Consider the following 55,278-nt stretch of genomic DNA (forward strand, 5'->3'; position numbering starts at 1 on the left):
GAGGTCTGGGTCCGCGCCGACCCGAGCGCGATCGCGCAGATCCTGCGGATCCTGTTCGACAACGCCGTCCGCGCCAGCCCGCCGGGCGAGCCGGTCGAGGTGCGCGTCGCGGCGGGCGTCGTCGGCGGCCACGCGCTGCTGTCGGTCGCCGACGCCGGGCCGGGCGTCCCGGAGGAGGAGCGCGAGCGCGTCTTCCAGCGCTTCGCGCGCGGCAGCGGCGCCAACGGCGCCGGCTTCGGCCTCGGGCTCGCGATCGGGCGCGAGCTGGCCGAGCGGATGGGCGGATCGCTCGTGCTCGAGCGCGACGACGCGCCGGGCGCGACCTTCACCCTGCGGCTGCCGCCGTCCGACGAGCACGAGCCCTGACACGCCCCATGGCGGGCGTCGTGCGCGCCCGCCGCTGCGCCGATCTCTACCCTCTCTGCTGATGCAGCCGAGCCGTCTCCGCCTGCGCGCGCTCCTGCTGCTCGCCTTCGCCGCCTGTCTCGCCTGCTGCGCCGCCGCGCTGCCGGCGCGCGCGGCCGCGGAGTCGAGCGCGGTGCTGGCGCTGCTGCCGCTGGCCCCCGACACCCCGGCCGGCGTCGAGCCGCTGCCGGACACCGACCCGCCCGGCGGCGACACCGGCCTGCCCGAGGTGCTCGGCATCCTCGCCGGCCACCCGGAGCTGGCGCTCGGCGCGCTGTCGGCGACCCAGTCGGGCTACAGCCAGACGCAGGCGCTGCTCGACATCACGGCCGGCACGCGCACCTCGCGCAGCACGTACACGCCGAAGGACCCGCCCGACCTGCGCTTCACGCGCGGCGACGGCGACAGCGGCCTGATCGTCAACTGGATCGCCGCCCTGCTGCGCGCCGACACGGCGCCCGCCGACATCACGCCCGGTCTGCTCGCCAGCTCGGTCCCCGGCGGCGTCGGCTTCGTCGGCATCCGCGGCAACCCGAACCTGGAGGCGATCGCCGCCAGCGACAGAGACGGCCAGATCGCCAGCGTCTCGATCGGCTCGCCGCTGACGGTCGCGCAGCGGACGCGCGAGCTGCTCAGACGCCACCGCTTCGTCGTCGCGCTGCTGCCGCCCGCGACCGCCGGCGACGACCAGCTCGACCAGCTGATCGCCGACCGCGCCGACGACGAGCTGCTGATCGCCGAGCAGGCGCCGCCGCCGTTCCGCGGCCCGCAGCTGCTGTGGGCGGGGATGGCCGGCCTCAGAGACGGCCACGGCACCAGCTTCAGCTCGGCGACGACCCACCTCGACGGCGTCGCCGCCGGCATCGACCTGCTGCCGACGATCCTCGACCACCTCGGCGTCAGAACGCCCGACGGCGTCACCGGCCAGCCGATCAGGCTCTCCGGCGACGTCGACGCGCAGACGCTGAACGCGCTCGACGAGCGCCTCAGCGTGATCCAGGCGCGCCGCATGCCGGCGCTGCAGACCTTCCTCTTCGCCTGGCTGGCGATCATCCTGCTGGCGGGGATCGTGCGCGACCGCGTCGGCGTTCGCTTCGGGCTGCGGCTCGGCGGGCTGGCGATGATGTGGCTGCCGGCGATGGTGCTGGTGTCGGCCGCGTTGGAGCCGTCGCGCCAGGGCGAGCTGTTCGTGATCGCCGGCGGCTCGTTCGCGCTCGCGCTGATAACGGATCGGCTGGTCCGCTGGCCGCGCGCCGCGGCCGTGCCGACGACCGTCGGCCTGCTCTTCTACCTCGTCGACCTCGCCAACCACTCGCATCTGATCATCCGCTCGCTGCTCGGCCCCAGCCCGCGCTCGGGCTCGCGCTTCTACGGCCTCGGCAACGAGCTGGAGATCGTGCTGACGGTGATGCTGCTGATCGCGGTCGCGGCCTGGTGGCGCAGACGCGAGCGCTCGCGCGGCGGCGCCGTCGCGTTCGCGGCCGCCGGCACGGTGCTCGCGCTGGTGATGGGCTCCGGCAGGCTCGGCGCGGACGTCGGCGGCATCTTCACGGTCGCCGGCGGCGCCGCCGTCGCGACGCTGCTGATGCTGCCGGGCGGGATCACCAAGAAGGCGCTGCTGGGCGCGCTGCTGACGCCGGTCGTCGGTCTCGCCGTGCTCGCCGCGATCGACCTCGTGACCGGCGGCAACGGCCACTTCACGCGCACGGTGCTGGACGGCTCGCTGGCGGATCAGGTCAACACGTTCGAACGCCGCTACGAGCTCGCCTGGAACATCCTCAAGAGCGGCTACGGGCCGCTGCTGGTGGCGCTCTGCGCGCTCGCGGTCACCTACGCCGTCAAGCACCGTCAGCGCATCTACGGCGGCGTCGAGACCGACCCGCTCTGGCGCGCGGCGCTGCTGGGCGGGCTCGGCGCCTCGATCTCCGGCTCGCTCTTCAACGACTCCGGCCCGACGCTGCTGTTCATCGGCGTCGTCGCGCTCGTCTTCCTCACGACCTACCTGCGGGCCGGCCCGGACGGGCCGGCCGCGAGCGGGCCGACGAGCGCGTCGCTCGCCGGCCAGCGCGAGCGCTAGGGCAGCTCGGGCCGTTCGAGCCCCTGCGGCAGGCCGTTGCCGGCCGGCGCGGAGGCGTCTCTCAGCTGCCCCGGGCGGTTGGCGTCCTTGTCGATGCCGGCGCCGTTGCCGTCGCCGTTGCGACGGGCCGGCGGCAGCTCTCTGCGCTCGGGCCGCTTGTCGGTCAGTCTCGCCGCCTCGTAGGCGTCGGCCTCGTCGAGCGTCTCTCTGTCGAGCAGCTCGGCGACGAGCGAGTCGAGGTTCTCGCGGTAGTCGCGCAGCAGCCTCGTGACCTCGTGATGGGCCGTGTCGACGATCCGCCGGACCTCCTCGTCGACCAGCCGCTGCGTCGACTCGGAGGTCTCCGAGACGCCCGGCAGCAGCATCCCGTTGCCCTCGGAGGCGAGCACGGCGATCGGGCCGATCGCGGGGCTCATGCCCCAGCGGCCGACCATCTGCCGCGCGATCCCGGTCAGCTGCTGGATGTCGGACTCGGCGCCGGTCGTGATGTCGCCGAAGACGACCTCCTCGGCGACGCGGCCGCCGAGCGCGACCTTGATCTTGCCGAGCAGGTAGCGCTCGTCGTAGTTGTACTTGTCGGCGTCGGGCGAGGAGAAGGTGACGCCGAGCGCCTGGCCGCGGGGGATGATCGAGACCTTGCGGACCGGGTCCGCGCCGGCCGTGAGCATCCCGACGACGGCATGCCCGGCCTCGTGGTAGGCGGTCCGCTTGCGGTCGTCGTCGCTCATCATCACCTTGCGCTCGGCACCGAGCACGACCTTCTCCAGCGCGTCGGTGAAGTCCGCGCCGGAGACTCTCGTGTGACCGCGGCGGGCGGCCAGCAGGGCGGCCTCGTTGACGAGGTTGGCGAGGTCGGCGCCGACCATGCCCGGCGTCGTCGAGGCGATCGCCTCGAGGTCGACGTCGCCGTCGAGCGGCACCGAGCGGGTGTGGACTCTGAGGATGTGCAGACGGCCGTTGCGGTCGGGCGCGGCGACGGTGACGCGCCGGTCGAAGCGGCCGGGGCGCAGCAGCGCCTGGTCGAGGATCTCCGGCCGGTTGGTCGCGGCGACGACGATCACGGAGGTCGTCGCCTCGAAGCCGTCCATCTCGGTCAGGATCTGGTTGAGAGTCTGCTCGCGCTCGTCGTTGCCGCCGAACGAGCCGCGGCCGCCGCCGCGGGCGCGGCCGATCGCGTCGAGCTCGTCGATGAAGATGATCGCGGGGGAGGCTTCCTTCGCCTGTCTGAAGAGGTCGCGGACGCGCGAGGCGCCGACGCCGACGATCATCTCGACGAACTCGGAGGCCGACATCGAGAAGAACGGCACGCCGGCCTCGCCGGCGACGGCGCGCGCCAGCAGCGTCTTGCCGGTGCCGGGCTGGCCGCTCAGCAGCACGCCCTTGGGGATCTTGCCGCCGAGCCGCTGGTACTTCTGCGGCGTCTTGAGGAAGTCGACGATCTCGTGCAGCTCGCTCTCGGCCTCGTCGATGCCGGCGACGTCTCTGAAGGTGACGCGCGAGTCGCCGCCCTCCGAGCGCCGCGCTCTCGAGCGGCCGAACGACATCATGCCGCCGCCGGCGCCGGCCATCCGCCGCGACAGCATCACGAACAGGAAGATGATCAGCAGCGCGGGGCCGAACGTCAGCAGGATCTGCACGACGATGTTGGGACCCTCGGGCGCCTTCGCGTTGATGACGACGTCGTTGTCCTGCAGCAGTCTGTCGAGCTGGTCGGAGTCGGCGAACAGCGGCACCTCGGTCGTGAACTTCTTCGAGGTGACGGAGCCGTCCTGGCCTCTCGCCGGGTAGGTGACGTCACTCTTGAAGTCACCCTGGATCGAGGAGCCCTCCGACGAGATCTCCTTGACGTTGCCGTCTCTGATCTCCTGCAGGAAGGTCGGGTTGTACGGCACCTTGACGCGCGTCGCGGGCGACAGCACGGCGTTGCCGAACCAGATGTTGACGGCGAACAGCGCGACGACGATCGCGACGATCCCCCACATGCCGCCGGGGAAGCGTGGCCGTCTGTAGCCGCCGGCGCGTCTCTGCGGCGGCGGTGCGCCGCGGCCGTCGGGCGCCGGCGTCACTCTCCAGCCGGGCGGGCGGGGCGGCGCTCTGGAATCGCCCTGGGGCGGCCGCTCGGAGGGGAGGCGATCGCCGGAGGAGCGGCGATCTTGGGGGTCTGCGGGCATCTTCGTGAGAATTCTGTCAGGCACGGCTACGTCATGGATAAAGGTCAACGTAGCGGGTCCGCCCCAACTCCCCTCTGAGCGTCAGCGCGTCATCTGCCGCTAGCGGGTGCCGCCGCCCACGCGCGCGAACGAGCCGGCGACGATCAGCGCGATGCCGGCGAGGCCCGATCTGTAGCCGCTGTCGGCGATCTGGCCGATCAGCTGGTCGCTGCCGCCTGAGCGTCTGAGCGCGACGCTGACGAGGCCGCCGGCTACGATCAGGCCGAGCCGGTCGCCGGCCGCCAGGCCGCTGCCGAGGACGGCGGCGCCGTTGATCAGCGTCGTCGAGTCGTTGCCGGGGTCGAAGCGCACGAGCCACAGTCTCGTGCCGGTGATCCAGCAGTTGTAGCCGCGCCGCCCGAGTCTCACGTAGTCGCTCTGGAGGGCGGTGAAGAGCGTGTACTCGGCGCTGGAGGAGACGTCGCCGACGTCGGCCCACGTCTCGACGCCTCTGCCCGTGTCGCTGAAGGCTCTCTTCCAGATCGCGCCGCCGTTTCTGTCGATCCCGACGATTCTTCTCGACACGATCGCGCAGGCGTCGTGGTCGGGGAAGCCGGGCGAGTCCCACAGCCCGCCGTCGCTGAGCGGGTTCTCGTCGGCCCGCTGCGCGTCGTCGAGCACGCTCGTGGTGAGCGCGATCGCGGCCGGCGCGTAATCCTGCCAGGTGAAGTTGTCGATCACCGTCGCGGAGCTGCTGGTGCCGTTGCCGACGCCGCCGCCGGCCGAGTTCATGTACACCTGATCGAGGTAGTCGGGGAACGGCGCCCCGCCGATCGTGACGACGTCGGTCCAGGTCGTCCCGTCGGGCGAGGTCGAGACGGTCACGCCGGAGGAGCGCAGCCGCACGCGCCGCCACTGGTGCGCGGAGGTGTAGGACGCTCTCGACCAGCTGCCGCCGTTGACGCGGTGGAAGAGCGTGCCGGCGGCGAACGTCAGCGAGACGATCTCGTCGCTGGCGGCGTTGTAGCCGACGAACCCGGGCCGGTCGCCCGCGGTCACCTGCCACACGATCTCGCGGAACAGGCCCGCGCCGAGCGGGAAGCTGCCGGTCAGGCCTCTGGCGCCGATCCATCTGCCGCCGGCCGCGATCGAGGCGGCGGAGCCGGTGAACGTGACGCCGCTGTTGGCATTCCAGAACGCGTTCGGCGTTCTCGAGGAGAAGGTGTCCGAGTAGAGGATCGCCATGGTTCCTAGATCACTCCCCACAGTGAGATGTCGTCCATCTGACAACCCTACGGCTTCCGATGCGCCAATCGGCCATTTCACAGTCAGAAGTGGTCTGAGGGGATCTGGGTCGTCGCGTTCTTCCAAGCTGCCGGCCGGTCGCGGGCGTAGCGTGCGCGCCATGACCACCGCAGCCAGCTACACCCACCTCAATCTGGAGACGGTCGCCGACGCCGCCGCCGCGAACGGCTTCGGCGAGTCGGGCAGCGCCCGCTTCGCGACCGGCGACCTCGAGGCCGAGCGGACCGGCCTCGCGATCCACCGGCTCAAGCCGGGCAGACGGCAGGCGTTCGGCCACCGCCACGACGCGGCCGAGGAGGTCTGCGTCGTCGTCGCCGGCAGCGGCCGCGTCAAGCTCGACGACGAGATCGTCGAGCTGCGCGAGCGCGACGCGCTGCGGATCGCGCCGGCCGTCGCGCGCCGCTTCGAGGCCGGCGACGCGGGCCTCGAATTCCTCGTCTTCGGCGCCCGCCACGAGGGCGACGGCGAGATCCTCAGAGAGTTCTGGACGTGAAATCTGCGCGCTGAGCGCTTGATTCCACTGAGAACGCTCGCCTTCCCTCCTCAAGCGGCGACGTGCTCGGGCCGGCCGAGCGGCACCTGCGCCGGCACCCCCGCGCGTGCGAAGGCGGCGCGCGCGGCGAGGCCGGCGGCGATCGCGACGAGGCCGCCGAGCGCGAACGCGGCGCGCGGGCCGGCGGCGTTCGCGAGCCAGCCCATCAGCGGCGCGCCGATCGGCGTCGAGCCGAGGAAGACGACCGAGTAGAGCGCCATCACGCGCCCGCGCATCGCGGGCGCGACGGCGAGCTGGAGGGCCGAGTTGACGCTCGCCGAGAAGGCGACGCTGGCGGCGCCGACCGGCACCAGCGCGACGACCGCCAGCAGCTCCGTCGGCGCGCTCGACAGCGCCAGCACGAGCGCGCCGAAGGCGAGCGCGGCCGAGACCAGCAGCGACGGCCGCACGCGGGCGCGCGAGCCGTTCGCGATCGCGCCGGCGATCGCGCCGACGCCCATCGCCGTCGTCAGCGTCGCGTAGACGCCGGCGTCGCCGTGGAAGGTGAAGTCGGCCAGCAGCGGCAGCAGGATCTGGAAGTTGAAGGTGAAGGTGCCGACGACGGCGGTCAGCGCCAGCGGTATCCACAGCTCCGGCGTCGCGCGCACGTAGCGCAGCGCGCTGCGCACCTGGCCGGGCGCGCGCTCGGTCACCGGCGTCGCGGTCAGCTGTGCGCGGTCCATCCGCTGCAGCGCGACGATCATCGCCAGGAACGAGACGGCGTTGACGGCGAAGCAGGGCGCGACGCCGACGGTCGTGATCAGCACGCCGGCGATCGCCGGCCCGATGATCCGCGCCGAGTTGATCAGCGCGCTGTTGAGGCTGACGGCGTTGAGGACTCGCTCGGGGCCGACCAGCTCGACCAGGAACGACTGCCGCGCCGGGTTGTCGATCGCCAGCACGAGGCCGCGCGCGAAGATCAGCAGGTAGAGCGCCCACAGCGTGATCGCGCCGCTCGCGGTCAGGCCGAACAGCGTCAGCGCGGGCAGCGCCATCGCCAGCTGCGTGAACGTCAGCAGGCGGCGCTTGGGCAGGCGGTCGGCGATCGCGCCGCCCCAGGCGCCGGCCAGCAGCATCGGCGCGAACTGCAGCGCCGCGGCGACGCCGACGGCGAAGCCGCTGCCCGTCAGCTTCAGCACCAGCCACGTCTCGGCGACCGTCTGCACCCAGGTGCCGGAGACGGAGACGACCTGGCCGAGGAAGTAGCGGCGGTAGTTGGGGATCCGCAGCGAGCTGAACGAGCGCCGCAGCGCGCCGCTCAGCCGCCCGCGCGTCGTGCCGGCGCGCTCGCCGGCTCCTCCAGCAGCCGCTCCAGCAGCTCGGCGGCCGCTGCCAGCGTCGCCTGCTCGGCCGGGGTCAGCGCCTTCAGCCGCTTCGCCAGGAACTCGCTCTTGCGCGAGCGGATCCGCTTCAGCAGCGCGCGCCCGTCGCTCGTGACCGCGACGAAGCAGACGCGGCCGTCGTCTGGGTCGGGGCTGCGCTCGACGAGCCCCTGCTGCTCCAGTCTGCCGACGATCCGCGTCGCCGTCGGGCGCTGGATCCGCTCCGTCTGCGCGAACGCGCTCGGCGTCAGCGGGCCGCAGCGGTCGATCGTCGCCAGCGCGGCGGTCAGCGTCGGCGACAGCTCGGGGCCGACGGCGCCGCTCTCCTGTCGCAGCCGCCGCGCCATGCGCGTCACGGCCAGTCGCAGCCGCGTGGCCAGTTCCGGGTCGGATGTCATGAAGGGAGTCCGTGAGAGGTGCTTCGCGTTGCTAGTTAGCGTTGCTAATCAGTTTAGCAAAGCAAAGGCGGCCTCTCGCGAGGCCGCCTTCTGGAATTCAGCCGCTGTCGGCCGTCTGTCAGCTTCTGGGGTCCAGCTCCAGCGCCGCGGAGTTGATGCAGTAGCGCAGGCCGGTCGGCGCCGGGCCGTCGTCGAAGACGTGCCCGAGGTGCCCGCCGCATCTGTTGCAGAGGACCTCCGTGCGGACCATGAAGTGGCTCGTGTCACGCTCCTCGGCGACCGCGCCGTCGTTGGCCGGCGAGTGGAAGCTCGGCCAGCCGGAGCCGGAGTCGTACTTCGTGTCGGAGACGAACAGCTCCTCGCCGCACGCGGCGCAGCGGTAGACGCCGTCTGTTCTCTCGTTCACGTACTCACCGGTGAACGGCCGCTCGGTGCCCTTCTCGCGCAGCACGGCGTACTGCTCCGGCGACAGCTGCTCGCGCCACTCGGCGTCGCTCTTGGTGACCTTGCTCGCCATGGTTCCGCCTTCCTCGTTCTCGTAAATGCTCTCCTGTGAAGATAGCCGCACCGGTTTAGAGCGTCTTGAGGGAACGTTCAGGGCGCGTTGGGAAGCGTGGTGCACGATCTCTCGCATGGAAAGCACCGCACTCCAAATCGCCGCCGCGGTCGTCGTCGCGCTCGCTGCGGTCACATACGCCCTGATGATCTGGGCGGCCGAGCACCGCTCCTAGGCCTCAGCGCGCCTGCGACTCCAGCCGCATCCGCATCAATGCGGTGCGGATCAGTCGCGAGACGTGCATCTGCGAGACCCCGATGCGCTCGCCGATCTCGCTCTGCGTGAGGTCCTCCTCGAAGCGCAGCCGCAGGATCTCTCTCTCGCGCGGCTCCAGCACTCTCGCCAGCCGCGCGAGCGTCGCGCGGTCGCGCGCGCGGTCGAGCTCGTCGTCATGGCCGCCGAGCCGCTCGCCGATCGTCGGCGCCTCGTCGTCGCCGCCGGCGCGCGTCGGCGCGTCGAGCGACAGCGCGCGGTGGGCGCCGGAGACCTCCAGCGCCTCCAGCACGGCCTCGACCGTCAGCCCGGTGTCGTGCGCGAGCTGGGCCGGCGTCGGCGCTCTGCCGACGTGGCTCTTGAGCGCCTTCTCGACCCGCAGCGAGGCCTCCTTCAGGTCGCGCGGGACATGGATCGCCCAGCCGCGGTCGCGGAAGTGGCGGCGCAGCTCGCCGAGGATCGTCGGCACCGCGTAGGAGCTGAAGCTGACGCCGCGCTCGGCGTCGTAGCGGTCGACCGCCTTCACCAGCCCGATCGAGGCGACCTGGACGAGGTCCTCATACGGCTCGCCGCTGTCGGCGTAGCGACGCGCGAGATGCCGCGCGAGTCCGAGATGCTGCTCGATCATGCGCTGACGTTCGACGTCGCCATCGCGCCGGTAAGCTGGCGGCCGTCCATGACCCCGCCCGTCTCCATCGAGCCTGTCGTCGTTCGTCTTCACCTGCGCGCGGCCCCTTCGGCTGCTGGAAGCGCCGGGGGTCTGGGGCGCGTCAAGTGGACCAGCGACGTTCGCCGGTTGGGATTCCCGGATGATATCGAGCAGCTCGAACAGGAGGACCGGAAATGAGCGTTGGAGGGCTGCGGGTGCTCGTCGCCGACGAGGATCGCGAGGCGCTGGAGCGGCTGGCCGAGACGCTGCGAGGGCTCGGGCACGAGGTGACGGCGTTCGCGATCGACGTCTCAGAGGTGGCGGCGAAGGTCGTCGGCGAGGAGCCGGACGTCTCGATGGTCGTCCTCCACGTCGACGACGACCACGCGCTGGCGCTGATCGAGGAGATCTCCGCCTACTCCAGCGGGCCGGTGATCGCGCTGACGCTGAGGGAGGACCCGGAGTTCGTCGCGCGCGCCGCCGATCGCGGCATCGACGCCTACGCCCGCCCCGAGACGCCGGACGCGGTCCAGAGCGCGATCGAGCTGGCGCTGCGCCGCCACGCCGAGTTGGCGCGGCTGGAGTCGAAGGTCGAGCAGCTCGAGGGCGCGCTCGAGCGGCGCGCCGTGATCGAGCGCGCCAAGGGGATCCTGATGGAGCGCCACCAGACCGACGCGCTGACCGCGTTCGAGCGCCTGCGCACGCACGCCCGCGCCAACCGCCGTCGCGTCGTCGACGTCGCGCGCGAGGTCGGCGAAGGCGTGCTGCAGCTGCCGTAGCGGCTCAGCCGCGGCGGTCTGCGAGCGCCCAGCTGGCGGCGCCGCTGACGGCGGCGACCGACAGCACCGACGGCCACGCGCCGATGCGCTTGGCGAGCGGGTGCGAGGCGCCGAAGCCGGCGAGATAGGTGCCCAGCAGCACGGCGGCGGCCGGCGCGCCGGCGCGGCGCGCCCATTCACGCGTGCACCAGGCGCCGGCGACGCCGAGGACGGCGCCGCCGAGCGGGCGCACGCCGGTCTCGCGCGCGACGAGGTAGCCGCCGACGAGCGAGCCGGCGGCGATCGGAGCGGTGGGAAGAGCCATGCCCCGATCGTAGTCAGCGGGCCTCGCTCAGGCGTTGATCGTGTAGTACGCGTAGAGGTCGGTGTCGAAGAGGCCGTGTCTGGCGGTGTGGACCGAGCAGGTCGCCATGTTGGGACCGGTGAGGCTGACCGTGCAGGTGACGTTCTCCTTGTTGCCGATCTTGTATTCCATCGCCATCGTGATCGTGTATGTGGTCGACGGCGGCGAGGGGAAGCTGCCGTAGCCGAGCGTGACCGAGTTGCCGCAGCCGCGGCCGTCCTCGCCGTCGGACTGCCACGACATGTACGAGTCGTCGCCGCTGTTGGAGGACTGCGTCGGCTGCTGCGCCCAGCTGTCGGTCGACCACTTCGTGTAGCCGACGTTCTGGTACCAGAGCTGCGGCGCAGCCTCGTCGCCGGCCATCACCTCGGCCGAGCAGTACTGCCCGTCGTGCGGGCTGCCGAGGTTGAGCGAGGCGCTGCCGAACTGCGCCGGCAGCGCTCTGTCGACCGCCAGCCCGCGCGGGGTGACGCCGCTGCCGGGGACCTGCCGCAGCGGCTGCGCGTCGTAGCTGAGCGTGCGGGCGCGCGCGTTCCAGCGCGGCTTCGCGAGCCGCAGCGCGAGCGCGTCGCGGCGGCGGTCGGCGCCGTGCAGCTCGATCGCCGCGCGCGTCGAGCGGCCGCCGGCGAACAGCGCCTTCACGAGCGCGCCGGTCGCGACCGTCCGGTCGCCGCGGGCCGGTCTGCGGTCGAAGGTGCGCGTTCGGACCGTCACGCCGCGCAGCGTCAGCCGGTACCTGCCGCCGCCGGTCGCTCTCAGTGTGCCGCCGCGGGCGTCGTGGGAGAACAGCAGCAGCCGGTCGGCGACGAGCGCCTTCGGAGCCGGCTTCGCGGCGGCCGTGGCCGCCGTGGCCGCGGGCGCCGCGAGCGGTGCCGGGGCGGCCTGCGCCGTGCCTGCGGCGGCGAGCGCCAGCCCGGGGACGAGGGCGAGCGCGACGGAGGACTTCTTCACAGCTTCCTGCTTCCGATCGGGGACGTCACACTCGATGATCGGCCACGCGCGGGAGAACGTGAAGGCGCCAGCAGTCGGCGTGCTGACATGGCGAGGAGCCCCGCCGGGGCGGGGCTCGTCGGGTCGGGGATCGGTGCGGGGAGGCTCCTACTCGAGCCAGGGGAGACGGCGGACCAGCTTGCTGCGGGACCAGATCCGGCCGAGGCCGATGGTGTCGCCGGCCTTCACCAGCGCCAGGCCGATCAGCACGATCGCGTAGACGAGGTGCTCGTCCATGAAGACGTGGTTGGCAGGCGGCAGCGAGGCGCTCCACATCAGCACCATCATCAGCGCGCCGGCGCCGGCTGCGAGGCGCATCGCGACGCCGCTCATCAGCGCGACGCCGAGGAAGGCCAGACCAGCCATGAACAGCACGTTGACGACGACGTTGCCGGCGATGTCGTGGTAGATCCCGCTGAAGGGGCCGACCGAGGCGCCGAGGAAGCCCTTGGTCGGGTTGCCGCCGTTGAGGACCGAGTCGGCCGAGGCGGTGCTGTGACCGAGCCCGAAGAGCTTGTCGAGGAACGCCCACAGGAAGATGCTGCCGAGCGCCAGGCGCGCCGCGGCCCAGGCGTAGCGGGCGGCGGCCTCGCGACTGAGCGCGTGCCCGGCGGCCTCGACGCGGGCCGGCACGGAGGCGTCGCGGCGGTCGACAGCGGGCGCCGCGGCTCCGGCGGCGATCGAGGCGGCGGCGTCGACACGCGGCGCGGCGGGCGCGGCGGCGGATGCGGCGGCCTCGCGCGGCGCGCCGGAGGCGACCTCGCGGCGGCGGCGGACGCGGGCGGGAGCGACGTCGGGGTTGAGTTGCGCGGAGCGGGACATGTGTTGCCTCCCAGCGGGTCGGCGGTCGGTCTTCGTTGGTGACGTGACACAACCTACGACCGCCCGGCCGCGGCGCCATCGGGGTCACCTGCGCGTCCGCCGTCCGTGGAAACCACGGCCCGCGTCTCCGTGGCGACGTGCAACGACGCGACGCCGCGCCGCACGCGCCCCTGAACGCGGAGAGGGCCGCCCTTGCGGGCGGCCCTCTCACAGCACAGCTCAGATGTGGCTGCGGATCAGCCGCAGCCGGTGTTGTTGCCGCAGCTGGAGCAGGTGTAGCAGGAGCCCGTCCGCTGCATCATGCCGCCGCACTGCTCGCAGGCGGGGCCGAGGTCGAGGCCGAAGTTGCCGATCTTCGCCGGCACGACCGGCGGGGTGTCGGTCAGCGCGGCGGTCGCCGGGCGGACGTTGGCCTGCGGCGCGGGCGCCGGGGCCGCCAGCGACGGGCCGGAGGTGTCGCCGTTGACCGACATCGCCGTGTCCTGCGCGGTCTTGCGGGCGCGCACGGCCGGGGTCAGGATCCCCAGCTCCTCCTGGATCTCCTCGTCGAGGAAGCGGGAGGCGAGCCAGCGCATGATGTAGTCCGGCATCGACTTCGCGAAGGGGATCTCCGGATTGGTCGTCATGCCCTCCGGCTCGAAGCGCATGTAGCTGAACTTCTGCACGAGCGTCTCGAGCGGCACGCCGTACTGCAGCGCGATCGAGACCATCGTCGCGAACGAGTTCATCATGCCGCGGAGGGTCGAGCCCTCCTTGCCGATGTCGGTCAGGAAGATCTCGCCGACCGAGCCGTCCGGGTAGAGGCCGGCCGTTATGTACCCCTCGTGACCGGCGAGCGAGAACTTGTGCGTCAGCGACTGACGCTCGCGGGGCATCCTTCTGCGCGCCGGCTCCGCGCTCGCGGCGACGAGCTGGCCGGCCTTCTTGGTCGCCTCGGCGACCGCGCCCTCGATCGCCGCGTCGAGCTCCTCCTGCGTGTACTGCGCGCCCGGCTTGGCGCCCTTGTCCTTCTGCGCGTCGGTGCGCAGCGCCTGCGCCGTCTTCGAGCCGTCGCGGTAGATCGCGAGCGCCTTGACGCCGAGCCGCCACGCCTGGATGTAGGCGTCGGCGATGTCCTCGACGGTCGCCGTCTGCGGCAGGTTGACCGTCTTCGAGATCGCGCCGGAGATGAAGGGCTGGATCGCGCCCATCATCTTGATGTGGCCCATGTGCGAGATCGCGCGCTCGCCGACGGCCACGTCGAAGACCGGCAGGTGCTCGGCCGCGAGGCCGGGGGCGCCGACGATCGTGCCCTTGTCGTTGATGTGCGCGGAGATCTGCTCGATCTCGGAGTCCGAGTAGCCGAGCTCTCTCAGCGCCAGCGGCACCGTTCTGTTGACGATCGTCATCGAGCCGCCGCCGACGAGCTCCTTGAACTTGACGAGCGAGAAGTCCGGCTCGACGCCGGTCGTGTCGCAGTCCATCAGGAAGGAGATCGTGCCGGTCGGCGCGAGCACCGTCGCCTGCGCGTTGCGGTAGCCGTTGCGCTCGCCCAGCTCGACCGCGTCGTCCCAGACGCGGCGCGCGGCGGCCAGCAGCGGCTCGTCGGCGCTGGCCTCGGCGGGGATCGCGTACGAGGCGTCGCGGTGCATCCGCATGACCGCGTTGTGCGGCTCGCGGTTCTCCTCGTAGCGCTCGAAGGTGCCGACGGCGCCGGCGATCTCGGCCGAGCGCTGGTAGGCGCGGCCGGTCATCAGCGCGGTGATCGCGGCGGCGGCGCCGCGGCCCGCGTCGGAGTCGTACGGCATGCCGTTCGACATCAGGTAGGCGCCGAGGTTGGCGTAGCCGAGGCCGAGCTGGCGGAAGGCGTTGGCGTTCTTGCCGATGCCCTCGGTCGGGTAGCTGGAGGCGCCGACGACGATCTCCTGCGCGAGGAAGACGATGTCGATCGCGTGCTCGAAGGCGGCGACGTCGAAGCTGCCGTCCTGACGACGGAACTTCATCAGGTTGAGCGAGGCGAGGTTGCAGGCCGAGTCGTCGACGTGCATGTACTCCGAGCACGGGTTCGAGGCGTTGATGCGCCCCGAGTTCGGGCTCGTGTGCCACTGGTTGATCGTCGTGTCGTACTGAACGCCCGGGTCGGCGCAGCGCCACGCGGCCTCCGCGATCTCGCGCATCAGCTCGCGCGCGTCGAGCGTCTTGACGGCGTCGCCGGTCGTGCGGGCGATCAGGTTCCACTCTCTGCCCTGCTCGACCGCGTGCATGAACTCGTCCGAGACGCGGACCGAGTTGTTCGCGTTCTGGTACTGGATCGAGGTGAAGCCGTCACCGTCGATCGACATGTCGAAGCCCGCGTCGCGCAGCGCCTCGGCCTTGTCCTCCTCCTTCGCCTTGCACCAGACGAACTCCTGGATGTCCGGGTGGTCGACGTCGAGCACGACCATCTTGGCGGCGCGGCGCGTCTTGCCGCCCGACTTGATCGTGCCGGCCCAGGAGTCGGCGCCGCGCATGAAGGAGACGGGGCCGGACGCGGTGCCGCCCTTTCTCAGGTGCTCCATCGAGCCGCGGATGTTCGAGAGGTTGATGCCCGAGCCGGAGCCGCCGCGGAAGATGTTGCCTTCCTTGGTGTTCCAGGCGAGGATCGAGTCCATCGTGTCGTCGACGGAGAGGATGAAGCAGGCCGAGCACTGCGGCTGCTCCTCGAAGCCGACGTTGAACCAGACCGGCGAGTTGAACGCCGCCAGCTGGTGCAGCAGGATGTGCGTCAGCTCGGCCTCGAAGGTGTCGCCGTCCTCGACGGAGGCGAAGTAGCCGCGCTGACGGCCCCAGTCGGCGATCGTGCCGGCGACGCGGCCGATCATCTGTCTGACCGATCTCTCGCGGGCTGGCGTGTTGAGCTGGCCGCGGAAGTACTTCTGCGAGACGATGTTGGTCGCGTTCTGGGACCAGCTGGCGGGGAACTCGACGCCGAGCTGCTCGAAGCTGACCTTGTCCCCGTGACCGATACGGGCATCGCGCAGCTCCCACTCGACGGCGTCGAACGGATGCACGCCAGGGGTGGTGAAGCGGCGAGAGAGGCGCAGGGCCTCACCTGGTTGGGTGCCGGTCGATGTCGTCGGGGTCTGCGAGAGATGTGCCATGCCTGCCTGCTCCTTGTGTGTTTCCCCGCTGTTTCCGCGAACGTCCCCCTCCGGCTCGGCCTGCGAGAGGGGGTCTGTGATCGTCTCGAACGTGTCGGACGGTAAGCGAAAACCCCTGGAAACCACTTATTTTAGCGGGTCAGGGGCGAGTGCTGAACGTCCTCGGGACCGTAGCCGACGGGTCCGACGGAAGCGGCGGCCTCCGCCGCTAATTCCGGGAAAAAGATCGTCGCGCCTGGACGGGTGTGTCAGCGCCCGAGCCGCAGCCAGTCGGTGAACTCGGCCCAGGTGCTGCTGACGCGGTAGCCGGCCTCGCGCCAGGAGTGGCGCGCACGGGCGGCCCAGGCCGGATCCCAGCCGCGCAGCCGCCACCAGCCCCACGCGAGCAGCGCCAGCAGCAGCAGCGCCCCGAGCGCGATCGCGCCGAGCACCAACGGTCTCGTCGAGCGCTTCGTCGGCGGCGGCTGGACGCCGGGGGTCGTCGTCACCTGCGGCGTCGCGGCGGCGACCGGCGGGGTCGCGGCCGGCGTCGTCACCGGCGGGACGTTCGGCTCGGCGCCGAGCGTCGTCGTGCCGGCGCCGCCGGCGGCCGGGGTGGTCGTCCCCGGCGCGGTCTCGGTGCCGGCCGCGGGCGTCGTCGCGACGCCGCCGGTCGGCGCGATCCCTCTGCAGTCGCCCGCTCTGTGCGCCGCGATCCCTCTCTCGATCGCCTCTCTCAGCTGCGGCACGGCGCCTTCGAACTCGGCCGGGATCCCCGCCAGCGCCGACTCCAGGTCGGCCTGCGAGAAGGTGCACGGGTCGAGTCTGGCGCCGCCGGCGACGAACGCGTCGGAGACTCTGTTGAAGGTCGCGCGGTCGGCACAGGCGGCGGCGCTGCCGAGCAGCAGGAGCGCGAGCACGAGCGCGAGCACGCGGCGGATGCGGGTGCGGGACGTCATCGCGAAGTCAGGATGCTACCCAGTGCCGCGTCTGGACCGCCCACCCTCAGGAGGCCGCCAGGGTCGCCTGGTAGAAACCGGGCCATGAAGCTTCTCGTCACCGGCGGCGCCGGATACATCGGATCGATCGTCGCGCAGCAGCTGCTGAGCGACGGCCACGAGGTCGTGGTGCTCGACAGCCTCGCGCGCGGACACCGCGAGGCGGTGCCGTCCGGCGCCCGCCTGATCGAGCTGGACCTGCTCGAGGCCGACGCGCTGCGCGACGCGGTCGCCGAGGGCTTCGACGGCGCGCTCCACTTCGCCGCGTACGCGCTCGTCGCCGAGTCGGTCGCGAGACCGGAGCTGTACTACCGCAACAACGTCGTCGGCTCGCTCAACCTGCTCGACGCGCTGCGCGCGGCCGGCGTCCAGCGGCTCGTCTTCTCCTCCACCTGCGCCGTCTACGGCGAGCCGGAGGTCGTGCCGATGGACGAGTCGACGCCGACCCGCCCGGTCAACTCCTACGGCGCCTCGAAGCTCGCCGTCGACGGGATGATCGCCGACGAGTGCCGCGCCCACGGCCTCGGCGCCGTCTCGCTGCGCTACTTCAACGTCGCCGGCGCGAGCGGCTGCCTGGGCGAGGACCACGAGCCCGAGACCCACCTGATCCCGAACGTCCTGCGCGCCGCGCAGGGGCTCCAGGACGCGGTCAAGATCTTCGGCACCGACTACCCGACGCCGGACGGCACCGCCGTGCGCGACTACATCCACGTCGAGGACCTGGCGCGCGCGCACGTGCTCGCGCTCGACGGCGCGCGCCCCGGCGAGCACCGCATCTTCAACCTCGGCAGCGGCGACGGCTACTCGGTCCGCGAGGTCGTCGAGGCGGTCAGAGCGGTCACCGGCCTCGACGTGCCGGCGCAGGAGGCCGGCCGCCGTCCGGGCGACCCGCCGAGACTCGTCGCCGCCAACGGCAAGATCCGCGCCGAGCTGGGCTGGGCGCCGACGAAGTCGCTGACCGACATGGTCGGCGACGCGTGGAGATTCGCGCAGGATCGGCCGCAGGGCTACAAGGGCGCGCACGCGCGCTGACGCGCGCGCCCCGGCGGCGGCGCGACCGGGTCAGCCGGCTCTCGCCGCCGCGCGCGCCGCGCTGTCGGCGGCGCCGCCGGCGCCGACCGGCGCGGTCACGGCGGCGGCGCCCTCGCGCTCGATCGCGGCCAGCATCGCGTCCTCGACCGCCGGCACCTCTCTGCGGCCGCCGCGGTCGACCAGCACCGACAGCGGGCCGCGCAGCAGGATCGCGACGCGCACCCAGCCCGGCACGGTGATCCAGCGGCGGCGCCGCTCGATCCCGTCGACGACGCCGTTGACGCACTCCTCCAGCGTCGAGGTCTTGCCCATCGGGCCGGAGAGCTTCTCGCGCATGCCGCCGAGCTCTCCGCGCGCGTCGGCGCCGCGCACCATGTCGGTGTCGATCCACGAGAAGTAGGCGACGCCGACGTCGACGCCGTGACGCGCGACCTCGGTCCGCAGCGTGTTGCCGAGCGCCTCGACGCCGGCCTTGCTGACGTTGTACGCCGACATGAAGGGGGCGTGCGCGACGGCCGCCAGCGAGGCGATCTGGAGCACGTAGCCGCGCCGCGCGATCACGTGCGGCAGGACCGCGCGGATCGTCCGCCAGCTGCCCAGCAGGTTGACCTCGACGACCCGCTCCCACGCGTCGGGGTCGATCGAGCGGACGGTGCCGCCGGTCGCGATGCCGGCGTTGACGATCGCGACGTCGATCCCGCCGAAGCGCTCGACCGCCGCCGCGACCGCGCCCTCGATCGCCTCGCGGTCGGTCACGTCGGCCTCGAACCAGGCGGCGTCGGGGCCGCACTCGGCGGCGACCTTCGCCAGCTCGCCGGGCTCCAGGCCGACGAGCGCGACCTTCGCGCCGCGCGCCGCGAGCGCGCGGGCGACCCCGGCGCCGATCCCGCGGGCGGCGCCGGTGACGAGCACGACCTGACCTGAGATGGGGCGTCTGGAAGCCATGGGAGGACGCTACCCGGATAACCTCGGGAGCGATGGCGGTTCAGGTCCTTCCCGGCACGGAGCATCACCCCAACGCGCAGGCGACGCTCGGCGCCGCGCTCGCGCCCGGCGGCCACCCGTCGCACGCCTACCTCTTCCACGGCCCCGCCGGCAGCGGCAAGCGGACCGCCGCCCGCGCCTTCGCGGCCGCGCTGCTGGCCGACGGCTCCGCCGATCCCGAGGGCGTCCGCAGGCGCGTCGACCACGGCACCCACCCCGATCTGACGTGGGTGACGCCGAGCGGCGCGCACGAGATGCTCGTCGGCGACATCGAGGAGCCGGTCGTCGCGGCGGCGGCGATGACGCCGTTCGAGGCGAGCAAGCGCGTGTTCGTGATCGAGCGCGCCGACACGCTGATCGAGCAGGCCGCCAACAAGATGCTGAAGACGTTGGAGGAGCCGGCGCCGTTCGTCCACATCGTGCTGCTGAGCGACCGCCTCGCCGAGGTGCTGCCGACGATCCGCTCGCGCTGTCAGCTGGTCCGCTTCGACGCGCTCACGCCCGCGCAGCTGGAGGCGAAGCTGGGGCGTCACGGGATCGCGCCGGAGCTGGCCGCCGCCTGCGCGCGGCTGTCGCTCGGCGACGGCGAGCGGGCGCTGGAGCTGGCGCTCGGCGACGGGCCGGCCCTGCGCGCCGGCGGCGAGCGCTTCGCGCGCGCGGCGATCCACGCCAAGGTCGCCCAGACGAGACCGTGGGCCGACCTGCTGAGCGTCAAGCGGGCGCGCGGCGAGGAGGCGGTCGCGAGGCTGGAGCAGCAGCTTGCCGACGAGCTGGAGCTGGTCTCCAGAAGAGAGCGGCGGAGAGTCGAGAACAGCTACGGCGAGCGGATCAGACGCACGAGACGGCGCGTCGAGACCGGCGCGCTCGACCTCGGCCTGCAGCTGTCGTCGCTGTGGCTGCGCGACGTCGCCTGCCTGCTGTGGCAGACGCCGGAGCTGGTCCACAACAGTGACCGCGCGCAGGAGCTGGCGCGCGACGCCGAGGGGCGCAGAGCGGACACGCTGCGCGCCGCCGTCGAGCTGGTCGAGGAGACCCGCCGGCGGCTGCGCAGCAACGTGACCGAGGAGCTGGCGCTGGAGGCGCTGGCCTACCGCCTCGAAGCGCTGCTGAACTGAGCCGGCGCGCGCTGTGCGGCGCGGGCGCGCGACGCGCTCTACCGCCGCAGCGCGACCATCAGCGGTAGCCCTCAGGCCACCGGCCGTGTCTGTCGTAGTACTCGCGCGCCTGCTCCTCGCGCGAGCGCTCGTCGTTGGAGCGGATCGACAGGCGGAAGAGGAGGTTGAGCATCAGCACGATCACCGCGGTGCCGATCAGCATCACGCCGAGGCCGCCCCACTTGTCGGTGTGCGTCTCCAGCAGCCAGATGCCGGCGATCGTCAGGACCACCGGCAGGCCGTAGCGGACGGCTGGGACGACGATGCGCATCCGTCCAGGATGTCACGACCCGCGCCGCGGCGCGGGCAGCGAGCGTCAGCCGGCGACGTCCTCGGTCGGCTCGTAGAGGTCGATGCCGAGCGGGCGGATCCGCTTCAGCGTCACCGCGCGGGCGAGCGCGCGGCCGAAATCGGAGTCGGCGTGCCAGTAGTCGGCGCCAGCGAGGGTGGCAACCCGTTGGACGGGCATCACGCCGTAGCGACGCAGGATCAGCACGATCTCCTCGACCTCGGCTTCCAGCCGAGCAGCGGAGGCGTCACGGGACACGGGCGCGATCTTCGCGGGTCGGCGCCGCGGGCGCAAGGGCGCTGGCAGGACTCTCAGGAACGGCTTCGGCGAAGGCCGCGACCTGATACCACTCGACACGTGTCTCAGCGCACGGTCGAAGACGACGCCCTGCTCGACGCCGCGCGCGCCTGCGTGCTGGCCGTCGGCGTGCGCCGCACGACGGTCACGGACGTGGCGCGTCGGGCCGGCGTCAGCCGCATGACGCTCTACCGCCGCTACCCCGACATCAGCTCGCTGATCAGCGCCCTGATGACGCGCGAGTTCAGCGCGCTCGGGGAGGAGGTCAAGCGGATCGCCGCGAAGCTGCCAAACGCGCGTGCGAGGCTCGTCGAGGAGGCCGTCCTCGGCGCCGACCGGCTGACCCGCAACCCGCTCTTCCTGCGAATCGTCGACGTCGACCCGGAGCTGCTGCTGCCGTACGTGACGACCCGGCTCGGCAGCTTCCAGCAGCTCGTCGTCGCCGACTTCGAGCAGCAGGTCCGCGACGGGGTCGCGGACCGGTCGGTCGAGGCCTCCGATCCGGTGATCGTCGCGCGCTCGATCGAGCTGGCGCTGCGCGGCTTCGTGCTGCAGACGCTGGCGGAGGGCGCGGAGGCGGCGCGCGAGCCGGAGCTGGCCGAGCTGCGCCGCCTGCTCGATCGCTACCTCGCGCCCTAGCGGGTCCTACAGCGACATCGGCTGCACGACGATGCGGCCCTTCTCGCAGACCGGGCCGAGGCTCCAGCGCAGCACCAGGTGGTTGGTCGCGTTCGGTGGCGTCACCTCGAAGCGCGCCGGGTTCGGCTGGCAGCGGCCGCTCTGCGAGTCGCCCGTGCCGGCGACCGCGCCCCAGTGCAGCAGCGTCTTCGCCGACGCGCCCGGTCTGAGGACGATCGTGCGCGGCGTGCGGCTGCGGTCGCGGACGATGTTGGTCGGGATGTCGGCGCCGCTCTTGGCCAGCAGCTGGCCGCCCGGGTAGCCGAACAGGCTGCAGGCGCGCGAGGACTTGTTGCGCAGCCGCAGCGTCGCGTAGCGCTGGCCGGCGCCGGGCGAGCCCGCCTTCAGCGAGCCGGCGAGCTGCGGAACGGTGCAGCGGGCCGGGGTCGCGGCGGAGGCGGCGGAGGGGATGAGGGCGACGGTGGCGACGGCTGCCATCGCGACCGCGAGTTCCCGCCGGCGTGCCGCGGTGCGGCGTGCCGACGTGGAACTCGCAATGCGAAGCACCGCGCCCAGGGTGCGATTGAGTCGGGGCATGCAGTGAGCATTCCCCGACGCGCGGGCCGCTCCTGCCTACTCGACCGTGAAGCTGGCCTCCAGACCGCCGACCGAGCTGTTGGAGACCCAGACCGTGAAGGCGCCCGGCTCGACGACGCTTCTGCCGGAGGCGTCGAGCAGCGCGAGGTCGTCGCGGTCGAGTCTGAACGTGACGCGCTGCGATGCGCCCGGCTGCAGCGTCACGCGCGAGAAGCCGCGCAGCGATCTGACCGGCCGCGTGACCGAGGCGACTCTGTCGCGCAGGTACAGCTGCACGACCTCGTCGCCGGCGCGGCGGCCGACGTTGCGCACGGTCGCGCTGACGCTGACCGAGCCGTCGGCGTCGATCGTCCCCGGCGAGACGCTCAGGTCGCTGAGCGCGAATCTCGTGTAGGAGAGTCCGAAGCCGAACGGGTAGAGCGGCGTGTTGTCGACGTCGAGGTACTTCGACGTGTACTTGTTGGCCGGGTCGAACGGCCGCCCGGTCGGCTTCTCGTCGTAGTGGATCGGGATCTGGCCGGTGCTGCGCGGGAACGTCACCGGCAGCTTGCCGCCGGGGTCGACCTTGCCGGTCAGCACGTCGGCGACGGCGTTGCCGGCCTCGCTGCCGGGGTACCACGCCTCGACGATCGCGGGCGCGTGTCTGGCGGCCCAGTCGATCGTCAGCGGGCGGCCGTTCATCAGCACGACGACGTACGGCTTGCCGGTCGCGGCGATCGCTTTCAGCAGCTGCTCCTGCTTGCCGGGCAGGTCGATTCTGCTGCGCGCGGAGGCCTCCCCGCTCCAGTCCCACGGCTCGCCGAGCACGACGACCGCGGCCTGCGAGGAGCGCACGGCGGCGAGCGCGTTGCCGAAGCCGCCGCTCGATCTGCAGGGCGCGTCGCAGCCCTGCGCGTAGCGGACGTTGCGGCTGCCGTAGACCTGCTCGAGCCCGTCGCGGATGGTGACGACGTCGGACTCCTTGCCGTCGCCGATCCAGGTGCCCATCATGTCGACCTGCGAGTCGGCGAGCGGGCCGACGAGCGCGACCTTGCGCAGGTCGCGCGACAGCGGCAGCGCGCCGCCGTCGTTCTTCAGCAGCACCATCGAGCGGCCGGCGATCCGGCGCGCCTCGCGGCGGTGCTGCGGGTCGCTCAGGACGGCCGCCTCTCTCGACGCGTCGACGTACGGTCTGTCGAACAGCCCGAGGCGGTACTTCAGCCGCAGCACGTGGCGGACGGCCTCGTCGATCGTCGCCTCCGACAGCTTGCCCTCGGCGACCAGTCTCTCGCCGTTCTCGGCGATCGTTCTCGACACCATCTCGATGTCGGTGCCGGCGTTGACCGCGAGCTGCGCCGCGTCGGCGTCGTCGGCGGCGACACCGTGGATGATCAGCTCTCTGATCGCGGTGTAGTCGGAGACGACCGGGCCGTCGAAGCCCCACTCTCTCCGCAGCACGTCTCTCAGCACGTACGGGTTGGCGGTCGCCGGCACGCCGTTGACCTCGTTGAAGGAGGTCATGAACGTCGCGACGCCGGCATCGACGGCCGCTCTGAACGGCGGGAAGTAGAACTCGCGCAGGCGGCGGTCGGAGACGTCGACGGTGTTGTAGTCGCGGCCGGCCTCGGTGCCGCCGTAGGCGACCCAGTGCTTCGCGGTCGCGGCGACGCGATCCGGTCTGGAGTAGTCGTCGCCCTGGAAGCCGTGCACGCGCGCGGCGGAGAAGACCGAGCCGAGGTAGGAGTCCTCGCCGGCGCCCTCGACGATCCGGCCCCAGCGCGGGTCGCGCGTGACGTCGACCATCGGGGCGAAGGTCCAGGCGACGCCGGCGGCGCGCGCCTCCTGCGCGGCGATCGACGCTGACAGCTCGGCGGCGGCCGGGTCCCAGCTGCTGGCCTCGCCGAGCGGGACCGGGAAGACGGTGCGGTAGCCGTGGATCACGTCGAAGCTGAACAGCAGCGGGATTCTCAGCGACGACTCCTCCAGCGCGACTCTCTGCGCCGCGTTGGTGGCGGCGGCGCCGCGGCCGTTGAGCGTCGAGCCGAGGCGGCCCTCGCGGACGAGCTGCAGCTGGTCGTCTCTCAGTCTGCCGCTGGGGAAGTCGGCGTCGAGCTGCTGCAGCTGGCCGAGCTTCTGCTGCAGGGTCATTCTCGACAGCCAGTCGTCGATTCTCGCCTCGATCGCGTCGTTGGGGTTGTCGGCGGTCGCGGGCGGCGCGCTGTCGCGGGGGATCAGCAGCAGCGCCAGCGCGAGCAGCGCCGCGACGGCAGCGGCGAGCGCGATCCGCAGGCGGATGGGTACGGGTCGTGACATTGGGGAGCTCTCCTCCAGCTCGCTCCGGTCCCGGCCGGGAACTCCCCGCTCAGGCGCTTGTCAAACCCGCGCGAGCGCGTCGTGCGCCGCGGCCGCGGCGGCGGCGCGGCGCTCCGGCACGAGCCCGAGACGGGTGCGGCGGTCGAGCAGGTCGTCCGCGGTGAGCGCGCCCTCATGCTCGATCGCGAAGCGCAGCTCGGCGCGGCTGACCGGGACGTCGGGCGCGAGCGGCGCCAGCAGCGCCGGGTCCTCCTGCGCCAGCGCGGCGACGCGCGCGGCCTCGGCGCCGTAGCGACGCACGAGCGGCGGCGGCAGCTCGCCGGCGGTCGGGCCGGCGATCGCGGCCGCATGCGATCCGGGCGCGCCCGCGGTCGCGCCGACGAGCGGGAGCGTGCGGGTGAGGCAGGGCCGCGCTTGCACGCCGGGCCGCTCGGCGATGCGGTCGACGGCGTCCTGCGCCATCCGGCGGGCGGTCGTCAGCTTGCCGCCGACGACCGTCAGCACGCCGTCGTCGCCCGCGAGGATCGCGTGGCGGCGCGAGAGGTCCGCGGTCGCCTCGTCGTCGGTGCCGGCCAGCAGCGGCCGCAGCCCGGCGTAGCGGCCGACGACGTCGGCCGGCGTCAGCGTCCGCTCCAGCACGCGGCTGACCGACTGCAGCAGGAACGTCTCGTCCGCCTCGCTGACCGGCGGCGCGTCGGGGATCGAGTCGCCGTCGTAGGGCTCGTCGGTGATCCCGATCAGCACGAGGCCGTCGGCGCGCGGGACGGCGAAGGCGAAGCGCGAGCCGCCGCTGCCGGGGATCGGGGCGGAGATGCCGGCGCGCGGCTCGCCGAGCAGCTCCGCGCGCACGAGCAGGTGGGCCCCCTTGCTCGGCTGCAGGCAGACGTGCGGCGCCAGCTCGCCGGCCCAGACGCCGGTCGCGTTGACGACGTGGCGGGCACGGATGTCGAACGCGTCGCCGCCGCCGTCGTGCTCGTCGCTGACGGTCGCGCCGTCGGGGCGCAGCTGCTGCGCTCTGACGTAGGTGAGGATCCGCGCGCCGTGCGCGGCGGCGGTGCGGGCGACGGCGAGCACGAGGCGGGCGTCGTCCTCCAGCTGCGCGTCCCAGTGCAGCAGCGCGCCGCGCAGGTTGCGGTCGCTGATCGCCGGCACGAGCGTGCGCGCCTCCTCGGCCGCGATCCGCCGCACCGACGGCAGCCGGCGGCGGCTGGTGCCGGCGGCGGCGCGCATCCGGTCGCCGATGCGGATGCCGGTCTCCAGCTTGGCGCCGGCGGCGGCGTTGACGTGCTCGCCGAGCGGGATCAGGAACGGCATCGCGCGGATCAGGTGCGGCGCGCTGACGTCCATCAGCACCGCGCGCTCGGAGGCCGACTCCCATGCGAGCCCGAAGTCGAGGTGAGCCAGGTACCGCAGCCCGCCGTGGGCGAGCTTGCTGCTCCAGCGGCTGGTGCCGTTGGCGAGGTCGCCGCGCTCGATCAGCGCGACGCTGAGCCCGCGCGTGGCGGCGTCGAGCGCGATCCACGCCCCCGTGATCCCGCCGCCGACGACGAGCACGTCGACCGTCTCCCCGTCGCTGAGCCGCGTCAGCTCGGCAGCGCGCCGCGCGCCGTTGAGCGAGTCCGACCCGGCCGCCGTGGGAGCCTTGGTGCGACGAAGTGACACCATGTGGCGAACTGTAACACCAGCGTGATCGGCGCGCGACGCTTCGCTGCCCGCCGGACTCGGCTACGATGTGCGTCCCGGCGGGGCCTGTCGCGTCCCGCTCGGTGAGCGCCGACATAGCTCAGCTGGTAGAGCACTTCACTCGTAATGAAGGGGTCCCCGGTTCGAGTCCGGGTGTCGGCTCCTCAACGGAAGCCCCGCGGTTCGCCGCGGGGCTTCCGGCGTTTCGGGGCCGCGTTACGGCGTCGGACAGGTCGACGGCGCCGGCTTGCCGGCGAAGCGGTCGGCGATCCAGGCGACGTACTCGTTCATCGCGACGAACGGGATCGTCTGGTGGTTGGCGCCCTGGTAGGTCGAGTACCGGAGCGGCTGTCTGAAGCCGCAGGCGCGCCCGACGTACTGGGTCGTGCCGTTGGGGTTGACGACGGTGTCGGCGGTGCCCTGCATCACGAGCACGGGCGCGACGGTCGTCTGGTTGCCGGCCGTGTTCTGCTCGAAGCGGGTTCTCCAGGCGGCCGGGATCGGGCGTCTGAAGAACGTCTGCGGATCGACCTCCAGCTCCTGGATCACGTCGCCGAGGTGGATCGTGCACTGGACGCCGAGCGCTCTCAGCGGCGCCTGGCCGGGCGCGGCGACGACGTCGTCGAGGTTCAGCTCCGGGTACGCCGCCGCGAAGCCGCGGAAAGCGTTCAGCTGCTGCACCGACAGGACCGACGGCGACAGCGACGAGGTCGGGCCGGGCGGCGCCAGGCCCTCGATGTCGGGCGCCGTGTTGGCGGCCGGCGCCAGCGCCGCGATCCCGCGCACGCTCAGCCCCTTGCCCGTCGCCGCGGCGGCCGTCTGCCCGGCGAAGATCGCCGCGCCGCCGCCCTGCGACCAACCCAGCAGGACGACGTCTCTACCCGCGCCGACGCTGCTGCCGAGCGCGCGCGCCGCCGTCACCGAGTCGAGCACGTTGGCGGCCTCGGTCGGGCCGACCGTGTACTGGTGGACGCCCGGCGTGCCGAGGCCCTGGTAGTCGGTCGCGGTGACGACGTAGCCCGCTCTCAGCATCCGCGTCAGCGCCGGCACGCCGACGTCGATCGAGTAGGCGCTCGAATAGGTGTAGTAGTCGGTCAGGTCGCGCGCCGGGTTGCCGGGGATCGAGGGCGCGCAGGCGCGCGCGCCGCCGAGCGTCCCGTGCGCCCACGCGACGACCGGCCGCCCGCGTCTCGGCGCTCTTCCGGCAGGCGCGATCACGAGCCCGGAGACGGCGACCGCTCTGCCGCCGACGACGGTCGACTTGTAGAGGACCTTCCACGCCCGCGCGCCCTTCGGCGCCTCGATCGGCCGCGCCCAGATCAGCGTCCCGGCTCTGCCCGCGGGCAGTCTCGCGGGCGGGTCGTAGAAGGCCTTGCCGGCCGGTCCGGCGACGATCCCGCCGGCGCTGCCCGGCATCGGTCTGGTCGCAGCCGAGGCGCTTCCAGCTCCCGCCGCGGCGAGCGCGCCGAGCGCGAGCGCCGCCGCCACGGCCGCGCCCCGCGCGCGACATCCTGCCCCTGCTTCCCAGCTCATCCCGCTCTTCCCTGTCGTGGACTGGAGCAGCTCGACCCTACGCGCGGGCCTGCGCGGCCACGACCCCAGAGTTTTGGCGGAAGCTGCACAAAGATCCTCAAACCTTCGTGTCAGCTTCGACATGCGGACATGGACGCGACCAGCACGATGCGAGAGGGTGCCCAGATGACTGATGCACGACGGGCGTTCGGCCCGTGTCACAGGGCGGCGATCGCGGCCGTCCTCCTGCTCGCGGCGGGGACCGCGAGCGCCGCGCCGGCGACCGCGGCGCCGAGCAGAGCGAAACCGGCGAGGCTGACGGTCGCGGCGGTCAGAGCCTCGACCGTGAGACTTGACGCGAGACGGCGCTTCAGCGTCCGCGCGACGGTCGTCAACCGCGGCAGCAGAGCGAGCCCGGCGCAGTTGCAGCTGACGCTGCGCGCGCCGGGTAACCCGTCGACGACCTGGTCGCTCGGCGGCGCGCGGATCGCTTCGCTGAGAGCCGGCAAGCGCCGTGCCGTCACGCTCAGAGCGGTCGCGCCGACGCTGCGCGAAGCGTTCCCGAAGGGGCTCGTGCTGGAGCTGTGCGTCCGCACCAAGCGCGGTGGGCCGGCTGTCTGCGCGAAGGACTCGCGGCGGATCAGACTGTCCGTCCCGGCGAGACCGCCGGCGCCGCCGGCGCCGCAGCCGCCGGTCACGCCGCCAGGTGGTGACCCGACCGTCTACACGGCGGGCGCCCGCACGCTGAACGACTCGCTCTTCCCGACGATCGGCAACGGCGGCTACGACGCGACCCACTACGACCTCGACCTCGCGTACACGAACATCCTCACGCGCGTGCTGCGCGCGACCGCCGCGATCACGGCGACCGCGACGCAGAACCTGAGCGAGTTCAGCTTCGACTTCCAGGGCCTCGTCGTGACTGGCGTCACCGTCAACGGCGCGCCCGCGACGTTCGCCTACGACTTCGACAACGCGAAGCTCGTCGTCACGCCCGCGAGCGGGATCAGAAGCGGCGCCGCGTTCACGACGCGGGTCAGCTACAGCGGGCCGCCCGGACCGGTGATCGACCCGGACGGCTCGTCCGAGGGCTGGCTCTCGAACATCGACTACGGCGCCGTCTCACTTGGCGAGCCGCTCGGCTCGCAGGGCTGGTTCCCCGTCAACAACGTGCCGACGGACAAGGCGACCTACGACATCGCGGTCACGACCGCGAGCGACTTCCAGGCCGTCTCCAACGGCGTGCTCGCGGGCAGCGTCGTCAACGGCAACGGCACGACGACCTATCGCTGGCACGGCGGCGAGCCGATGGCGCCCTACCTCGCGAGCGTCTCGATCGGCAGATTCGACACCTCCGGCTCGGACTTCAGCAACCCCGATCGACCGCTGTACATCTACGTCGACGACTCGTTCGTGAGAAACAGAGCGGCGATCGTCGCCGACCAGCAGCGCGTGCCGGCGATCCTCGACTGGTATGCCGGCTACTACGGCGTCCCGTATCCGTTCAGAGCGGCCGGCGGCGTCGTCCCGCGCGTCAGCGCGAGCCTCGGCTATGTGCTGGAGACGCAGACGAAGCCGACCTATCCCGACGACAACCCGAACTCGCCGGGCGTCGGAATCGACACGATCGCGCACGAGAACGCGCACCAGTGGTTCGGCAATCTCGTGACGCTGGCGCAGTGGAAGGACATCTGGCTCAACGAGGGCATCACCGAGTTCTCCTCGTGGCTGTGGAGCGCCGAGGACGACGGCGGCGATGACATGCCGACCCGCTTCGCCGCCGCCTACGACGACTACGACGACCAGATCCCCGACTACTGGAAGACCCCGCCGGCCGCTCCGCCGACGGCCGCCGACATCTTCGACACGGCCGCGATGTACCTGCGCGGCGCGGCGACGATGACGGCGATCCGCGAGATCTTCATCGCGACGCCCTCGCTCGGCGAACCGGCATTCAGAGCGATGATGAGATCGTGGCTCGTCGACCACGCCAACGGCAACGTCACGACCGAGCAGTTCACCGCGCTCGTGAAGAGCTCCGATCCGTCGCGCGCCGCGCGCTGGGAGGAGTTCTTCAGAGAGTGGCTCTACACGAGCTACTCGGGCGACCCGAACCAGCCCGGCAACAAGCCGTCGATCACGCCGGCGAACTTCTGACCTGAGTCAGAGCGCCTCCCAGGCGACCGTGAAGGTCGTCTGGGAGGACGCGCCAGGCGCCAGCGCCGAGACGGCGCCGGCGGCGATCGCGTCGGGGGTGGCGCGGCCGGGCATCGTCGAGAACTCGACCGCGAAGGTGTCGCCCTCGCCCCAGAACGGGAAGCCCGCACCGGCGCCGAAGTTCTGCCACAGCAGCGCGTAGGGGAACTGCGCGACGTCGAACTCGACCCGCAGCGCGCGGCCGTCGGCGCCGGCCCGCGGCGCGGTCAGCCGCAGCGAGCCGCCGCGGTCGCCGAGCGTCAGGCAGGCATGGTCGGCGCGGCCGTCGCGTTCCGGCGGAAGGGCGGCGAGGTCGGCCGTGCCGCCGTCGCGGCGCGAGACCTGCGGCCAGGCGAACGGGCCGTGCGCCAGGACCGCGTTGGCGGGGTCGAACCACGGGTCGGGAACCTCGGCGGCGGCGACGTCGAGCTCGATCCGGCCGCCGGCGAAGGTCGCGCGCGAGAAGCAGGGATGGTGGCCCCAGGTGTACGGGACCGGCACCTGGCCGCGGTTGGCGATCCGCTCGTGGACGGTCAGCGTCGCGCCGCTCACGCTCAGCGTCCGCTCGATCGTCAGCGGCCGGCGCACCAGCGCGACCTGCGCGCTGACGTGCAGCGGACCCTGGTCGGTCAGCTCCCACGGCAGCCGCACGACCTCGCCGTGGACGAGTGAGGCGGCGTCGCCGGGCTGCGTGTAGCCGACCTCGGGGAACATCTCGAACCAGCCGCCGGCGAAGCGGTCGAGGAAGGTCATGTCGGACAGTTCGCCAGCCGGGCCGAGCGCGCGCGAGCACGGCTCGACGGCGTGCGTCTCGCGCCGCCACAGCGCCTCGGCGCCGCTGACGCGGTCGACCAGCGAGCTGATCGAGAAGCCCTGTGCGGGCGTGCAGACGACGCGCAGGGCGTCCGATTCGAGCGTGATCTCAGGCATGGGAGTGGGGCGCTTGACGGCGCGGCGGCAGAGGTTCTACGGTCGGAACGGCTTTGTCAACAGAAAACGAATACGAAGGTTCGGCGGATCGCGGCGCGGTGCGCCCGGCGCGCGGACCGGGAGGAGCGGCGGGATGGCGCAGCGCGTGAGCATCGTGACAGGGGCGGCGTCGGGGATCGGGCGGGCGACGGCGCTGGCGCTCGCGGCGCAGGGCGACCAGGTGCTCGCCGCCGACCTCGACGGCGACGGCGCCGCGCGCGTCGCCGAGGAGATCGCGGCCGCCGGCGGGAGCGCCGCCGGCCGCGCCGTCGACGTCGCCGACAGCGACGACTGCGCGCGGGCGGTCGCCGACGCGGCGGCGCTCGGGCAGCTGGGCGCGCTCGTCCACGTCGCCGGCATGGCGGTCGCCGACGACACCGTCGAGCAGCTCTCCGACGCGGCGCTGGAGCGGCTGCTGGCGGTCAACGTCGGCTCGGTCTTCCGCCTCTCGCGCCATGCGATCCCGCTGCTGCGCGCGGCCGGCGGCGGCGTGATCGTGACGACCTCCTCGGTCCACGCCTACGCCTCGATGCCGGCCAACGCCGCCTACGCCGCGTCGAAGGGCGCGCTGGTCGCGCTGACGCGGCAGATGGCGCTCGACCTCGCACCCGACGGGATCCGCGTCGTCGGCGTCGCGCCCGGCTCGGTCGACACGCCGATGACGCGCGCGGCGCTGGAGCGGATGGGGACGAGCGCGGAGGAGGCCGGCTTCGACGCCTCCGGCTCCGCGACCGCGATCGGCCGCGTCGCCCGCCCGCAGGAGACGGCCGCCGTGCTCGCCTGGCTGACGACCCCGGCCGCGTCGGTCGTCAACGGCACGACGATCGCCGCCGACGCCGGTCTGCTCGCGCGGCTGGTCTGACGCGACCTGCGGACGTTCGCCTCCCGCAGAGGGGATCGGTCGTCCGGAGGTCGCGCGGCGGCGGGGCGCGGCGCGGCGCGGCGGGGCGGGGCGGGCGGCGGCGCGGCGGAGGCATTCGCGCGAAATCTCTTCTTGACACGCCCGCCGAGATCGGTATACGGTCTTCGTAAATTGTTTACCGTTTTCGTTTTCCAACGGTGAGCACGAGGAGAGAACCGGGAGCGCGCAGCCAGGTCGCAGGACGGCGGCGCGCACCCGCAACGAGGAGAGACGACGTGAACCTGTTGCAGCGCGACCGGCCGGGCGCCCCTGTGCCCGCAGCCGTCGCGGCGGGAGCCGAGGCCGGTGCCGAGGCGGTCGCCGCCCCGCCCACCGCCCCCAACCGGCTGCGCCGCGCGCTCGCGGTCAGCGAGGCCGGCGTGATCGCCGCGCTCGCCGGCCTCGTGCTCGTCTTCTGGCTGCTGGAGCCGGCCTTCCTGTCGGGCACCAACGTGCGCTCGATGCTGACCGCCGTCTCGTTCGTCGGGATCATCGCGATCGGCCAGACGCTGCTGCTCGTCGCGGGCGAGTTCGACCTCTCGGTCGGCTCGGTCGCCGGCCTCTCCGCGATCATCGCCGCCTGGCTGATGACGAAGGGGAACCTGCCGGTCCCGCTCGGCATCCTCGGCGGCCTCGCGACCGGCGCCTTCGTCGGCCTGATCAACGGCGTGCTCGTCGTGCACGTGCGGATCCCCGCCTTCATCGCCACGCTCGGGATGCTGTACGCGGCGAGAGGCTTCATCTACGTCATCACGAACGGCTACCCGATCTACCCGCTGCCGAGATCGGTCGGCGAGATCGGCAGCGCCGACGTGATCTTCGGCCTCGGCTGGTCGTTCGTGCTGCTCGTGATCCTCGCTGTGATCGCCGACGTCGTGCTGCGGCGCACCACCACCGGCCGCAACCTCTACGCGACCGGCGGCAACGAGGAGGTCGCGCGCCTCGTCGGCATCCACACCGCGCGCGTGAAGATCGCCTGCTTCATGGTCGTCGGCGCGCTGGCGGCGGTCGCGGGCATGCTCGTGCTGGCCGACGGCGCCTCCGGCACCCCGGCGATCGGCACGGGCTGGGAGCTGACGGTGATCGCCGGCGTCGTGATCGGCGGCGTCAGCCTCTTCGGCGGCGTCGGCACCGTCGCGGCCGGCATCGTCGGAATGCTGCTGCTGCAGGTCGTCCAGAGCGGCCTCGTGGTGGTCGGCGTCAACCCCAACTGGCAGACCGTCGCGGTCGGGCTGATCATGGTCCTGGCCGTCGGCGTCGACATCGCACGGCGGCGGATGTCGCTCGCCGGCGGCGCTTCGTAGGAACCCCTGGAGAGGAGAGAGATGGACACGTACACCCCGAGCGGGCGGCGCAAGCCCCTGCGCCTGCTCGTGCTCGCACTGCTGGCACTCGCCGCGCTGACCTTCGCTGCGTGCGGATCGAGCAGCGACGACGACAAGAGCGCAGACACCGGCACGCAGGCCGCGAGCAGCGGCGGCGCCGAGACGACCGCCGACAGCGGCGGCGACAAGGGCAAGCTGCTGTGGGTCCAGCCGATGCGCAACCACCCGGTCCACCGGATCATGCAGGGCGGCTTCCTGAGCGAGTGCAAGAGACTCGGCTACGAGTGCGAGATCGTCGGCGCCGAGGCGCTCGACATGCCGGCGACCGCGCCGCTCGCCGACGCCGTGATCGCAAAGGGCGGGATCAGAGCGATCGGCGTCTACGCCTACGACCCGTCGACCTACCCGTTCATCGCGAGATGGGGCAAGGACTACCCGATCGTCTCCTGGCACATCCCGGTCAGAGAGGGCGAGGCGCCCGGCCTGAAGGCCGTCACCGGCACCGTCCCGACCGACTACGCGAAGGAGGCCGCGACGGCGATCGGCAGAGAGATCGGCTGCAAGGGCACGGTCGCGGTCACCGAGGGCTCGTTCAACACGGTCGAGAACCTCGTCGCCAGAACGTTCACCGACCAGATGGCGAGCGACTGCCCCGACGTGAAGGTGCTGAAGCCGCAGGAGGAGGGCTTCGACGTCCCCGCCGCGAAGGCGAAGGCGGTCTCGATCCTGCAGGCCAACCCGGACACGGTCGCGGCCTTCTCGACGACCGGCGGCGGCCCCGTCACCTGGGCCGGCGCGGCCGACCAGGCCGGCAAGAGACTGACGATCATCGGCATGGACTACGTCCGCCAGAACCTCGACCTGGTGAGAGACGGCAAGGTCTTCGCCGTCGTCGGCCAGCCGCTGTTCGAGGAGGGCGCCAAGACGGCCGAGCTGCTCGGCCAGCTCGCCGAAGGCCAGCAGGTCGCCTACGACAACCCGCTTCCCGCGACGATCATCACGAGAGATCAGGTCGCGAGATTCGAAGGGATGCTCGACGAGGCCGACGCGGCCACGAAGGGCCTCTAGGGAACCCACCGACCGGCACGGCGGCGGAGCACCGCGCTCCGCCGCCCCGCCCCCTGTGATCGTCATGACCCACGTGCTCGAAACCGAGCGGCTCGGCAAGAAGTTCGCCGGCGTGCCAGCCCTGAAGGGCGTCGACTTCCGGCTCCACGCCGGCGAGATCCACGCGCTGATCGGCCACAACGGCGCCGGCAAGTCGACCCTCGTCAAGATCCTCACCGGCGTCTGGCCGGCCGGCTCCTACGAGGGCGCGGTCAAGCTCGACGGCGCGGCCGTCAGCTTCGCCTCCCCGGCCGACGCGCGCGCCAAGGGCGTCGCGTACGTGCCGCAGGAGATCCAGGTCGTCGAGCAGCTGACGGTCGCCGAGAACCTCTTCGTCGGCCACACCGGGCTCGACACGGCGCCGCGCGTCTCCTTCCGCGAGCTGCGCCGCCGCGCCGCCGAGCTGCTCGGCCGGCTCGAGATCCCGATCGACCCGCGCACCTCTGTCGCGGCGCTGAGCGCGACCCAGCGGCAGCTGGTGATGATCGCCCGCGCGCTGACGACCGACCCGCGCGTGCTGATCCTCGACGAGCCGACCGCCTCGCTCGCCGGCACCGAGACCGACCGCCTCTTCGCCGTCCTGAACCGCCTGCGCGCGGCCGGCACGACGATGGTCTTCATCACCCACCGCATCCCCGAGGTGATGCGGATGTGCGACCGCGCGACCGTCCTGCGCGACGGCGAGAAGGTCGCCGAGCTGGAGCGCTCCGACTTCAGCGAGCGGGGGATCGTCGCGGCGATGGTCGGCCGCGAGGTCGACCACCTCTACCCGACCCGCTCCAGCAGACACGGCGAGGACGAGGTGCTGCGACTGGAGCACGTCTCGGTGCCGCATCCGCTGCATGCGCGCGACGTGCTGCGCGACGTCTCCTTCAGCGCCCGCAGGGGCGAGATCGTCGGCATCGCCGGAGTCGTCGGCGCCGGCCGCACCGAGCTGCTGTCGGCGATCTACGGCGCGCTGCCGCACACCGGCACGATCAGCGTCGAGGGCGCGCCGAAGCGGCTCAAGACGCCGGCCGACGCGCGCCGCGCCGGGATCGCGATGCTGACCGAGGACCGCAAGGGCACCGGCCTGCTGTTCAACTTCGCGCTGCGCGAGAACATCACCGCCGGCAACCTCGCCGGCCTCTCGCGCGGCGGCTGGGTCGACCGCCGCGGCGAGCAGAGCGCGGCGCTCGGCTTCATCAGATCGCTGCGGATCAAGGCGCCCTCGCCGTCCTCCGACGTCGCCCACCTGTCGGGCGGCAACCAGCAGAAGATCCTGCTCGCGCGCGTGCTGATGAACGCGCCCAAGCTCATGCTGCTGGACGAGCCGACGAAGGGCGTCGACGTCGAGACGCGGCAGGAGATCTACCGGCTGATCCTCGACCTCGCCGACAGAGGCGTGACGCTGCTCGTCGTCTCCTCCGAGATCGCCGAGCTGGTCGGCCTCTGCGACCGCTGCGTCGTGCTCGCCGACGGCCAGATCGTCGACGAGTTCAGACGCGGCGAGGGCAGCGAGGCGCGCGTGATCGAGGCGACGACCACCGCCGTCGCGACGGGAGCGCCGCGGCCATGACGCTGCTCTCGCTCTCGCGCCCGAACGGGACGCCGGCGCCCGGCGCCGGCCAGCACGCGACCAAGCTCGGCCGCTCGATCCACTCCGGCTGGGTCGCCGACGTGCTGCGCGAGGCGGTCATCGACGGCACGCTGGCGGCCGGCACGCCGCTGGTCGAGGCGCGCGTCGCCGACGAGCTGGCGGTCAGCCGCGGGCCGGTCCGCAGCGCGCTGCACGTGCTGGAGGGCGAGGGGCTCGTGCGGACGCTGCCCAACGGCCGCACCGAGGTCGTCGGCTTCGGCGCCGAGGACCTCGGCGACCTCTTCCGCGTCCGCTTCGAGCTGGAGGGGACGGCGATCCGCTGGGGCGCCGAGCGGCAGGCGCCGATAGCGCCGCTGACGGACGCGCTTGCAGCCTTCGAGGTCGAGGGCGCGACGACGCCGCGGCTGGTGGAGCTGGACATCGCCTTTCACCGCGCGCTCGTCGAGCGTGCCGGCAGCCGCTTCCTGGTCGAGGCGTGGAAGGCGATCGCGCCCGTGATCCAGACCGTCATCACGATCGGCAACCGCCGTCTCGCGGCGGTCGACCCGGCGACCCACTTCCGCCGCATCGTCGCCTCGCACGAGCCGCTGATCGCGGCGATCGGCGGCGGCCGCGCGGATGAGGCGGTGGCGATGTTGAGCAACCAGTTCGAGTTGACCGCGTCGATGTTCGGTGACGCGCAGGGGGAGGACCGATGATCGCCGAGAGGCTGTCCGACACGCTCGCGAGCGGCGCGCCGCTGCTCGCAGGCCAGACCGTGATCCTGACCGGCGCCAGCGGCGGGATCGGCCGCGCGATCGCGCGCACGCTGCGCGCCGCCGGCGCCCGCGTGGCGCTGACCGACCTGCGCCAGGAGCCGCTCGACGCGCTCGTCGCGGAGCTGGAGGAGGGCGCCGCCGCGCGCGACGGGCTCGCGTCCGAGGCCGACGCCCCCGCGCCGCTCGCACGCGCCTTCGACGCCGCCGACGCGCACGCCTTCGCCGCCTACGCCGACGAGGTCGCGGCGACGCTCGGCCCGGTCGACGGCCTCGTCAACTGCGCCGGCCTGTTCGAGAAGCGCGACCACGACCAGCTCGACGCGGCCGCCTGGACGCGCGCGCTGACCGCCAACCTGCTGACGACCGCCGCCGGCTGCCAGGCCGTGCTGCCGGCGATGACCGCGCGCGGCGCGGGCGCGATCGTCAACGTCGCCTCGACCGCCGGCGAGTACGGCTCGATCAGCCCCGCCGCCCACTACGCCGCGGCCAAGGGCGGCGTGATCGCGTTGACGAAGTCGCTGGCGCGCGAGGCCGCGCCGGCGCAGGTGCGCGTCAACGCCGTCAGCCCCGGCCCGGTCGAGACCGACGGCCTGCTGGCGACGACGCCCGAGCAGAAGGCGCTCGCCGGCTCGCGCACCCTCTTCGGCCGTCTCGGCCAGCCGGAGGAGATCGCCGGCGCCTGTGTCTTCCTGCTCAGCCCCCTGTCCACCTTCGTCACCGGGCACGTGCTGCGTGCCAACGGTGGCGCGTTGTTGTAAGGAGGGTCCCGTCACCATGCATCACGCCCTGCGGAGCGCAGTCGCGCTCTCGCTCTCTGCTGCCCTGACGCTGGCCGCATCGGCGGCGGCGCGCGCGGTCACCGTCGGTGACGCGTACGCCAACGCCGGCGCCAATCAGTGCACCTGGACGATCGGCACCGCCGCGACCGAGAAGGTGCTCACCTTCAGCGGCGGGACGTACACGCTCACCAGCTTCAAGAACAAGCTCGCCTCCCCGGTCCGCGAGTACGTCTCCGCAGGGCAGACCTCGGCCGAGGTCCGCTTCGACTGGGACGGCACGACGATCACGGGCGCGACCTCCGGCTGGTCGTGCTCCTCCGGCAGCGCAGCCAGCAGAACGCTCGGCGGCGAGTCGGTGCTGCAGCTCGACGTGACGATCGCGCGCAGCGGCCTGAGCGTCACCAAGCATTACGTCGTCTACCCGTCGACGTCGGTGATCCGCGAGTGGGCCGACTACAGAAACACCGACTCCAGCGCTCATCGGCTGACGCGCCCGTCGTTCCTCGAGCAGCACGTGATGGGCGACGAGACCGCCAACACGACGCTGCGCTGGATGAGCGGCGCGCGCTCGACGAGCGGCTCGTGGGAGCTGAGAAGCACCCCGCTGTCGAGAGCCTACGCGCGCACGTTCGACTCCTACGACAGCTGGCTCTGCTCCGAGAGCGCCAGCGGCGTGCCCGACTGGACCGACATCGCCTCCTACACCGCCAGCGGCTACCTCTCGATGAGAGAGTGGCACGACTCCAGCGGCGGCTACGTCTGGCCCGACGCGCAGCACCCCGGTCCGGGCAACGCGACCGCGCGCGCCTGGACGGCCCCGAGAGCCGGCACCGTCGACATCAGCGGCAGAGCGCTGAAGATGAACACGCTCGGCAACGGCGTCGTCGTGAAGATCACCAAGAACGGCACCGTCGTGTGGGGCGCGAGAACGATCGCCGGCAGCGACACGACCGGCATCAGCACCAACGTCAGCGGCGTCTCCGTCGCCGCCGGCGACGTGATCCGCTTCGAGATCGCCAACAACGGCGACTGGGCCAACGACGCGACGAGATGGGACCCGACGGTCGCGTACAGCGGCGGCGGCAGCTCCTACACCGCGTCGTCGGGCTTCTCCTCGACGCAGGGCGCCAACCAGTGGCGCTACCAGGACTTCGGCGGCTCCTCGGCCTGCCCGCTCGCCGGCTTCGCCGAGACCTCGTTCAACTACATCCCGTTCTTCTCGGTCTGGAACTCGGCCACGAACGACGGCGTCGCGATCGGCTTCGACTACTACGGTCGCTGGGCGATGGACGCCGGCAACCAGGCCGGCGGCCCCGGCTCGCTGTCGCTGGCGATCCCCAACTACGACGCCTCGCTCGCCGCCGGCGCCTCGATCACGACGCCGAGAGCGTTCACGCACGTCTACGTGAGCGACCTCGACGACATGACCAACCGGCTGCTCGACTGGCAGTACAGATACATGTGGGACTACACGCGGTCGCCGTGGTTCTCCGCGATCCGCATGCTCTCCTACTGGTTCACCGGCAGCCAGTGGACCGGCTCGTGGGACCAGGCCGGCACGCTGCAGAAGATCTTCGGCTTCCAGTCGCACATGACGACGATCGGCGCCGACACCTACCACCGCGACAACGGCTGGTGGGACACGCCCGGCAACTGGGACGGCCCCGACTTCAGACAGTCGATCGACTTCCTCGGCAAGTCGGGCGCCAAGCAGCTGACGTACATGATGGCCTACGACGCCAACAGCGACTCGCAGGTCTACAGAGACCATCCGGATTGGTTCGTCAACGGCTCGCCATGCGGCTACGCGGAGCGGCTGATCGACCTCACGCAGCCCGGCGCGGAGACGTGGATGGGCGACCTGCTGATCGGCAAGGCGGCCGCCTGGGGCGACTTCCAGTGGCGCAACGACGCCTGCCCGGTCGCCAACACGCCGGGCTGGCAGCAGCTCGGTCAGGACCAGGCGTTCCGCCGCGTCCAGGCGCGCTTCCTCGACACCGCGACCGGCTCCGCGATCCAGGGCGTCGACTCGGGCGGCCATGACACCTCCTACGAGTTCATGCGGATGGCGTCGGGCTTCTCGATCACCGACCTGAACGGCTTCGACGCGCAGTACGACGCCTCGCGCCTCTTCCCCGGCGACAAGATCAGCGGGATCCCGGACGCCTGGAACCCGGACAACTGCACCGTCGCCTGGAACGCGCTGCTGATGTTCAATCCGGACTTCACCGGTGACACGGTCAATCCGAGACAGCTCAGCTGCATGCGCAAGCTGGTCGAGAAGTACCGCTGGCTGCGCGACAGAGGGGTCGTCGGGCGCTGGGTCCACCAGTACCACCCGGCCGCCTCCGACGCCGCGCGCAACTGGTACCAGCGCGTCAGCCAGGACGGCACGAAGTCGCTCGTGATCTACAAGGGCTCCGGCTCCGGCTCGGCCGTCACCGTCTACCCGCGCGGGCTGACCGCCGGCACGACCTACGACGTCCGCTACGAGCTGGCCTCCGGCAGCGCCTCGCGCACCGGCGCCGACCTGATGGCCAACGGCATCAGACTGTCGTCGATCGCCGCCGGCGAGCTGATCTGGATCGGCATGCCGAAGCACCCGGGCGGCGGCCAGGACACGACCGCACCCGGCAACCCGAGCAACCTCTCGGCGCACGTCCGCACGAACATGAACTACGCGGGCGTCGAGCTGACGTGGGACGCCGGCAGCGACGACACGTTCGTCTCCGGCTACCAGGTCTCGCTGCTGGGCAGAGTGATCGGGACCGTCACCAAGGGCCGCTACTTCTTCCACACCGGAGCGCTCGCCTCGCCGAACGCGCCGTACGTGGTGAAGACGATCGACGGCGACGGCAACCTCTCCAGCGGCGTCACCGCCGGCGGCTTCACCGTCGACACGGTCGCGGCCGAGGACGACGACACGGCGATCTCCTACGGCGGCGGCTGGGACCACCAGACCGGCGTCGGCGACGCCTCCGGCGAGACGCTCTCGCGCTCGACCGGCTCGTGCAACGACGCCTGCTCGCAGTTCAGCGGCACGCAGGGGGCGAACAACTGGCGCTACCAGGACAACGTCTCCGGCAGCTGGAGAGACATCTCGGCCTATGCCGCGACCGGCGGCTACCTCGGGATGAAGGAGTGGCACGACGCGACCGGCGGCTTCGTCTGGCCGACGGCCGAGCACCCGGGCGAGAGCAACGACACCGCCCGCACGTGGATCGCGCCGAGAGCCGGCACGGTCAACATCACCAGCCAGGTGGCGAAGCTCGTCACCGGCGGCGACGGCGTCGTCGTGAAGATCACCAAGAACGGCACCGCGATCTGGGGTGCGACCTCGATCGGCGCCAACGACACGACCGGCGTCGCCGCGAACGTCGCGGGCGTCACGGTCGCGGCCGGCGACGCGATCCGCTTCGAGGTCAACCGCAACGGCAACTACCAGTACGACGCGACCCTCTGGGATCCGTACGTGCGCTACACGAGCGAGCCGGCGCCGGGCAGCGGCGCGGCCGCGACCGCCGCGTGGACGTTCACCGGCGGCCAGGTCACCTACCTCGCCAAGCTGGGGCCGGACCTCGGCAAGGTGAACGTGAAGATCGACGGCGTCACCGACGCGACGATCGACCTCTACGCGCCGGACGAGGTCAACTACCAGGTCCCCGTCTACGTCAAGACGTTCGGCTCGGTCGCCAGACACACGATCACGCTCGAGCCGGCCGGCAGCAAGAACAGCCGCTCCAACGGCTTCGCGATCACGCTCGACGGCTTCCAGGCGCTGACCAACAGCGCCACCGTCGTGCAGGAGACCGACAGCTCGATCGCGTACGGCGGCAGCGGCTGGGCGGCCAGCGGCGGCGTGAAGGTCAGCTCGACGGCCGGTGACACGGCGACGATCAGATTCAGCGGTCGCCGCATCACCTGGGTCGGCAAGCTGTGCGCCGCCTGCGGCAGAGCCGACGTCTCGCTCGACGGCGCCTTCGCCGCGCGCGTCGACACCTACGGCTACCGCGGGCCGACGGTCAACGAGGCCGCCCTCTACCAGGCGACCTTCCCGACCAGCGGACCGCACACGCTGACGGTGAGAGTGCTCGGCTCGCGCAACTACGACAGCACCGCCAGCGCGGTGAGCGTGGACGCGTTCCACGTGCGCCCCTGAGGCACCGAGAGGAGACGATGCGGCCCCTGCTGCTCCTGACCGACGCCGACCGCTTCCCGTTCGCCGCGCCTGAGCGCGCGGCGATCGCGGCGGCCGGCGCCGACCTGGTCGCGCTCGACGGCCACGATCCCGCGCGGATCGTGGCCGCCGGGGCCGGCGCCGCGGCGATCTTCGTGTACCACGCGACGGTCGACGCGACGCTGCTGGACCAGCTGCCGCAGCTGCGCGTCGTGGCGCGCTGCGGCAGCGGGTACGACAAGGTCGACGTCGAGGCCGCGCAGGCGCGCGGCGTCGAGGTCGTCTACGTGCCCGACTACGGCACCGACGACGTCGCCGACCACACGCTCGCGCTGCTGCTGGCGTGCGCGCGGCGCGTCCCCAGCTCCGACCGCGCGCTGCGCGCCGGCCGCTGGCTGCCGTACGCGCAGCTCGGCGCGATGCAGCGGCTGCGCGGCTCGACGCTCGGCCTGCTCGGCTTCGGCCGGATCGCCCGCGCGACCGCCAAGCGCGCCTTCGCCTTCGGGATGGAGCTGCTGGTCCACGACCCCGGCGTCGACGACCTCACGCTCGTCGCCGCCGGCGCCCGTCGCGCGGAGAACCTGAACGACCTGCTCGCGCGCGCCGACGCGCTCAGCATCCACCTGCCGCTGACGCCCGCGACGCACCGCCTGATCGGTGCGCCCGAGCTGGCGGCGATGAAGCCCGGCTCGCTGCTCGTCAACACGAGCCGGGGCGAGATCGTCGACGAGGACGCGCTCGCCGCGGCACTCGCCGGCGGTCACCTCGGCGGCGCCGGCCTCGATGTGTTCGAGACCGAGCCGCTGCCTGAAGACAGTCCCCTGATCGGATTGGAGTCTGCTGTGGTCACACCCCACTCGGCGGCGTTCTCCGAGCAGGCGCTCGCCGAGGTGCGCACGCGCGCGCTCGACGACGCCCTGCGCGTGCTCGCCGGCGACCCGCCCCGCGATCCCGTCCCGGTGCCGCGATGAGCGCCGCCGACCTGTATCGCACGATGCGCACGATCCGCCGCTTCGAGGAGCAGATCGTGACGCTCGTCAACGCCAACGAGATCGCCGGCGTCACGCACGAGTACATCGGCCAGGAAGCGGTCGCGACCGGCGTCTGCGCCGCGCTGCGCGACGACGACGTGATCACCTCGACCCACCGCGGCCACGGTCACGTGATCGCGAAGGGCGCCGACGTGCCGCGGATGATGGCCGAGCTGCTCGGCCGCACGACCGGCCTCAACCGCGCGCGCGGCGGCTCGATGCACATCGCCGACGTCTCGCTCGGGATCTACGGCGCCAACGGCATCGTCGCGGCCGGCGCGCCGATCGCGGCCGGCGCCGCCTGGGCCGGCCTGCAGGCCGGCAGCGATCGCGTCGCCGTCTGCTTCTTCGGCGACGGCGCCGTCAACCAGGGCGTGCTGCACGAGACGATGAACATGGCCGGCATCTGGAGGCTGCCGGTGCTGTTCGTCTGCGAGAACAACGGCTACGCCGTCTCGTTCGCGCAGGAGCAGGCGACCGCCGGCTCGCTGGTCGAGCGGGCAGCCGCGTACGGGATGGCGGCGGTGAGAGTCGACGGGATGGACGTCGAGGCCGTGCGCGACGCGGCGGGTGCGCTCGTGGCCGCCGCCCGTGCCGGCGGCGGCCCGGCCTTCCTCGAGTGCGAGACCTACCGCTTCGTCGGCCATCACACGGCCGAGGCGACGATGGGGCTCGGCTACCGCAGCGACGAGGAGATCGCGCGCTGGCGCGAGCGCGACCCGCTGCTCGTGGAGGCGGCGCGGCTCGATGCGGCCGCGGTCGCGGAGATCGATGCTTCGGTCGAGGAGCTGTTGGAGCGCGCGCTCGCGTTCGCGCGCGAGAGCCCGCGCCCGGAGGTCTCCTCCGCGCGCGACTACGTCTATGCCAGCGGCCTCGTGCCGCGCGAAGGGGTGGCGGTCTGATGGCCCGGATGCGATACCAGCAGGCGCTCGCGAGAGCGCTGCGCGACGAGATGCTGCGCGACCCGTCGGTGTTCGTGCTCGGCGAGGACGTGCGCGCCTCGCTGCGCGGCGTCACGAGAGGGCTGGCGGCCGAGCTGGGCGACCAGCGGATCATCGACACGCCGATCTCCGAGCAGGCCTTCACCGGCTTCGCGATGGGCGCGGCGCTGGCCGGCCACCGGCCGGTCGTCGAGTTCCAGATCCCCTCGCTGCTGTTCACCGCCTACGAGCCGATCGTCAACCAGGCGGCGAAGTTCCGCCTGATGACCGGCGGCCAGGCGAAGGTGCCGGTGACCTACGTCGTGCCGGGCTCCGGCGCCCGCATGGGCCTGGCGGCGCAGCACTCCGACCACCCGTACGCGATGTTCGCGCAGGCGGGCGTGAAGACGGTCGTGCCGGCGACGGCGGCGGACGCCTACGGCCTGTTCGTGAGCGCGATCCGCGACGACGACCCGGTCGTCTTCTTCGCCCCCGCCGCCGCGCTCGGCGGCCGCGAGGAGGTCGCCGACGACGCCGGCCCGATCCCGCTCGGCGTCGGCCGGGTGCACCGCTCCGGGGACGACGTCACGGTCGTCGCGATCGGCCACCTCGTGAGAGACGCGCTGAAGGTCGCGGAGGAGCTGGCCGCGCCGGACGCGGACGGCGGCGACCCGATCTCGGTCGAGGTCTTCGACCCGCGCACGATCTACCCGTTCGACTGGGCGGGGCTGGCGGCGTCGGTCCGCAGGACCGGGCGGCTGGTCGTGCTCGACGACACCAACCGCTCGTGCGGCCTCGCGGCCGAGGTCGTCGCGACCGCCGCCGAGGAGCTGGCGGACGCGCTGGTCGCGCCGCCGCGGCGGATCACCCGCGCCGACGCCCCGATCCCGTTCGCGGTCGAGCTGGAGGTCGCGCTGCTGCCCTCGCGCGCCCAGCTCGCCGACGCAGTCCGTTCCGTCGCCGCGATCGGCCCCCGCGGCGCGCTCGCGCAGGAGGCCGTTCGATGACCGACGTCCACATCCCCAAGATGGGCATGTCCACCGTCGAGGTGGAGATCCTCGCCGTGATGGTCGCCGTCGGCGACCGCGTCGCGGCCGCCGACTCGGTCGTCGAGGTCGAGGGCGACAAGGCGACCTTCGAGGTCGAGGCCGGCGTCGACGGCGTCGTCGCCGAGGTGCTCGTCAGCGCGGGCCAGGAGTGCGAGGTCGGCGACGTCGTCGTGCGGATCGCCGACGAGGCGGCGGCATGACGCCGCCCGACGCGGCGCCGCCCGTGGACGCCCCGCCCGCGGAGCCGGCAGGCGCGTTCGTCAAGGCGTCGCGCACGCAGCGGCTGATCGCGCGGCGGATGGTCGAGGCGAAGACGACTGTGCCGGAGTTCACCGTCGCGCTCGACGTGACGATGGACGCCGCGATCGCCTTGCGCGGGGCGCTGAAGCGGGAGGCCGCCGCAGGGGGCGGCGACCTCCCGCCGTCGCTGAACGACATGGTCCTGCGCGCGGTCGCGCTGGCGCTGCGCGAGCACCCGCGCGTGAACGGCAGCTGGGACGACGAGGCCGGCGGCTTCCGCCTGTGGGAGCAGGTCAACGTCGGCTTCGCGGTCGCGGCGCCGGAGTCGCTCGTCGTCCCGACGGTGCCCGCCGCCGACACGCTCTCGCTCGCCGAGATCGCGACCGCCACCCGCGCGCTCGCAACCGCCGTCCGCGAGCGCACGATCGCCCCCGCGCAGCTCGCCGGCGGCACGTTCACGGTATCGAACCTGGGCATGCTCGGCATCCGCCACTTCGAGGCCGTGATCAACCCGCCCCAGGCCGCGATCCTGGCCGTCGGAGCGCTGCGCCCGACGGTCGTCCCGGGCCCGCCCGCCGCCGCCGACGCCCCGGCGGCGATCGCCGTCGCCACCCTGATGACGCTGACCCTCACCAGCGATCACCGGATCGTCTACGGCGCCGACGCCGCCGCCTTCCTCGGCACGGTGAAGACGCTGCTGGAGGCGCCGGAGCGGCTGTAGGCAGCGCGGCGGCTCGTGCGGGAGTACCGTTGCGGTGCCATGTCCGATGCCGAGCCGCCGTACCTCTACTCCTCCGGACGCCTGCCGCGCGGGACCAGCCACCTGATCAAGCGCAGTGACCTCGATGCGCAGCTGGCCGGGGTCGATCCCTGCCCGTTCGCGAGCGTCTCCCGCTACGGCACGTGGTACGCCAGCCACTTCCCCGACGTCGGCCTCGTGCTCTGCCGCGCATCGTGGCGGATGCACGAGACCCCGGTGCTGGCGACGCCCGGCGTGGACGTGAGCTTCCACCCGGTGCCCTCCGAGCGCCGGGCGGAGCTGCGCGCGTTGGCGGTCGAGCGGGTCATCCCCGCCGCGATCGCCTGGGCGCGCGACGTGGTCGACGGCCCCGAGACCCGCCGCGACCTGCGGCCGCAGGTCAGCTGGCTGCTCGTCGACGGCGAGCTCGTCCGCCGCGACGAGCGCTGAGCGACCGCCTCGCCGGTCCTGGCACGGCCGATCGGCGCGAGGCCGGCCGCGCGTGCCGGCTACTCGCCGGCGGCGTCGAAGGTCAGCTGGCCGTCGATCTGGTCGTCGGCGGGCGGCGGCTCCAGCGTGCGGCGCTCGGCGTCGAACGCCTGGACTCTCGCGAGCTTGCGCTCCTTCACGGCCAGCCTGCGCTCGAGCTGGTCGATCTTGCCGTGCAGTCTCTTGCGCTCGGCGGCGAGCCCGCGGCGCTCGCTCGTGAAGATCTCCCGCTCGCCTGCCATCCGCTCCCGCTCGGCCGCGATCCGCTCGCGTTCGGCGGCGGCCCGCTCGCGCTCCGCGTCGGCACGGGCACGCTCGGCGTCGGCGCGCTCGCGCTCGGCGGCCATCCGCTCACGCTCGGCGCCGAAGCGCTCCCGCTCGGCCGCGAGCTGCAGCCGCTCGGCGGCGAACTCGGCTCGCTCGCGCGCGACTCCGTCGGCCTCGCGGCGCGACTCCTGCTCACCGAGGCGCAGCAGCAGCCACCCGGCGCCCGCCGCCGCCAGCAACCCGACGACGACCGCCGTCAGCCCCAGCGACACCATCCCGGCCAGCCCTGCGAGCGCGACCAGCGCGAGCCCGCCGAGGACGGTCCCGAGCACGCCCGGCAGCGCCCGCTCGGTAGCGCTCGACTGCGATCTCGCATCGGCGGCGGACGGGGCGGGCGCGGCAGCCGCCGGCTCGTGGACAACGGTCGGTTCGGTCTCGCGTGGGGCGTCAGGCATAGCGGAGCATCCTACGTGCCGCATCGGCCGTTTCCGCTGCTCACAGTCGAAATCGCCGGCAGGCCGTGCGCGCGTCGATCGCCGGCGGTGCGAGACCGGCGTGGTCGAGCAGGTCGCGATCGCCCGAGACGATCGCCACCGCCTCTCCGGCGCGCGCCAACGCGACGAGGTAGTCGTCCCGCGGGTCGCGCAGCAGCGGTGGCGAACGAGTCGGATCTGGCAGCTCCGCCGCGGCGTCGACATAGGTGCGGAATGCCGCTCGACCCAAGGGGACGCGGACGCGGAAGTATGGCTTGCGGAGGCCGCGCGCCACCTCGGCGAGGAGGCGTGGGCAGATGATCGAGACGAACGCCTGCTCACGGGCACCGCGCAGCAGCCGACCGGGCGGACCGGTAGGGGCGGCGAGGCCGGAGAGCACGATGTTCGCGTCGAGAACGAGGCGCGTCAACCGCGCTCGGCGCGCATCTCGGCGCGCACTTCACGCACAGTCATGACGGCCAGCTCGTTTGCGACGAGGCTCTCGATCAACGAGCGGGCGCTCTCGTCGGGAAGGTACGCCCGCAGCGCGTCGAGGAGCTGGGTGTCGATCTCCACCGTCGTGGTGTCGGAGGAGGGTGTGCTCATGGGCAGGATCGTAGCGCGTGACATGCGCTGTAAGAGCCTGTGGGGCGGGAAATTCGCCCCCTTCAACGACGACTGATGTGAGCTGCCAGATGTGGCTGGCGTCAGCCGCCAGCCGAGACCGCGAACATCTCTCTCGTGACCGCGAACTGGGCAGTGAGCAGTCTCAGCGCTCTTCTCAGCTCGTAGGCCTCGATCGCCGCCACGAGCGGCTCGTGGACGGAGATGATGCGGGTGAAGTTGCGCTCGGGGTCGGCCTCGGCCATGCGGCGGTTGCCGATCGTGATGACGGTGTGGATGACCGGCGCGAGCGCCAGCCACGCCTGCGTCAGGAAGCGGCTGCCGGAGAACTCCATCAGCGCGCGGTGGAAGTCGATGTCGTAGTCGACCAGTCGCTGCGTCGAGGCGCCCTCGTCGAGCACCAGCTCGTAGGCGGCGCGGATCGGCGCGGTGTCGGCCTTCGCCGCGATCCCGCGCCGCAGCGCCGTCGACTCCAGCTCCAGCCGGACGCTGACGAGATCCTCCAGGTCGGCGTGCGCGAAGCCGACGACGACCGAGCGGCCGTTGGGCCGCGTGCGCACGAGCCCCTCGCCCTCCAGCACGTGGAGCGCGTTGCGGACCGGCCCGCGGCTGACGGCGAGCTGCTCGGCCAGGCGCGCCTCGACCAGCGGCTCGCCGGCCTCCAGCGAGCCGTCGACGATCGCCTCGCGCAGGACGGCGGCGACGCGACCCGAGTAGACGCTGCGCTCGAGCTTGACCGCGTGCTGCCCGGGCGACCCGCTGGGGGCGCCGGCGGCGGCGTGGCGGCCGAGGTTGAGGCTCGTCATCGGGTCGGTCGGCTCCCTTGTCATCCAGCGATCGGGATCTCGGCGGGGCGCACGTCGATTCGCTCGCCCAGCTCCAGCACCCGCACGGCGGGTCCGCCGAGCTTCGCACATGTGTCGGCGAACACCTGCGGGTCGAGCGTCGGTCTGCCGCCCGGCCCGTGGCCGCTGCCGTACGCCTCCGGCGCCCACATCCCGTAATGGCAGGGGATCGCGACACCGATTTCCAGCTGCGAGGCCATCAGCGCCGCCTCCAGCGCGTGCATGTTGCCGCCGCTGCCGTTGGTGACGAAGATGCCGACGTCGAACGGCCCGCGCGCGCCGACCGCGAGGCAGCGCATGTCGTACTCGGTGTCGCCGCTGTGCAGGATCCGCGTGCCGCCGACCTCGACCACGTAGGCGAGCGCGTCCTCGGTCAGCCAGCCGCTGACCTCGTGTCTGGCGTAGTGGCCGTGGAAGGTGAACGGCCCGACGGAGACGCTCTGCTCGCGCTCGACGGTGACGATCCGCTCCGGCGCGACGCCGCGCCCGACCAGCCGCGAGACGATGCTCGACGGCCCGACGAAGACGACCTCCGGGTTGGCCTCGGCGAGCGCGGCGCAGGTGATCAGGTCGAGGTGGTCGTGGTGGGTGTGCGTGATCGCGACGACGAACGCGCGCGTCGCGGCGGGGTCGAGCGGGATCGGCGCCAGCCGCGGCAGCCCCAGCTCGACGAGCGCGAACTCGGACAGGTACGGGTCGAGCAGGCACAGCTCGCCGCTCGGCGCCTCGATCGCGTAGCCGGCCTGGCCGATCCAGGTCAGCCCGACCGCGCCGCCGCTCCCCTCTGACATCGACCTGCTCCTCGCTTGGGAAACTGTTACCCGTTGACCCTATCGCGCGCACGGCCGCCGCGGAAGGGCGGGGCAGCGCGGCCCGTCGCGGCGGCGTGCGCGGCGAGGCGGCCGGCGCCGGCGTCAGCCGGAGACGTCGAGCCGCCGCGCGAGGCGGCTGTGGCGGCGGCCGGCGTCGGTCGTGCGGGCGGCGCGGGCGACCATCTCCGGCGTGCCGACGACGACCGTCGCGACGGTCGAGCGGGTGATCGCGGTGTAGAGCATCTCGCGCCGCAGGAAGCGGCCGCCGGCGGCCGGGTGGGCGACGACGATCGCGATCGGCAGCTCGATCCCCTGCCCGCGGTGGACCGAGCAGGCGTAGGCGAGCTGCAGCTGGCCGGCCTCGGCCGCCGGGATCTTCACGACGCCGCCGCCGTCGACGCCGACCAGCAGCCCGCCGTCGGCGGAGCCGTCCGATCTCGGTCTCGAGCCGTCCTCCTCGTCGGCTTCGGACGTGCGCTCCTTCGGCGCGACCTCCTCCAGCAGCCGCAGCAGCGACCCGTTCATCACGCCGAGGTCGTGCAGGTTGCGCCCGACGAGCATCAGCTTGTCGCCGATCCGCAGCCGCCCGTTGCCGACCTCGGGGCCGTCGGCGTTCAGCGCGGCGCGCAGCGATCTGTTGAGCGCGTCGATCCCGAGGTCGCCGCGGTAGACGGGCGCGAACACCTGGATGTCGGAGTTCGGGTCGACGCCGTAGTGCTTCGGCAGTCGCTCGCTGACGAGCGAGACGATCTCCTCGCGCGCGGCGACCGGGTCGGGCCGCGCGATGAAGAAGAGGTCGTGGCGCATCCCCTCGGCGCGCACGAACGAGGGCGCGTCGCCGACGCGGATCGCGTGCGCGCCCTGCACGATCATCGAGCCGGCCGCCTGGCGGAAGATGTGCTGCAGGCGCGCCGTCGGCACGCGCCCGGAGGCGACCAGCTCGGCGAACGGCTTGCCGGCCCCGACCGGCGCCAGCTGGTCGGCGTCGCCGACCAGCACGACGTGCGTCTGCCCGCCGATCGCGCGCAGCAGCGTGACGAGCAGCTCGAGGTTGGCCATCGACGTCTCGTCGACGATCACGAGGTCGGTTCTGAGCGGGTTGTCGTCGTCGTGGACCGGGCCCTCGCCGGGGATCCAGGCGAGCGCCGAGTGGACGGTCGTCGCGCTCAGCCCGGTCGCCTCGGTCATCCGCAGCGCCGCGCGGCCGGTCGGCGCGACCAGCATCACGTGCGCCTTCTGGTCGCGCGCGATCTGCCCGATCATGCGGATCGAGGCGGTCTTGCCGGTGCCGGGGCCGCCGGTCACGACCGACAGCCGCTGCACGAACGCGCCACGCACGCCGGCCCACTGCTCGTCGGTCAGCTCGACGCCCTCGGCGCCGGCGTCGGGCGGCTCGTCGGGCGCCTCCAGCTTGCTGCTGGGGGCGGCGTCGAGCAGCTCGGCGACGCGCTCCGCCAGCTCCCGCTCCAGCTTCGCGGTCTCGGCGCGGTAGACCCAGACGGCGTCGTCGTCGTGGTCGAGCTCGACGTCGCCGCGCTGCTCCAGCTCGCTCAGCACCTCCGCCGGCGGCGGCGCGGCGGCGCTCAGCAGCTCCCGCGCGCGCAGCAGCAGCGCGGCGGTCGGCTGGCAGGTGGAGCCGTCGCGCTCGGCCTCGGTGAGCGCGTGCAGGATCGCCGCGCGCGTGCGGCCGGGGCTGTCGAGCGGGGCGCCGAGGCCGCGCGCGATCGCGTCGGCGGTGACGAAGCCGACGCCGAAGACGCTCGTCAGGTCGTACGGCCGCTCGCGCACGACGCGGTAGGCGCTGTCGCCGTAGTGCTGGTGGATCCTGCCGGCGAGGTGGGCGAGGCCATGCGGCGCCAGCAGCAGATGGAGGCCGCGGGTGGCGCGCAGCGCGTCCCACGACTCGGCCGCCTCGCGCGCCTTTCTCGTCGTCAGTCCGGCGCGCACGAACGCCTCGTGCGGTTCGCGGTCGATCGCGTCGAGCACCTCGCCGCCGTGTGCCTGCATCAGCGCGTCGGCGCGACGCGGGCCGACGTGGCGGACTCTGCGCAGGTAGGCGAGCACCGAGTCGTCGTCCGTCGGGACGAGCGGATGGGCCTCGCGCACTCTCACCTGCGGGCCGTAGCGGGGGTCGACGACCCAGGCGCCGGCGACGGTCGCCTGCTCGCCCGGCTCGAGGTGGACGAGCGGCCCGACGAGCACGATCCGCTCGCCGTCCCACTGCCCGTCGAGCACCGCGAAGCCGCTCTCGTCGTTGGCGAAGCGGCGGCCGGTGACGGTCACCTGACCGGCGAACGATTCGCCCTCGACGGGCGGCCAGGTGGTGGGCGGCGGTGACATCGCCCAGCCAGCCTAGTGGCTCATCTGCGCCGGCAGACCGCGGGTTTGCAGCGACTTCGCGCAGGCGCGGCTGAGAAGATGCCGTTCGTGAGCACTGACGGCGAACGGACGTGGGGCGGCAGAACACTCGAAGACCGGCGTGCGCAGCGCCGCGAGCAGCTGCTCGACGCCGGCTACGTGCTGCTCGGCGACAGCGGCGCGGCGCAGGTGACGGTGCGCGGCGTCTGCCGCGCGGCGAGACTGACCGAGCGCTACTTCTACGAGAGCTTCGACGACCGCGAGGCGCTGCTCGTCGCCGTCCACGCGCGCGTCGCCGACGAGGCGCGGGCGGCGATCGCGGCGGCGGTCGCCGACGGGCCGGGCGAGCCGGTCGCGCGCGCGACGGCGGCGGTCGAGGCGTTCGTGCTGCTGCTGGAGGAGGATCCCCGCCGCGGCCGCGTGCTGCTCGGCGAGGTCTTCTCCGACAACCGCCTGGCGAGAGCCGGCGTCGACATGATCCCGGCCTTCGCGCTGCTGCTGGCGGAGCAGATCGCCGGCATCTTCGGCGCGCTGCCGGAGGGGCCGGACGCGCTCGACGGCCAGCTCACCTCGGTCGCGCTCGTCGGCGCGCTGGCGCACCTCTTCAGCGCCTGGCTGGAGGGCACGCTGGCGGTCTCGCGCGAGCGTCTCGTCGCCCACGCGGTCGCGCTGATCGTCGCCGCCGGCCCGGTCAGCTCGCGCTAGACGCGCCTGGCACCGGCGCCCCGCCGCTCGTCGCATCGCCGCACGCACCCTTTTGACAACACCCGTTGTCATCCCTACTCTGACAACGCATGCTGTCAGATGACGCGCAACCACTCGGGCCGGGCTCCCTCACCTGGGAGTGCTTCGGCGACGTGCGCGGCCTGCTGCTGGTCGGCCGCGCCGGGATCCTGCAGAACATGCACCCCGCGATCGGCGCGGGCGTGAACGAGCACTCGGACTACTTCAACAACCCCTGGAACCGGCTGCTGCGCTCGATGGCGCCGATCCTCGGCGTCGTCTACGACGGGCCGAGCGCGCCCGACACCGGCGCGCAGGTGCGCGACTTCCACAAGGAGATCAAGGGCGTCGACCAGAACGGCCAGCGCTACCACGCGCTCCAGCCCGACGTCTACTACTGGGCCCACGCGACCTTCTTCCAGTCGCAGATAGAGATGCGGCGGCTGTTCGGCACGCCGCTGACGGAGGCCGAGCAGGAGCAGCTGTACGCGGAGTCGGTGCAGTGGTACGCGCAGTACGGCCTCTCGATGCGGCCGGTCCCGCCCGACTACGCCGCCTTCAAGCGCTACTGGGAGGAGACGGTCGCGAGCCTGCAGCTGACCGAGCCGGTCCGCTGGTCGCTGGAGCCGGCGCGCCGGCACGACATCGGGCCGCCGTACCCGGAGGTCCCGGGCTGGCTGTGGTGGCTGCTGCGGCCGGTCGTGATGGGCGGCTCGATGTGGCTCGCGGCCGGCACGATGCCGCCGGCCGCCCGCCAGACGCTCGGCCTCTCCTGGAGCGACCGCGACGAGCGCCGGCTGCGGCTGCTGGCGCGCGTCACGAGAGCGGTCCACCGGCTGCTGCCGCACGACTGGCGCTACCTGCCGCGGGCCCGCAAGGGCTGGAAGCGCGTGCGCCGCGAAGGAGCGGGCAGCCGCGTCACGCCGCGGCGGGAGGTGCCGGTCGCCGCACGCTAGCCTCGATTGCTCGTGCAACGACTCTGGAGGCGCCGCCGATGGCTGACACCGCTCCCGCGTTCCCGCGCGAGGCCGACGGCCGCGGCCGCTTCGTGCGCCAGGACAGCGTCTTCCGCGACTGGGTCACCGCCGACGGGTCGAGCGGCTTCGCGGCGGAGGCCGGGCGCTATCACCTGTACGTCTCGCTCGCCTGCCCATGGGCGTCGCGTACGCTGATCGTGCGCAAGCTGAAGCGGCTGGAGGAGGCGATCGGGCTGACGGTCGTCGATCCGCTGCGCGACGAGCGCGGCTGGCGCTTCAGCGCCGAGGAGCCCGACCCGGTCAACGGCTTCGCCTTCGTCGCGGAGGCCTACGCGGCGACCAACCCGGCGTTCGACGGGCGCGTCACGGTGCCGGTCCTGTGGGACACGCGCACGAGCCGCATCGTCAACAACGAGAGCGCCGACATCGTGCGGATGCTGAACAGCGCCTTCGACGCGCTGCCCGGCGTCGCGGCCGATCTCGACCTCTATCCGCAGCCGCTGCGCGCCGAGATCGACGCGATCAACGAGCGCGTCTACGAGACGGTCAACAACGGCGTCTACCGCGCCGGCTTCGCGACGACGCAGGAGGCGTACGAGGAGGCGTTCGACGCGCTGTTCGACTCGCTCGCCTGGCTGGAGCAGCTGCTCGCCGGCCGCCGCTACCTGACCGGCGCGCAGATCACCGAGGCCGACTGGCGGCTGTTCGTCACGCTCGTGCGCTTCGACCCGGTCTACGTCGGCCACTTCAAGTGCAACCTGCATCGCATCGCCGACCGCCCCAATCTCTACGGATACCTGCGCGATCTCTATCAGCAGCCCGGCATCGCCGAGACGGTCGACTTCGATCACATCAAGCGCCACTACTACATGACGCATCCGTCGATCAACCCGACGCGGATCGTGCCGAAGGGGCCGTCGATCGACCTCAACGGCCCTCACGGCCGCGAGCGGATCGGCGCCTAGGAAAAAAAGGGGCCGGCCGCGCCAGGGGGAGCGCGACCGGCCGATGAGCCACGCGGGGCGGCGTGGCCCGTGACGGCCTCGGGGGAGAAGCCGTCACGCTTGGAAAATATCCCACCTGCGACCTCATGCTGTCACGGTGAGGAGATCATTGTCGCGCTTTTCGCGGACGTTCGCATTCCCGACAGTGAAGACTTCTTCACCAATTCGGGAATGGCGCAGCCGCGGCGCCCGTCTCAGTTCAGCCGACTGGACGCCGCTGGCACGTTGACGCTACCGTCCAGTCAGGCTACCGAAGCGGCCGCGACCGCGTCGAGCGCCTCGCCGACGGCCGTGCCGATCAGGTCGATCTCCTCCTGCGCGATCGTCAGCGGCGGCGAGACCGCGACGCCCTGCCCGAGCGCGCGCACGAGCACGCCGCGCTCGCGCGCCTGCGCGAAGACCTTGCCGGGCGCGCCGGCCGCGTTCGCCTCGGGCGTGAACTCGACCGCGGCCAGCAGGCCGATGCCGCCGCGCACCTCCTTCACGAGCGGGTGACCGGCGTGGGCCCTCAGCGTCTCCAGCAGCGGGCCCTCGGTCTCGTGCGCGCGGCTGACGAGGCCGCCGGCCTCGAGCAGGTCGAGGTTGGCGCTGCCGGCGGCGCAGCAGGTCGCGTGCGCGGAGTAGGTCGCGCCGTGGCGCAGCATGTTGCCGGCCTCGTCCCAGAACGGCTCCGCGACGCGCGCGGAGGCGACGACGCCGCCGAGCGGCAGGTAGCCGCTGGTGACGCCCTTGGCGAAGGTGATCATGTCCGGCTGCAGGCCGAAGCGCGAGGAGGCGAACCAGTCGCCGACGCGGCCGAAGGCGCAGATGACCTCGTCGGCGACGAACAGGATGCCGTGCTCCTGGCAGATCGCCTGGACGCCCTCGAGGTAGCCGGGCGGGGGCGGCAGCACGCCGCCGGCGCCGATCACCGGCTCGGCGAAGACGGCCGCGACCTTCTCGGGCCCGACCTGCAGGATCTCCTGCTCCAGCGCCGCCAGCGAGTCCCACTGGACCGACGATGTCTGGCTCATCAGCGGGCCCCAGCCGGCGCGGTTGGCCTCGATCCCGCCGATCGCCGTGCCGTAGCCGTTGGTGCCGTGGTAGCCGCCGGTGCGGCCGATCAGGTGGACGCGCTCCGGCTGGCCCTTCGCGTTCCAGTAGCGGCGCGCGATCTTCGCCGCCGAGTCGAGCGCCTCGCCGCCGCCGGTCGTGAAGAAGACGCGGCCGTCCTCGACGGGCGCCAGCTCCGCGATCCGCGCCGCCAGCAGCTGCGCCGGCTCGGTCGTGAAGTCGCCGAAGGCCGAGTAGGCCTCCAGCTTGCCGAGCTGCTCGACGATCGCGTCGGCGATCTCGCGCCGCGCGTGGCCGACGTTGGCGTACCAGAGGCTCGCGGTGCCGTCGAGGTAGCGACGGTCCCTGTCGTCGAAGACCCAGACGCCGTCGCCGCGAGTGAGGACGAACTCGCTGCCGCGGACCGCGGACATGTCTGAGAAGGGATGCCACAGGCGCGTCTCCGCGACCGCTGCACCTGAACGCTCTGTCGAAGTCATGGCCTGACTCTCGCAACGGCCGCCGGCCGGCGCCAGCGTCGGAGGTCCAACGTCACCTCGCCGGCTTGTGCAGGATGGCGAGCGGAGGCGTTCAGGCGGCGGTCGTCGCGCCGGCGCCGCCGGCCGGCGCGCCGGTGCCCGCGGTCGGCTCGTAGCCGAGCTCGCGCGAGACCTCGAGCATCCGCGCCCGCACCAGCTCGCCGAGCTCGGAGAGGTCCTGGCGCAGCAGCCGGGCGGCCGGGCCGGAGACGCTCGCCGCCGCCAGCACCTCGCCGTTGGAGCCGAAGATCGGCGCCGCGATGCAGAGGA

Annotated in this window: 52 protein-coding genes and 1 tRNA gene (2 of these 53 only partly in view); 26 read left to right on the forward strand and 27 right to left on the reverse strand. The window is 72.6% G+C overall.

The features are described 5' to 3' along the window. Positions 1–366, forward strand: the final stretch of a protein-coding gene (locus Q7L73_RS02930; protein ID WP_304686031.1) for a sensor histidine kinase KdpD. It extends 1,074 nt beyond the left edge of the window; 366 of the gene's 1,440 nt are visible here — the last part of the coding sequence; the start codon falls outside the window, past its left edge; it ends in the stop codon at positions 364–366. A gap of 61 nt (positions 367–427) precedes the next feature. Further along, positions 428–2,482 (forward strand): hypothetical protein, encoded by a 2,055-nt coding sequence (locus tag Q7L73_RS02935; RefSeq protein ID WP_304686034.1) that lies wholly within the window; start codon positions 428–430, stop codon positions 2,480–2,482. Here Q7L73_RS02935 and ftsH read toward each other — a convergent pair. Together ftsH and Q7L73_RS02945 are read right to left on the reverse strand one after the other, a co-directional pair. Next, positions 2,479–4,653 (reverse strand): ATP-dependent zinc metalloprotease FtsH, encoded by a 2,175-nt coding sequence (gene ftsH, locus Q7L73_RS02940; protein ID WP_304686036.1) that lies wholly within the window; start codon positions 4,651–4,653, stop codon positions 2,479–2,481. The genes Q7L73_RS02935 and ftsH overlap by 4 nt on opposite strands. Positions 4,654–4,752: 99 nt before the next feature. Next, on the reverse strand, positions 4,753–5,877 hold the full coding sequence (locus tag Q7L73_RS02945; RefSeq protein WP_304686038.1) for a hypothetical protein: 1,125 nt from the start codon (positions 5,875–5,877) through the stop codon (positions 4,753–4,755). Positions 5,878–6,037: 160 nt separating this feature from the next. Here Q7L73_RS02945 and Q7L73_RS02950 point away from each other — a divergent pair, with 160 nt between their 5' ends. Continuing rightward, a complete protein-coding gene (locus Q7L73_RS02950) occupies positions 6,038–6,430 on the forward strand; it encodes a cupin domain-containing protein (protein WP_304686044.1) in 393 nt (130 codons plus the stop codon). A gap of 50 nt (positions 6,431–6,480) precedes the next feature. On the opposite strand, the gene Q7L73_RS02955 is transcribed toward Q7L73_RS02950, so the two are convergent. The 4 genes from Q7L73_RS02955 to Q7L73_RS02970 form a co-directional block, all read right to left on the reverse strand. Continuing rightward, on the reverse strand, positions 6,481–7,731 hold the full coding sequence (locus tag Q7L73_RS02955) for an MFS transporter (RefSeq protein ID WP_304686592.1): 1,251 nt from the start codon (positions 7,729–7,731) through the stop codon (positions 6,481–6,483). Then, on the reverse strand, positions 7,728–8,189 hold the full coding sequence (locus Q7L73_RS02960) for a MarR family winged helix-turn-helix transcriptional regulator (RefSeq protein WP_304686047.1): 462 nt from the start codon (positions 8,187–8,189) through the stop codon (positions 7,728–7,730). The genes Q7L73_RS02955 and Q7L73_RS02960 overlap by 4 nt, the downstream gene beginning before the upstream one ends. 118 nt (positions 8,190–8,307) lie before the next feature. Then, positions 8,308–8,706: a peptide-methionine (R)-S-oxide reductase MsrB gene (gene msrB / locus Q7L73_RS02965; RefSeq protein WP_304686050.1), complete on the reverse strand. Its 399-nt coding sequence runs from the start codon at positions 8,704–8,706 to the stop codon at positions 8,308–8,310. Between the two features lie 217 nt (positions 8,707–8,923). Then, entirely contained in the window at positions 8,924–9,586 is a 663-nt protein-coding gene (locus Q7L73_RS02970) for a SigB/SigF/SigG family RNA polymerase sigma factor (RefSeq protein ID WP_304686052.1), read from the reverse strand. Between Q7L73_RS02970 and Q7L73_RS02975 the strand changes: the two genes are divergently transcribed. Both Q7L73_RS02975 and Q7L73_RS02980 read left to right on the forward strand, forming a co-directional pair. After that, positions 9,572–9,805 carry a hypothetical protein gene (locus tag Q7L73_RS02975; RefSeq protein ID WP_304686054.1) on the forward strand — a complete coding sequence of 78 codons (234 nt, stop codon included), beginning with the start codon at positions 9,572–9,574 and terminating at the stop codon, positions 9,803–9,805. The genes Q7L73_RS02970 and Q7L73_RS02975 overlap by 15 nt on opposite strands. Further along, positions 9,802–10,386 carry an ANTAR domain-containing response regulator gene (locus Q7L73_RS02980; protein ID WP_304686055.1) on the forward strand — a complete coding sequence of 195 codons (585 nt, stop codon included), beginning with the start codon at positions 9,802–9,804 and terminating at the stop codon, positions 10,384–10,386. The genes Q7L73_RS02975 and Q7L73_RS02980 overlap by 4 nt, the downstream gene beginning before the upstream one ends. Positions 10,387–10,390: 4 nt before the next feature. Here the strand turns inward: Q7L73_RS02980 and Q7L73_RS02985 are convergent, their stop codons facing one another. The 5 genes from Q7L73_RS02985 to Q7L73_RS03005 form a co-directional block, all read right to left on the reverse strand. Then, positions 10,391–10,690 carry a hypothetical protein gene (locus Q7L73_RS02985; protein ID WP_304686057.1) on the reverse strand — a complete coding sequence of 100 codons (300 nt, stop codon included), beginning with the start codon at positions 10,688–10,690 and terminating at the stop codon, positions 10,391–10,393. Between the two features lie 27 nt (positions 10,691–10,717). Further along, a complete protein-coding gene (locus Q7L73_RS02990; RefSeq protein ID WP_304686059.1) occupies positions 10,718–11,680 on the reverse strand; it encodes a hypothetical protein in 963 nt (320 codons plus the stop codon). A 147-nt stretch (positions 11,681–11,827) separates the two neighbouring features. After that, the gene (locus Q7L73_RS02995) at positions 11,828–12,541 is read right to left on the reverse strand and encodes a DoxX family membrane protein (protein WP_304686061.1); all 714 of its coding nucleotides are present in this window, start codon (positions 12,539–12,541) and stop codon (positions 11,828–11,830) included. Between the two features lie 236 nt (positions 12,542–12,777). Beyond that, a complete protein-coding gene (locus tag Q7L73_RS03000) occupies positions 12,778–15,660 on the reverse strand; it encodes a vitamin B12-dependent ribonucleotide reductase (RefSeq protein WP_304686062.1) in 2,883 nt (960 codons plus the stop codon). A gap of 248 nt (positions 15,661–15,908) precedes the next feature. After that, the gene (locus Q7L73_RS03005; RefSeq protein ID WP_304686063.1) at positions 15,909–16,598 is read right to left on the reverse strand and encodes a hypothetical protein; all 690 of its coding nucleotides are present in this window, start codon (positions 16,596–16,598) and stop codon (positions 15,909–15,911) included. Positions 16,599–16,682: 84 nt separating this feature from the next. Here Q7L73_RS03005 and galE point away from each other — a divergent pair, with 84 nt between their 5' ends. Next, entirely contained in the window at positions 16,683–17,669 is a 987-nt protein-coding gene (gene galE, locus Q7L73_RS03010) for a UDP-glucose 4-epimerase GalE (protein WP_304686065.1), read from the forward strand. A gap of 30 nt (positions 17,670–17,699) precedes the next feature. Here the strand turns inward: galE and Q7L73_RS03015 are convergent, their stop codons facing one another. Further along, entirely contained in the window at positions 17,700–18,614 is a 915-nt protein-coding gene (locus tag Q7L73_RS03015) for an SDR family oxidoreductase (RefSeq protein WP_304686066.1), read from the reverse strand. Between the two features lie 32 nt (positions 18,615–18,646). Here Q7L73_RS03015 and Q7L73_RS03020 point away from each other — a divergent pair, with 32 nt between their 5' ends. Beyond that, positions 18,647–19,768, forward strand: coding sequence for a hypothetical protein (locus Q7L73_RS03020; protein WP_304686067.1), 1,122 nt, complete (start codon positions 18,647–18,649; stop codon positions 19,766–19,768). A gap of 58 nt (positions 19,769–19,826) precedes the next feature. Here the strand turns inward: Q7L73_RS03020 and Q7L73_RS03025 are convergent, their stop codons facing one another. Together Q7L73_RS03025 and Q7L73_RS03030 are read right to left on the reverse strand one after the other, a co-directional pair. After that, entirely contained in the window at positions 19,827–20,078 is a 252-nt protein-coding gene (locus Q7L73_RS03025; protein ID WP_304686068.1) for a hypothetical protein, read from the reverse strand. A gap of 45 nt (positions 20,079–20,123) precedes the next feature. Further along, a complete protein-coding gene (locus Q7L73_RS03030) occupies positions 20,124–20,354 on the reverse strand; it encodes a hypothetical protein (protein WP_304686069.1) in 231 nt (76 codons plus the stop codon). Positions 20,355–20,453: 99 nt separating this feature from the next. Here Q7L73_RS03030 and Q7L73_RS03035 point away from each other — a divergent pair, with 99 nt between their 5' ends. Further along, positions 20,454–21,032, forward strand: coding sequence for a TetR/AcrR family transcriptional regulator (locus Q7L73_RS03035; protein ID WP_304686075.1), 579 nt, complete (start codon positions 20,454–20,456; stop codon positions 21,030–21,032). Positions 21,033–21,038: 6 nt separating this feature from the next. Here Q7L73_RS03035 and Q7L73_RS03040 read toward each other — a convergent pair whose 3' ends face one another. The 3 genes from Q7L73_RS03040 to Q7L73_RS03050 form a co-directional block, all read right to left on the reverse strand. Next, on the reverse strand, positions 21,039–21,509 hold the full coding sequence (locus Q7L73_RS03040; RefSeq protein ID WP_304686081.1) for a DUF4232 domain-containing protein: 471 nt from the start codon (positions 21,507–21,509) through the stop codon (positions 21,039–21,041). 135 nt (positions 21,510–21,644) lie between these two features. Further along, the gene (locus Q7L73_RS03045; RefSeq protein ID WP_304686085.1) at positions 21,645–23,900 is read right to left on the reverse strand and encodes a glycoside hydrolase family 3 N-terminal domain-containing protein; all 2,256 of its coding nucleotides are present in this window, start codon (positions 23,898–23,900) and stop codon (positions 21,645–21,647) included. 60 nt (positions 23,901–23,960) lie between these two features. Further along, positions 23,961–25,565: a glycerol-3-phosphate dehydrogenase/oxidase gene (locus Q7L73_RS03050; protein WP_304686086.1), complete on the reverse strand. Its 1,605-nt coding sequence runs from the start codon at positions 25,563–25,565 to the stop codon at positions 23,961–23,963. Positions 25,566–25,672: 107 nt separating this feature from the next. On the opposite strand from Q7L73_RS03050, the gene Q7L73_RS03055 reads away from it, so the two are divergent. Beyond that, a tRNA-Thr gene (locus tag Q7L73_RS03055) sits at positions 25,673–25,745 on the forward strand. Between the two features lie 54 nt (positions 25,746–25,799). Here the strand turns inward: Q7L73_RS03055 and Q7L73_RS03060 are convergent. After that, positions 25,800–27,071, reverse strand: coding sequence for an alpha/beta fold hydrolase (locus tag Q7L73_RS03060; protein ID WP_304686087.1), 1,272 nt, complete (start codon positions 27,069–27,071; stop codon positions 25,800–25,802). A gap of 210 nt (positions 27,072–27,281) precedes the next feature. Between Q7L73_RS03060 and Q7L73_RS03065 the strand changes: the two genes are divergently transcribed. Next, complete coding sequence (locus tag Q7L73_RS03065) at positions 27,282–29,252, forward strand: M1 family metallopeptidase (protein WP_304686090.1); 1,971 nt, start codon at positions 27,282–27,284, stop codon at positions 29,250–29,252. Positions 29,253–29,258: 6 nt separating this feature from the next. Here the strand turns inward: Q7L73_RS03065 and Q7L73_RS03070 are convergent, their stop codons facing one another. Next, positions 29,259–30,221 (reverse strand): hypothetical protein, encoded by a 963-nt coding sequence (locus Q7L73_RS03070; RefSeq protein WP_304686094.1) that lies wholly within the window; start codon positions 30,219–30,221, stop codon positions 29,259–29,261. A gap of 133 nt (positions 30,222–30,354) precedes the next feature. Here Q7L73_RS03070 and Q7L73_RS03075 point away from each other — a divergent pair, with 133 nt between their 5' ends. The 13 genes from Q7L73_RS03075 to Q7L73_RS03135 all read left to right on the forward strand — a co-directional run bounded on the left by Q7L73_RS03075 (position 30,355) and on the right by Q7L73_RS03135 (position 45,315). After that, entirely contained in the window at positions 30,355–31,122 is a 768-nt protein-coding gene (locus Q7L73_RS03075; RefSeq protein WP_304686096.1) for an SDR family NAD(P)-dependent oxidoreductase, read from the forward strand. A 275-nt stretch (positions 31,123–31,397) separates the two neighbouring features. Then, positions 31,398–32,465: an ABC transporter permease gene (locus Q7L73_RS03080; protein ID WP_304686100.1), complete on the forward strand. Its 1,068-nt coding sequence runs from the start codon at positions 31,398–31,400 to the stop codon at positions 32,463–32,465. Positions 32,466–32,486: 21 nt separating this feature from the next. Next, entirely contained in the window at positions 32,487–33,554 is a 1,068-nt protein-coding gene (locus Q7L73_RS03085) for a substrate-binding domain-containing protein (protein WP_304686101.1), read from the forward strand. Positions 33,555–33,618: 64 nt separating this feature from the next. Next, on the forward strand, positions 33,619–35,151 hold the full coding sequence (locus tag Q7L73_RS03090; protein ID WP_304686106.1) for a sugar ABC transporter ATP-binding protein: 1,533 nt from the start codon (positions 33,619–33,621) through the stop codon (positions 35,149–35,151). Then, positions 35,148–35,870 carry a GntR family transcriptional regulator gene (locus Q7L73_RS03095; protein WP_304686107.1) on the forward strand — a complete coding sequence of 241 codons (723 nt, stop codon included), beginning with the start codon at positions 35,148–35,150 and terminating at the stop codon, positions 35,868–35,870. Before Q7L73_RS03090 ends, Q7L73_RS03095 begins: the two co-directional genes overlap by 4 nt. Continuing rightward, positions 35,867–36,688: an SDR family NAD(P)-dependent oxidoreductase gene (locus Q7L73_RS03100; RefSeq protein ID WP_304686108.1), complete on the forward strand. Its 822-nt coding sequence runs from the start codon at positions 35,867–35,869 to the stop codon at positions 36,686–36,688. The genes Q7L73_RS03095 and Q7L73_RS03100 overlap by 4 nt, the downstream gene beginning before the upstream one ends. A gap of 16 nt (positions 36,689–36,704) precedes the next feature. Beyond that, a complete protein-coding gene (locus Q7L73_RS03105; RefSeq protein ID WP_304686109.1) occupies positions 36,705–40,868 on the forward strand; it encodes a hypothetical protein in 4,164 nt (1,387 codons plus the stop codon). A 17-nt stretch (positions 40,869–40,885) separates the two neighbouring features. Beyond that, a complete protein-coding gene (locus tag Q7L73_RS03110) occupies positions 40,886–41,857 on the forward strand; it encodes a C-terminal binding protein (protein ID WP_304686110.1) in 972 nt (323 codons plus the stop codon). After that, entirely contained in the window at positions 41,854–42,819 is a 966-nt protein-coding gene (locus tag Q7L73_RS03115; protein WP_304686111.1) for a thiamine pyrophosphate-dependent dehydrogenase E1 component subunit alpha, read from the forward strand. Before Q7L73_RS03110 ends, Q7L73_RS03115 begins: the two co-directional genes overlap by 4 nt. Beyond that, positions 42,819–43,844 (forward strand): alpha-ketoacid dehydrogenase subunit beta, encoded by a 1,026-nt coding sequence (locus tag Q7L73_RS03120; protein ID WP_304686112.1) that lies wholly within the window; start codon positions 42,819–42,821, stop codon positions 43,842–43,844. The genes Q7L73_RS03115 and Q7L73_RS03120 overlap by 1 nt, the downstream gene beginning before the upstream one ends. Next, positions 43,841–44,086, forward strand: coding sequence for a biotin/lipoyl-containing protein (locus Q7L73_RS03125; RefSeq protein WP_304686113.1), 246 nt, complete (start codon positions 43,841–43,843; stop codon positions 44,084–44,086). Before Q7L73_RS03120 ends, Q7L73_RS03125 begins: the two co-directional genes overlap by 4 nt. Beyond that, complete coding sequence (locus tag Q7L73_RS03130; RefSeq protein ID WP_304686114.1) at positions 44,083–44,847, forward strand: 2-oxo acid dehydrogenase subunit E2; 765 nt, start codon at positions 44,083–44,085, stop codon at positions 44,845–44,847. The genes Q7L73_RS03125 and Q7L73_RS03130 overlap by 4 nt, the downstream gene beginning before the upstream one ends. A gap of 39 nt (positions 44,848–44,886) precedes the next feature. Next, complete coding sequence (locus Q7L73_RS03135; protein WP_304686115.1) at positions 44,887–45,315, forward strand: hypothetical protein; 429 nt, start codon at positions 44,887–44,889, stop codon at positions 45,313–45,315. Positions 45,316–45,374: 59 nt separating this feature from the next. On the opposite strand, the gene Q7L73_RS03140 is transcribed toward Q7L73_RS03135, so the two are convergent. The 6 genes from Q7L73_RS03140 to Q7L73_RS03165 all read right to left on the reverse strand — a co-directional run bounded on the left by Q7L73_RS03140 (position 45,375) and on the right by Q7L73_RS03165 (position 50,715). Then, positions 45,375–46,076, reverse strand: coding sequence for a hypothetical protein (locus Q7L73_RS03140; RefSeq protein WP_304686117.1), 702 nt, complete (start codon positions 46,074–46,076; stop codon positions 45,375–45,377). A gap of 40 nt (positions 46,077–46,116) precedes the next feature. Continuing rightward, positions 46,117–46,524, reverse strand: coding sequence for a putative toxin-antitoxin system toxin component, PIN family (locus Q7L73_RS03145; protein WP_304686118.1), 408 nt, complete (start codon positions 46,522–46,524; stop codon positions 46,117–46,119). Next, complete coding sequence (locus Q7L73_RS03150) at positions 46,521–46,700, reverse strand: hypothetical protein (protein ID WP_304686124.1); 180 nt, start codon at positions 46,698–46,700, stop codon at positions 46,521–46,523. Before Q7L73_RS03150 ends, Q7L73_RS03145 begins: the two co-directional genes overlap by 4 nt. A gap of 101 nt (positions 46,701–46,801) precedes the next feature. Continuing rightward, positions 46,802–47,548 (reverse strand): GntR family transcriptional regulator, encoded by a 747-nt coding sequence (locus Q7L73_RS03155; RefSeq protein WP_304686127.1) that lies wholly within the window; start codon positions 47,546–47,548, stop codon positions 46,802–46,804. Further along, on the reverse strand, positions 47,545–48,354 hold the full coding sequence (locus Q7L73_RS03160; protein WP_304686133.1) for an MBL fold metallo-hydrolase: 810 nt from the start codon (positions 48,352–48,354) through the stop codon (positions 47,545–47,547). Before Q7L73_RS03160 ends, Q7L73_RS03155 begins: the two co-directional genes overlap by 4 nt. Before the next feature lie 123 nt (positions 48,355–48,477). Next, complete coding sequence (locus tag Q7L73_RS03165) at positions 48,478–50,715, reverse strand: AAA family ATPase (protein WP_304686139.1); 2,238 nt, start codon at positions 50,713–50,715, stop codon at positions 48,478–48,480. A gap of 87 nt (positions 50,716–50,802) precedes the next feature. On the opposite strand from Q7L73_RS03165, the gene Q7L73_RS03170 reads away from it, so the two are divergent. The 3 genes from Q7L73_RS03170 to Q7L73_RS03180 all read left to right on the forward strand — a co-directional run bounded on the left by Q7L73_RS03170 (position 50,803) and on the right by Q7L73_RS03180 (position 53,398). Continuing rightward, the gene (locus tag Q7L73_RS03170) at positions 50,803–51,438 is read left to right on the forward strand and encodes a TetR/AcrR family transcriptional regulator (RefSeq protein WP_304686141.1); all 636 of its coding nucleotides are present in this window, start codon (positions 50,803–50,805) and stop codon (positions 51,436–51,438) included. An 89-nt stretch (positions 51,439–51,527) separates the two neighbouring features. Then, a complete protein-coding gene (locus tag Q7L73_RS03175) occupies positions 51,528–52,412 on the forward strand; it encodes an oxygenase MpaB family protein (RefSeq protein WP_304686155.1) in 885 nt (294 codons plus the stop codon). 38 nt (positions 52,413–52,450) lie between these two features. Next, the gene (locus Q7L73_RS03180; protein ID WP_304686156.1) at positions 52,451–53,398 is read left to right on the forward strand and encodes a glutathione S-transferase family protein; all 948 of its coding nucleotides are present in this window, start codon (positions 52,451–52,453) and stop codon (positions 53,396–53,398) included. A 281-nt stretch (positions 53,399–53,679) separates the two neighbouring features. On the opposite strand, the gene Q7L73_RS03185 is transcribed toward Q7L73_RS03180, so the two are convergent. Together Q7L73_RS03185 and Q7L73_RS03190 are read right to left on the reverse strand one after the other, a co-directional pair. After that, positions 53,680–54,969, reverse strand: coding sequence for an aspartate aminotransferase family protein (locus Q7L73_RS03185; RefSeq protein ID WP_370552344.1), 1,290 nt, complete (start codon positions 54,967–54,969; stop codon positions 53,680–53,682). 91 nt (positions 54,970–55,060) lie between these two features. Continuing rightward, on the reverse strand, positions 55,061–55,278 hold the end of the coding sequence (locus Q7L73_RS03190) for an IclR family transcriptional regulator (protein WP_304686159.1). 583 nt of this gene lie beyond the right edge of the window; 218 of the gene's 801 nt are visible here — the last part of the coding sequence; its start codon lies off the right edge, out of view; it ends in the stop codon at positions 55,061–55,063.

The organism is Conexibacter sp. CPCC 205762 (genome assembly GCF_030646155.1).
GTDB lineage: Bacteria > Actinomycetota > Thermoleophilia > Solirubrobacterales > Solirubrobacteraceae > Conexibacter.

What these genes read in the sequence shown, in the direction of transcription:
- Q7L73_RS02935 (WP_304686034.1), top strand. Translation starts at nt 428, where the DNA reads ATGCAGCCGAGCCGTCTCCGCCTGCGCGCGCTCCTGCTGCTCGCCTTC.
- ftsH (WP_304686036.1), bottom strand. Translation starts at nt 4,653, where the DNA reads ATGCCCGCAGACCCCCAAGATCGCCGCTCCTCCGGCGATCGCCTCCCC.
- Q7L73_RS02945 (WP_304686038.1), bottom strand. Translation starts at nt 5,877, where the DNA reads ATGGCGATCCTCTACTCGGACACCTTCTCCTCGAGAACGCCGAACGCG.
- Q7L73_RS02950 (WP_304686044.1), top strand. Translation starts at nt 6,038, where the DNA reads ATGACCACCGCAGCCAGCTACACCCACCTCAATCTGGAGACGGTCGCC.
- Q7L73_RS02960 (WP_304686047.1), bottom strand. Translation starts at nt 8,189, where the DNA reads ATGACATCCGACCCGGAACTGGCCACGCGGCTGCGACTGGCCGTGACG.
- msrB (WP_304686050.1), bottom strand. Translation starts at nt 8,706, where the DNA reads ATGGCGAGCAAGGTCACCAAGAGCGACGCCGAGTGGCGCGAGCAGCTG.
- Q7L73_RS02975 (WP_304686054.1), top strand. Translation starts at nt 9,572, where the DNA reads ATGCTGCTCGATCATGCGCTGACGTTCGACGTCGCCATCGCGCCGGTA.
- Q7L73_RS02970 (WP_304686052.1), bottom strand. Translation starts at nt 9,586, where the DNA reads ATGATCGAGCAGCATCTCGGACTCGCGCGGCATCTCGCGCGTCGCTAC.
- Q7L73_RS02980 (WP_304686055.1), top strand. Translation starts at nt 9,802, where the DNA reads ATGAGCGTTGGAGGGCTGCGGGTGCTCGTCGCCGACGAGGATCGCGAG.
- Q7L73_RS02985 (WP_304686057.1), bottom strand. Translation starts at nt 10,690, where the DNA reads ATGGCTCTTCCCACCGCTCCGATCGCCGCCGGCTCGCTCGTCGGCGGC.
- Q7L73_RS02995 (WP_304686061.1), bottom strand. Translation starts at nt 12,541, where the DNA reads ATGTCCCGCTCCGCGCAACTCAACCCCGACGTCGCTCCCGCCCGCGTC.
- Q7L73_RS03000 (WP_304686062.1), bottom strand. Translation starts at nt 15,660, where the DNA reads ATGGCACATCTCTCGCAGACCCCGACGACATCGACCGGCACCCAACCA.
- Q7L73_RS03005 (WP_304686063.1), bottom strand. Translation starts at nt 16,598, where the DNA reads ATGACGTCCCGCACCCGCATCCGCCGCGTGCTCGCGCTCGTGCTCGCG.
- galE (WP_304686065.1), top strand. Translation starts at nt 16,683, where the DNA reads ATGAAGCTTCTCGTCACCGGCGGCGCCGGATACATCGGATCGATCGTC.
- Q7L73_RS03015 (WP_304686066.1), bottom strand. Translation starts at nt 18,614, where the DNA reads ATGGCTTCCAGACGCCCCATCTCAGGTCAGGTCGTGCTCGTCACCGGC.
- Q7L73_RS03020 (WP_304686067.1), top strand. Translation starts at nt 18,647, where the DNA reads ATGGCGGTTCAGGTCCTTCCCGGCACGGAGCATCACCCCAACGCGCAG.
- Q7L73_RS03025 (WP_304686068.1), bottom strand. Translation starts at nt 20,078, where the DNA reads ATGCGCATCGTCGTCCCAGCCGTCCGCTACGGCCTGCCGGTGGTCCTG.
- Q7L73_RS03040 (WP_304686081.1), bottom strand. Translation starts at nt 21,509, where the DNA reads ATGGCAGCCGTCGCCACCGTCGCCCTCATCCCCTCCGCCGCCTCCGCC.
- Q7L73_RS03045 (WP_304686085.1), bottom strand. Translation starts at nt 23,900, where the DNA reads ATGTCACGACCCGTACCCATCCGCCTGCGGATCGCGCTCGCCGCTGCC.
- Q7L73_RS03050 (WP_304686086.1), bottom strand. Translation starts at nt 25,565, where the DNA reads ATGGTGTCACTTCGTCGCACCAAGGCTCCCACGGCGGCCGGGTCGGAC.
- Q7L73_RS03065 (WP_304686090.1), top strand. Translation starts at nt 27,282, where the DNA reads ATGACTGATGCACGACGGGCGTTCGGCCCGTGTCACAGGGCGGCGATC.
- Q7L73_RS03070 (WP_304686094.1), bottom strand. Translation starts at nt 30,221, where the DNA reads ATGCCTGAGATCACGCTCGAATCGGACGCCCTGCGCGTCGTCTGCACG.
- Q7L73_RS03075 (WP_304686096.1), top strand. Translation starts at nt 30,355, where the DNA reads ATGGCGCAGCGCGTGAGCATCGTGACAGGGGCGGCGTCGGGGATCGGG.
- Q7L73_RS03085 (WP_304686101.1), top strand. Translation starts at nt 32,487, where the DNA reads ATGGACACGTACACCCCGAGCGGGCGGCGCAAGCCCCTGCGCCTGCTC.
- Q7L73_RS03090 (WP_304686106.1), top strand. Translation starts at nt 33,619, where the DNA reads ATGACCCACGTGCTCGAAACCGAGCGGCTCGGCAAGAAGTTCGCCGGC.
- Q7L73_RS03095 (WP_304686107.1), top strand. Translation starts at nt 35,148, where the DNA reads ATGACGCTGCTCTCGCTCTCGCGCCCGAACGGGACGCCGGCGCCCGGC.
- Q7L73_RS03100 (WP_304686108.1), top strand. Translation starts at nt 35,867, where the DNA reads ATGATCGCCGAGAGGCTGTCCGACACGCTCGCGAGCGGCGCGCCGCTG.
- Q7L73_RS03105 (WP_304686109.1), top strand. Translation starts at nt 36,705, where the DNA reads ATGCATCACGCCCTGCGGAGCGCAGTCGCGCTCTCGCTCTCTGCTGCC.
- Q7L73_RS03110 (WP_304686110.1), top strand. Translation starts at nt 40,886, where the DNA reads ATGCGGCCCCTGCTGCTCCTGACCGACGCCGACCGCTTCCCGTTCGCC.
- Q7L73_RS03115 (WP_304686111.1), top strand. Translation starts at nt 41,854, where the DNA reads ATGAGCGCCGCCGACCTGTATCGCACGATGCGCACGATCCGCCGCTTC.
- Q7L73_RS03120 (WP_304686112.1), top strand. Translation starts at nt 42,819, where the DNA reads ATGGCCCGGATGCGATACCAGCAGGCGCTCGCGAGAGCGCTGCGCGAC.
- Q7L73_RS03125 (WP_304686113.1), top strand. Translation starts at nt 43,841, where the DNA reads ATGACCGACGTCCACATCCCCAAGATGGGCATGTCCACCGTCGAGGTG.
- Q7L73_RS03130 (WP_304686114.1), top strand. Translation starts at nt 44,083, where the DNA reads ATGACGCCGCCCGACGCGGCGCCGCCCGTGGACGCCCCGCCCGCGGAG.
- Q7L73_RS03135 (WP_304686115.1), top strand. Translation starts at nt 44,887, where the DNA reads ATGTCCGATGCCGAGCCGCCGTACCTCTACTCCTCCGGACGCCTGCCG.
- Q7L73_RS03140 (WP_304686117.1), bottom strand. Translation starts at nt 46,076, where the DNA reads ATGCCTGACGCCCCACGCGAGACCGAACCGACCGTTGTCCACGAGCCG.
- Q7L73_RS03150 (WP_304686124.1), bottom strand. Translation starts at nt 46,700, where the DNA reads ATGAGCACACCCTCCTCCGACACCACGACGGTGGAGATCGACACCCAG.
- Q7L73_RS03155 (WP_304686127.1), bottom strand. Translation starts at nt 47,548, where the DNA reads ATGACAAGGGAGCCGACCGACCCGATGACGAGCCTCAACCTCGGCCGC.
- Q7L73_RS03160 (WP_304686133.1), bottom strand. Translation starts at nt 48,354, where the DNA reads ATGTCAGAGGGGAGCGGCGGCGCGGTCGGGCTGACCTGGATCGGCCAG.
- Q7L73_RS03165 (WP_304686139.1), bottom strand. Translation starts at nt 50,715, where the DNA reads ATGTCACCGCCGCCCACCACCTGGCCGCCCGTCGAGGGCGAATCGTTC.
- Q7L73_RS03175 (WP_304686155.1), top strand. Translation starts at nt 51,528, where the DNA reads ATGCTGTCAGATGACGCGCAACCACTCGGGCCGGGCTCCCTCACCTGG.
- Q7L73_RS03180 (WP_304686156.1), top strand. Translation starts at nt 52,451, where the DNA reads ATGGCTGACACCGCTCCCGCGTTCCCGCGCGAGGCCGACGGCCGCGGC.
- Q7L73_RS03185 (WP_370552344.1), bottom strand. Translation starts at nt 54,969, where the DNA reads ATGACTTCGACAGAGCGTTCAGGTGCAGCGGTCGCGGAGACGCGCCTG.